52 protein-coding genes, 2 tRNA genes and 2 riboswitches (1 of these 56 running past the window's edge) are annotated in these 57,671 nt (G+C 35.4%); of the genes, 46 read left to right on the top strand and 8 right to left on the bottom strand.

From position 1 onward, the window contains the following. Positions 1–124 precede the first annotated feature (124 nt). The 4 genes from DW114_RS07070 to DW114_RS07085 all read left to right on the top strand — a co-directional run bounded on the left by DW114_RS07070 (position 125) and on the right by DW114_RS07085 (position 3,855). Positions 125–967 carry a putative manganese transporter gene (locus tag DW114_RS07070; RefSeq protein WP_117453077.1) on the top strand — a complete coding sequence of 281 codons (843 nt, stop codon included), beginning with the start codon at positions 125–127 and terminating at the stop codon, positions 965–967. Between the two features lie 76 nt (positions 968–1,043). Further along, positions 1,044–2,552, top strand: coding sequence for a tetratricopeptide repeat protein (locus DW114_RS07075; RefSeq protein WP_117453078.1), 1,509 nt, complete (start codon positions 1,044–1,046; stop codon positions 2,550–2,552). A gap of 26 nt (positions 2,553–2,578) precedes the next feature. Then, complete coding sequence (locus DW114_RS07080; protein ID WP_117453079.1) at positions 2,579–3,124, top strand: SOS response-associated peptidase family protein; 546 nt, start codon at positions 2,579–2,581, stop codon at positions 3,122–3,124. Beyond that, entirely contained in the window at positions 3,121–3,855 is a 735-nt protein-coding gene (locus DW114_RS07085) for an ABC transporter permease (RefSeq protein WP_117453080.1), read from the top strand. Before DW114_RS07080 ends, DW114_RS07085 begins: the two co-directional genes overlap by 4 nt. Positions 3,856–3,862: 7 nt before the next feature. On the opposite strand, the gene DW114_RS07090 is transcribed toward DW114_RS07085, so the two are convergent. Together DW114_RS07090 and DW114_RS07095 are read right to left on the bottom strand one after the other, a co-directional pair. Continuing rightward, the gene (locus DW114_RS07090; protein WP_117453081.1) at positions 3,863–4,483 is read right to left on the bottom strand and encodes an ECF transporter S component; all 621 of its coding nucleotides are present in this window, start codon (positions 4,481–4,483) and stop codon (positions 3,863–3,865) included. A 91-nt stretch (positions 4,484–4,574) separates the two neighbouring features. Further along, a riboswitch (FMN riboswitch) is annotated at positions 4,575–4,691 on the bottom strand. Between the two features lie 37 nt (positions 4,692–4,728). After that, a complete protein-coding gene (locus tag DW114_RS07095; protein ID WP_117453082.1) occupies positions 4,729–5,190 on the bottom strand; it encodes a hypothetical protein in 462 nt (153 codons plus the stop codon). Between the two features lie 106 nt (positions 5,191–5,296). Here DW114_RS07095 and DW114_RS07100 point away from each other — a divergent pair, with 106 nt between their 5' ends. Then, entirely contained in the window at positions 5,297–5,689 is a 393-nt protein-coding gene (locus tag DW114_RS07100; RefSeq protein WP_117453083.1) for a hypothetical protein, read from the top strand. 107 nt (positions 5,690–5,796) lie between these two features. Here the strand turns inward: DW114_RS07100 and typA are convergent, their stop codons facing one another. Beyond that, entirely contained in the window at positions 5,797–7,635 is a 1,839-nt protein-coding gene (typA, locus tag DW114_RS07105) for a translational GTPase TypA (protein ID WP_117453084.1), read from the bottom strand. Positions 7,636–7,762: 127 nt separating this feature from the next. Between typA and DW114_RS07110 the strand changes: the two genes are divergently transcribed. The 6 genes from DW114_RS07110 to DW114_RS07135 all read left to right on the top strand — a co-directional run bounded on the left by DW114_RS07110 (position 7,763) and on the right by DW114_RS07135 (position 13,734). Next, a complete protein-coding gene (locus DW114_RS07110) occupies positions 7,763–9,064 on the top strand; it encodes a polysaccharide deacetylase family protein (protein ID WP_117453085.1) in 1,302 nt (433 codons plus the stop codon). A 104-nt stretch (positions 9,065–9,168) separates the two neighbouring features. After that, entirely contained in the window at positions 9,169–10,329 is a 1,161-nt protein-coding gene (locus tag DW114_RS07115; protein WP_117453086.1) for an ATP-grasp domain-containing protein, read from the top strand. A 25-nt stretch (positions 10,330–10,354) separates the two neighbouring features. Further along, on the top strand, positions 10,355–11,104 hold the full coding sequence (locus DW114_RS07120) for an esterase family protein (protein WP_117453087.1): 750 nt from the start codon (positions 10,355–10,357) through the stop codon (positions 11,102–11,104). A 121-nt stretch (positions 11,105–11,225) separates the two neighbouring features. Further along, positions 11,226–12,470, top strand: a complete 1,245-nt coding sequence (locus DW114_RS07125) for an MFS transporter (protein WP_117453088.1) — start codon at positions 11,226–11,228, stop codon at positions 12,468–12,470. 16 nt (positions 12,471–12,486) lie between these two features. Then, entirely contained in the window at positions 12,487–13,563 is a 1,077-nt protein-coding gene (locus DW114_RS07130; protein WP_158552213.1) for an ArsR/SmtB family transcription factor, read from the top strand. Positions 13,564–13,658: 95 nt separating this feature from the next. Continuing rightward, positions 13,659–13,734 (top strand) — tRNA-Val (locus DW114_RS07135). Between the two features lie 1,144 nt (positions 13,735–14,878). On the opposite strand, the gene DW114_RS07145 is transcribed toward DW114_RS07135, so the two are convergent. Further along, positions 14,879–15,214, bottom strand: coding sequence for a helix-turn-helix transcriptional regulator (locus DW114_RS07145; RefSeq protein WP_117453091.1), 336 nt, complete (start codon positions 15,212–15,214; stop codon positions 14,879–14,881). A gap of 375 nt (positions 15,215–15,589) precedes the next feature. Between DW114_RS07145 and DW114_RS07150 the strand changes: the two genes are divergently transcribed. From DW114_RS07150 to DW114_RS07205, 12 genes are all read left to right on the top strand, one after another. Next, on the top strand, positions 15,590–16,123 hold the full coding sequence (locus tag DW114_RS07150; RefSeq protein ID WP_117453092.1) for a helix-turn-helix domain-containing protein: 534 nt from the start codon (positions 15,590–15,592) through the stop codon (positions 16,121–16,123). 16 nt (positions 16,124–16,139) lie between these two features. Beyond that, a complete protein-coding gene (locus DW114_RS07155; protein WP_117453093.1) occupies positions 16,140–17,717 on the top strand; it encodes an ABC transporter ATP-binding protein in 1,578 nt (525 codons plus the stop codon). A 1-nt stretch (position 17,718) separates the two neighbouring features. Beyond that, entirely contained in the window at positions 17,719–18,570 is an 852-nt protein-coding gene (locus tag DW114_RS07160) for an ABC transporter permease (RefSeq protein ID WP_117453094.1), read from the top strand. Next, the gene (locus DW114_RS07165; RefSeq protein ID WP_117453095.1) at positions 18,570–20,465 is read left to right on the top strand and encodes an extracellular solute-binding protein; all 1,896 of its coding nucleotides are present in this window, start codon (positions 18,570–18,572) and stop codon (positions 20,463–20,465) included. Before DW114_RS07160 ends, DW114_RS07165 begins: the two co-directional genes overlap by 1 nt. 311 nt (positions 20,466–20,776) lie before the next feature. Next, a riboswitch (ZMP/ZTP riboswitch) is annotated at positions 20,777–20,854 on the top strand. A 42-nt stretch (positions 20,855–20,896) separates the two neighbouring features. Continuing rightward, positions 20,897–22,069 (top strand): phosphoribosylaminoimidazolecarboxamide formyltransferase, encoded by a 1,173-nt coding sequence (locus DW114_RS07170; protein WP_117453096.1) that lies wholly within the window; start codon positions 20,897–20,899, stop codon positions 22,067–22,069. 152 nt (positions 22,070–22,221) lie between these two features. Continuing rightward, positions 22,222–23,655, top strand: coding sequence for a beta-Ala-His dipeptidase (gene pepD, locus DW114_RS07175; protein WP_117453097.1), 1,434 nt, complete (start codon positions 22,222–22,224; stop codon positions 23,653–23,655). A gap of 112 nt (positions 23,656–23,767) precedes the next feature. Then, positions 23,768–25,144 carry a UDP-N-acetylmuramoyl-tripeptide--D-alanyl-D-alanine ligase gene (locus DW114_RS07180; RefSeq protein WP_117453098.1) on the top strand — a complete coding sequence of 459 codons (1,377 nt, stop codon included), beginning with the start codon at positions 23,768–23,770 and terminating at the stop codon, positions 25,142–25,144. A gap of 12 nt (positions 25,145–25,156) precedes the next feature. Continuing rightward, positions 25,157–26,221, top strand: a complete 1,065-nt coding sequence (locus DW114_RS07185; RefSeq protein ID WP_117453099.1) for a D-alanine--D-alanine ligase family protein — start codon at positions 25,157–25,159, stop codon at positions 26,219–26,221. 12 nt (positions 26,222–26,233) lie between these two features. Then, complete coding sequence (vanT, locus tag DW114_RS07190) at positions 26,234–27,382, top strand: serine racemase VanT catalytic subunit (RefSeq protein ID WP_117453100.1); 1,149 nt, start codon at positions 26,234–26,236, stop codon at positions 27,380–27,382. 39 nt (positions 27,383–27,421) lie between these two features. Next, a complete protein-coding gene (locus DW114_RS07195) occupies positions 27,422–28,456 on the top strand; it encodes an acyltransferase family protein (protein ID WP_117453101.1) in 1,035 nt (344 codons plus the stop codon). 12 nt (positions 28,457–28,468) lie between these two features. Then, positions 28,469–30,061 carry an NAD(P)/FAD-dependent oxidoreductase gene (locus tag DW114_RS07200; protein WP_117453102.1) on the top strand — a complete coding sequence of 531 codons (1,593 nt, stop codon included), beginning with the start codon at positions 28,469–28,471 and terminating at the stop codon, positions 30,059–30,061. Between the two features lie 116 nt (positions 30,062–30,177). Then, entirely contained in the window at positions 30,178–32,115 is a 1,938-nt protein-coding gene (locus DW114_RS07205) for a GGDEF and EAL domain-containing protein (RefSeq protein WP_117453103.1), read from the top strand. A 10-nt stretch (positions 32,116–32,125) separates the two neighbouring features. Here DW114_RS07205 and DW114_RS07210 read toward each other — a convergent pair whose 3' ends face one another. After that, positions 32,126–34,039 carry a BglG family transcription antiterminator gene (locus tag DW114_RS07210; RefSeq protein WP_117453104.1) on the bottom strand — a complete coding sequence of 638 codons (1,914 nt, stop codon included), beginning with the start codon at positions 34,037–34,039 and terminating at the stop codon, positions 32,126–32,128. 352 nt (positions 34,040–34,391) lie between these two features. Between DW114_RS07210 and DW114_RS07215 the strand changes: the two genes are divergently transcribed. From DW114_RS07215 to DW114_RS07305, 19 genes are all read left to right on the top strand, one after another. Further along, complete coding sequence (locus tag DW114_RS07215) at positions 34,392–34,700, top strand: PTS sugar transporter subunit IIB (RefSeq protein ID WP_117453105.1); 309 nt, start codon at positions 34,392–34,394, stop codon at positions 34,698–34,700. A gap of 25 nt (positions 34,701–34,725) precedes the next feature. Next, positions 34,726–36,021, top strand: a complete 1,296-nt coding sequence (locus DW114_RS07220; protein ID WP_117453106.1) for a PTS sugar transporter subunit IIC — start codon at positions 34,726–34,728, stop codon at positions 36,019–36,021. A 13-nt stretch (positions 36,022–36,034) separates the two neighbouring features. Continuing rightward, entirely contained in the window at positions 36,035–36,376 is a 342-nt protein-coding gene (locus tag DW114_RS07225) for a PTS lactose/cellobiose transporter subunit IIA (RefSeq protein ID WP_117453107.1), read from the top strand. Beyond that, complete coding sequence (locus tag DW114_RS07230; RefSeq protein WP_117453108.1) at positions 36,376–37,794, top strand: glycoside hydrolase family 1 protein; 1,419 nt, start codon at positions 36,376–36,378, stop codon at positions 37,792–37,794. Before DW114_RS07225 ends, DW114_RS07230 begins: the two co-directional genes overlap by 1 nt. A gap of 26 nt (positions 37,795–37,820) precedes the next feature. Continuing rightward, the gene (locus DW114_RS07235; protein WP_117453109.1) at positions 37,821–38,603 is read left to right on the top strand and encodes a histidine phosphatase family protein; all 783 of its coding nucleotides are present in this window, start codon (positions 37,821–37,823) and stop codon (positions 38,601–38,603) included. A gap of 75 nt (positions 38,604–38,678) precedes the next feature. Then, positions 38,679–40,130: a glycoside hydrolase family 1 protein gene (locus DW114_RS07240; protein WP_117453110.1), complete on the top strand. Its 1,452-nt coding sequence runs from the start codon at positions 38,679–38,681 to the stop codon at positions 40,128–40,130. Further along, on the top strand, positions 40,039–40,770 hold the full coding sequence (locus tag DW114_RS07245) for a YczE/YyaS/YitT family protein (protein ID WP_147322621.1): 732 nt from the start codon (positions 40,039–40,041) through the stop codon (positions 40,768–40,770). The genes DW114_RS07240 and DW114_RS07245 overlap by 92 nt, the downstream gene beginning before the upstream one ends. After that, positions 40,767–41,576: an HAD family hydrolase gene (locus tag DW114_RS07250; RefSeq protein WP_117453112.1), complete on the top strand. Its 810-nt coding sequence runs from the start codon at positions 40,767–40,769 to the stop codon at positions 41,574–41,576. The genes DW114_RS07245 and DW114_RS07250 overlap by 4 nt, the downstream gene beginning before the upstream one ends. Before the next feature lie 95 nt (positions 41,577–41,671). Next, positions 41,672–42,979, top strand: coding sequence for an immunoglobulin-like domain-containing protein (locus DW114_RS07255; protein WP_117453113.1), 1,308 nt, complete (start codon positions 41,672–41,674; stop codon positions 42,977–42,979). A gap of 28 nt (positions 42,980–43,007) precedes the next feature. Continuing rightward, the gene (locus DW114_RS07260) at positions 43,008–43,466 is read left to right on the top strand and encodes a VanZ family protein (RefSeq protein WP_117453114.1); all 459 of its coding nucleotides are present in this window, start codon (positions 43,008–43,010) and stop codon (positions 43,464–43,466) included. A gap of 242 nt (positions 43,467–43,708) precedes the next feature. Beyond that, positions 43,709–44,524 carry a transporter substrate-binding domain-containing protein gene (locus DW114_RS07265; protein ID WP_158552212.1) on the top strand — a complete coding sequence of 272 codons (816 nt, stop codon included), beginning with the start codon at positions 43,709–43,711 and terminating at the stop codon, positions 44,522–44,524. A gap of 41 nt (positions 44,525–44,565) precedes the next feature. Then, the gene (locus tag DW114_RS07270) at positions 44,566–45,279 is read left to right on the top strand and encodes an inositol monophosphatase family protein (RefSeq protein WP_117453116.1); all 714 of its coding nucleotides are present in this window, start codon (positions 44,566–44,568) and stop codon (positions 45,277–45,279) included. A 203-nt stretch (positions 45,280–45,482) separates the two neighbouring features. After that, the gene (locus DW114_RS07275) at positions 45,483–45,890 is read left to right on the top strand and encodes a hypothetical protein (RefSeq protein WP_117453117.1); all 408 of its coding nucleotides are present in this window, start codon (positions 45,483–45,485) and stop codon (positions 45,888–45,890) included. Positions 45,891–45,946: 56 nt separating this feature from the next. Continuing rightward, on the top strand, positions 45,947–46,960 hold the full coding sequence (locus DW114_RS07280) for a glycosyltransferase family 4 protein (RefSeq protein ID WP_117453118.1): 1,014 nt from the start codon (positions 45,947–45,949) through the stop codon (positions 46,958–46,960). Positions 46,961–47,191: 231 nt separating this feature from the next. Further along, the gene (locus DW114_RS07285; protein WP_117453119.1) at positions 47,192–48,244 is read left to right on the top strand and encodes a lysylphosphatidylglycerol synthase transmembrane domain-containing protein; all 1,053 of its coding nucleotides are present in this window, start codon (positions 47,192–47,194) and stop codon (positions 48,242–48,244) included. Positions 48,245–48,261: 17 nt separating this feature from the next. Beyond that, positions 48,262–50,253, top strand: a complete 1,992-nt coding sequence (locus tag DW114_RS07290; RefSeq protein WP_117453120.1) for a glycosyltransferase — start codon at positions 48,262–48,264, stop codon at positions 50,251–50,253. Beyond that, on the top strand, positions 50,231–51,178 hold the full coding sequence (locus DW114_RS07295; protein WP_117453121.1) for a 3'-5' exoribonuclease YhaM family protein: 948 nt from the start codon (positions 50,231–50,233) through the stop codon (positions 51,176–51,178). The genes DW114_RS07290 and DW114_RS07295 overlap by 23 nt, the downstream gene beginning before the upstream one ends. Before the next feature lie 138 nt (positions 51,179–51,316). Beyond that, the gene (gene rimO, locus DW114_RS07300) at positions 51,317–52,618 is read left to right on the top strand and encodes a 30S ribosomal protein S12 methylthiotransferase RimO (protein ID WP_117453122.1); all 1,302 of its coding nucleotides are present in this window, start codon (positions 51,317–51,319) and stop codon (positions 52,616–52,618) included. Continuing rightward, the gene (locus tag DW114_RS07305) at positions 52,612–53,097 is read left to right on the top strand and encodes a DNA-deoxyinosine glycosylase (protein WP_117453123.1); all 486 of its coding nucleotides are present in this window, start codon (positions 52,612–52,614) and stop codon (positions 53,095–53,097) included. The genes rimO and DW114_RS07305 overlap by 7 nt, the downstream gene beginning before the upstream one ends. A gap of 18 nt (positions 53,098–53,115) precedes the next feature. Here the strand turns inward: DW114_RS07305 and DW114_RS07310 are convergent, their stop codons facing one another. Both DW114_RS07310 and DW114_RS07315 read right to left on the bottom strand, forming a co-directional pair. Next, positions 53,116–53,580 carry a DUF1307 domain-containing protein gene (locus DW114_RS07310; RefSeq protein WP_117453124.1) on the bottom strand — a complete coding sequence of 155 codons (465 nt, stop codon included), beginning with the start codon at positions 53,578–53,580 and terminating at the stop codon, positions 53,116–53,118. Positions 53,581–53,637: 57 nt separating this feature from the next. Continuing rightward, positions 53,638–54,885, bottom strand: a complete 1,248-nt coding sequence (locus DW114_RS07315) for a hypothetical protein (RefSeq protein ID WP_117453125.1) — start codon at positions 54,883–54,885, stop codon at positions 53,638–53,640. Positions 54,886–55,019: 134 nt separating this feature from the next. Here DW114_RS07315 and DW114_RS07320 point away from each other — a divergent pair, with 134 nt between their 5' ends. Both DW114_RS07320 and DW114_RS07325 read left to right on the top strand, forming a co-directional pair. Beyond that, positions 55,020–55,514 (top strand): GNAT family N-acetyltransferase, encoded by a 495-nt coding sequence (locus tag DW114_RS07320; protein WP_117453126.1) that lies wholly within the window; start codon positions 55,020–55,022, stop codon positions 55,512–55,514. A 70-nt stretch (positions 55,515–55,584) separates the two neighbouring features. Next, on the top strand, positions 55,585–56,658 hold the full coding sequence (locus DW114_RS07325) for a glycoside hydrolase family 25 protein (protein WP_233511355.1): 1,074 nt from the start codon (positions 55,585–55,587) through the stop codon (positions 56,656–56,658). Between the two features lie 46 nt (positions 56,659–56,704). On the opposite strand, the gene DW114_RS07330 is transcribed toward DW114_RS07325, so the two are convergent. Beyond that, positions 56,705–56,947 carry a hypothetical protein gene (locus DW114_RS07330; protein WP_117453128.1) on the bottom strand — a complete coding sequence of 81 codons (243 nt, stop codon included), beginning with the start codon at positions 56,945–56,947 and terminating at the stop codon, positions 56,705–56,707. A gap of 263 nt (positions 56,948–57,210) precedes the next feature. Here DW114_RS07330 and DW114_RS07335 point away from each other — a divergent pair. After that, positions 57,211–57,286 (top strand) — tRNA-Lys (locus DW114_RS07335). Positions 57,287–57,450: 164 nt separating this feature from the next. Next, a protein-coding gene (locus DW114_RS07340) for a DUF6348 family protein (protein ID WP_117453129.1) crosses the window boundary here: on the top strand, positions 57,451–57,671 show its beginning. It continues 922 nt past the right edge of the window; 221 of the gene's 1,143 nt are visible here — the first part of the coding sequence; the start codon lies at positions 57,451–57,453; the stop codon falls past the right edge of the window.

Genomic DNA, 57,671 nt, shown 5'->3' on the forward strand with positions numbered 1-57,671 from the left:
AAGATAGCACGTTGCCAGGTCTGTTTGCCTCACATTTGTGAGGCTTTTTTAATTTATATGCATGTCAATTGCATAAAACAGAATAAAATGGTAATCTTTTTAACATACGCAAAGGAGGCATTTGATGCTGGAGCTTTTAGAAGATGTATTACATGATGCAATACCGATGCTGCCGTTTCTTTATATTACATATTTATTAATGGAATATTTAGAGCATAAAGGAAATGCACATTTTACAAGAATATTAGAGAATACGCGAAAACTTGGCCCTATTTTGGGAGCAATCCTGGGGGTAATCCCACAATGTGGCTTTTCCGTACTTGCTGTTGGATTATATTTAAATGGGACGATTACTGTTGGTACACTGCTTGCAGTATTTATATCAACAAGTGATGAAGCGATCCCCATTCTTGTATCTCAACCAAAAGAATTCAATACACTGATTGGCGTGATTGTGGTAAAGCTGATTGTGGCAATTATTGTAGGATATCTTGTTGATACTATGGTAAGACATCACCAATTAAAACAAAATCATCCAATTAAGAATATACATGCGGATTGTGAAAAAGAGGAAGAAGAACACGGGATATTCTATATTGCATTTATCCATACGATGAAAATATTTGTATTTGTTTTTGTGATTAACTTTATTCTTTCCTATATTATGGATGCAATTGGTCAGGATACTTTACGGATGTTTTTAGCAAATGGTTCCATTATTCAGCCTGCATTTGCGGCAATTGCCGGTTTTATTCCTAATTGTGCCGCCAGTGTGATTTTGGCTCAATTATATTTGGATCAGGTCATTAGCTTTGGCTCGTTGACAGCAGGATTGATCACAAGTGCTGGGCTGGGGTTACTTGTAATGTTGAAAATGTATGATAATAAGAAAGATATCATACGAATTATGCTAATATTATTTATGAGTGCTGTTGTGACCGGCATCTTATTACAGTTGTTTTTCTAAAACCGAACTTCGATTCGGTTTTTGTTTTTTTTACTTTCAATTTATAGTATAATACCAATAAAGGTGGTAAAGATATATGGATTATAAACAAGAATTTGAACAATTGGTACAAGAGAAAAGATATGAGGATGCCAGAATCCTTTTAGAACAAAATCACATCCATGCGTTGGAAGATCCTTTTTATTACGCCAATATGGGATGGATATTAAATCAGTTGGAGCGTTTTGAAGAAGCAATTATCTGTTTAAAAAAAGGACTACAGTTATTTCCAGAAGATGGTTGGATGTATTCACAGATTGCCTATGCAGATGATCGTTTAGGTAAGTTGGATGATGCTTTGGATGCAATTGATCAGGCACTAAAGCTGGGTTTTGATGAACCATGGCTGCATGGTGAAAAAGGCTGGTGCTATAAAGAAATGCAGAAATATGATGAAGCTATTCAATGTTTCGAAGATGCTTTGATGGATGATGAAAATAATGTGTGGCTGTTAGCACAAGCTGCCTATAGTTATCTTTCAAAAGAAGACTATCAGAGTGCAGAAGAATATTTCTTAAAATGTTATCGATTGAAGCCAAATGATGATTCTATATTTGATCTTGTGAATTTTTATAAGCATGTGAATGATTTTGAAAAAGCAATTACATATCTTGAAAAAACATCTTCCCAATATGAAGGCTGGAAGCAGTTTGAATTAGGAAATGCTTATCATGAATTAGGTAATGATGGAGAAGCAGTGGATCATCTAGAGCAATCCCTTGCCAGTGGGCGTGATGATACAGGAGTAAGAACACTATTAGGGGATGTTTATGATGCTTTGAATCAAAAAGAAGAAAGCTGTTTACACTATGATCAAGCACTTGGCTATTATGAAAAAGCATTACAGCGGGATGAAGAAAATGATCGTGAATGGATCTGGCAGGAAATGATCTGGATTGCACATAAAGAAAAAAATTATGAAAAGAAATTATCATATCTGGATCGTGCTAGTGCAGAATTTCCAAATAATATATGGATGCAATATCATTATGCCCGTTGTTATTCAGATATGAATGACTATGCCAATGCAGTAAAAGCTTGTGAAAAATGCTTTGATCTTGGTGAAAAAAGTAAAGAAATGCTTGATTTATATGCATGGAACCTTGGTCGTTGTGATAAAGAGGAAAAAGCTATTGAAACACTTTTAAAAAGAATTGATATGTATGGTGGAGAAGAATGGAATTATGGAGAGCTTGGCTGGGACTATGCTCAATTAAAGGATTATGATCAGGCATTGGCTTATTTTGAAAAAGCTTTGGCTGTAAATCCCGATAGTGAAATGCATATCTCTATGATTGGCTGGTGCTATTTAAGACTTGAACAATATGATCAGGCATTATCCTATTTGAAACATGCACAGGATGCAGGCCGTCAAGATGGCTGGATATTCTCTGTCATGGGAGAAACATATGCGGCTATCCATGAATACGGTCAAGCGATAAACTGCTTCACAGAGGCATTAGAACGCGATTATGATGAACCATGGATTCATGAGGAAATAGAAACATTGCGTGAAAAGATGAATAAACAGAAACAACCAGGTTAAGCTAATAGAAATGGAGGCATGCGATTATGTGTGGAAGATATTATTTTTCAATTGAAGAAGCCCTGGCTTTTGCGAAATTAAAACAAAAGATCACACAAATGAGCATCTCTCATTATGCCCAACATGAAATTTTTCCTTCCCAAAATGCATTAGTTTTGGTGGAGGGACAAAACGATTATACTTTAGATGTTATGAAGTGGGGCATGAAAGGTTATCAAAACAAACTGTTAATCAATGCAAGAAATGAAGGCATAGAAACTAAAAAAACATTTTTACCAATGTTACAGCATCGTTGTTTAATTCCTTGTAATGGCTTTTATGAATGGAAGAATAAAAAAAAGGTATTTATATACGAAAAAGAGGAACCGCTTTTTTATCTGGCAGGAATATATAATGAAAAGAAAGAATTTGTCATTGTGACAGGAGAAGCACAAAAGGAGATGAAGTTTGTTCATCATCGTACACCAATCATTCTGCATGAAAAGGATATTGAGCGTTATTTGAAAGGAGATTGTGAATTTGCAGTCGATAATGATGGTCTAGCATTTTCACTTGATGATCCAGATCTATGAAAAAATATCGTTCTTTTACCACTGTCTTTATCCTTATACTATTATGGCAGATCTTTGCTTCACGAACAGATAATGATTTTTTGATGCCTTATCCTTTGGATGTTTTACAATATATGCTCTCATTATTGTCAACACAGTCCTTTTATGTTGCGGTTGCGACAACATTATTACGTGTTTTTATAGGATTGATCATTGCATTTACCATGGCGATGTTATGCGCAACACTTGCTTATCGTCATAGAGTATTTCATGATTTATTCTATCCAATATTACTATTAACAAGGAGTATTCCTAACATTTCCTATGTTATCATTATCTTATTGTGGTTTGGTGCTGAGAAAAGCTCCGCCATCATTACGTTTTTAATCTTATTTCCCATGATGTATGCCAATCTTTATGAGGGATTAGGTAATATCAATCGGGATTTGCTTAATGTGATGAAGATATATCCCGAAAAAAAATCATATTTGATTCGTAAAATCTATATTCCTTTGCTTCACAGCTCCATTAAGGCCTCTTTACTGACTGGAATATCCTTTGGCTTTAAAGTAGGTGTCATGGCAGAAATCGTCGCTCAGGCACAAAATGGGATTGGAAGGCAAATGAATTATTGTAAAGTAAGCTTTGATATGACAGGCGTATTTGCATGGACTGGCTGGATTATTTTATTAGCCTTGATCATGGAAATCTTCATACATTTAATTTTATATAGAAAAAAGGAAGTTCATTGAGAACTTCCTATTGTTTTTTAATCACAGGGGATACCTTTTTATATGAAATAAAGACAATTAATGATACCAACACACCCTTTAATAAATTGAATGGGACTGTAGATAAAAGTACAAATGCCAGTAAACCGTTGATATTAGGATTAATCGCTGTACCCATCGCAATCAATGCATCTAATGGGATTTTCATGAAAAATGAATACGCTGGTAGAATGATAAAGTAATTAATCAATCCTCCCATAATCGTCATACTGATTGTGCCATAAATCAATCCGATACAAGCATTTTTTCTTGTCTTGTTTTGATGGTAAACAAAGGTTGCAGGTAATACGAAAGCTAAACCAATCAGAAAATTACTTAATTCTCCTGTCCCTGCGGTAATGGTACCATTAAACAATAAATTTAATGCGATTTTAAGCGCTTCAATACAAACGGCAGCCCATGGTCCTAGAGCAAATCCTCCGATTAAAACGATTACTTCGTCAAAGCCCAGTTTATAAAATGCTGGTGCAAATGGAAGTGGAATCTCAAACAGCATGACCAGAAAGGCCAAAGCTCCTAAGATACTGACTTTTGCGATGGTGTTGACACTCATCCTGCTTCTGTTTTTTGTTGAAACACCTGCTGACATAATAATTCCTCCTTTTTTGCCAGCCTTTTTTATCTTTTACAAAATAAAAAAGGTTTTCAACAAAACCTTTAGGGATTACATAAAAAGAAAACACATACTTCTTCCATCCAGACTATACTGTCGCCACCGGAATTTCACACGGTTCCTGCCATATTGGCTTGCGGGGTTTACCGCCGATTGGGAATTTCACCCGACCCTGAAGTTTTTGTCATGTATATACTAGCACAAATCAGAAATTTGTCAATTCATATGTTCTTTTTGTTTTCTTTAAATTTTCGATAGGATACCGATCTACGATTTTTCATATAAGCTTCTTCTCCTGGAAAAAAGACTGGATTTTTATGATCAGATTTAAATTGATGAATAGCATCTTCACCATCTTCCAGCATTTTTTCTATATCAAAAGACACGAAGAGCTTTGGTGGAATCATATAGATCGGTATATCTTTTATATCATCTTTTTTCATCATCAGCCATTCATGATAAGTCTGTGGGCAAAGCATGATAATATCATATGGTTGCTTTTGTTGATACATAAACATGAATTGGGCATGATCTATATAATGCTTTTTCGATAGACCTGATGCCATAAGCTCATTATTTAATCGTTTGACTAAAACACTTGATGAACAGCCATTATTGCATACGATTAAGATATTCATGTCATCACCATCCTTGTGTTCATCATACCATATCATTTTGTTCATGTGAAGTTTCTTTCAAATTGTGTGAAAAAATATGAAATCAAAAGCTTACTAGAAAATATATGTGAAAAGTGGTATAATATCCCACAAGTGAAGGGAGTTTTTATTCATGAAATGGTTACAGAATTTTATGCGTGGGCGCTATGGTGTTGATCAGTTGAATTTCTTTTTGCTGATTTTGGCAATTGTGATTATGGTACTGGCAACGTTATTTCGCATACCATTTGTTTCCTGGATATCCGTTTTGTTACTGGTATTAAGTTATTTTCGCATGTTTAGCCGCAACGTTTATAAACGTTCTGCAGAAAACACAAAATATCTTCGTATGGTATATCCAATAACTTCTCGCTGGAAAAGCCTGAAGAAGCGTTGGAAAGATCGTAAGACACACAAATATCTGAAATGTCCAAATTGTAAACAAGAAATGCGTGTTCCAAAGGGCAAAGGTGAGATTACAGTAACTTGTCCAAAATGTCGTACAAAATTTGATGCAAAATCTTAAAGCCTGAAATTTCAGGCTTTTTTAATGTATAAAAGTGAAGGCATAGGTACTATGAAAGCTTTACATATAATAGAAAAGACTGCCAAATTTGGACAGTCTTATGCAAGTTATTCTATTTCTTCAGCTGAAACTCTTTCTCTATAGAATTGTCTACGATCTTGAGGTGTTAAGCCTTTTTTACGTAAACGAATGCAATCTGGCACGATTTCAACAAGTTCATCATCGTTGATCCATTCCAAAGCTTCTTCTAATGACATGACTCTTGGTGGAGTTAAACGCATTGCCTCATCATTTCCTGATGAACGAATGGCAGTCAGCTTCTTGTTTTTTAATGGGTTAACATCCATATCAACAGTACGAGCAGATTCACCAATAATCATACCTTCATATACTTCTGTCTGTGGAGAGATAAACAATGTTCCTCTTTCCTGTAAATTCCATAATGCATAAGTCATGGCACTACCTGTTTCAGTTGAAATCATGGCACCGTTTGCACGCTGCTGGATTTCTCCTTTGTAAGGCGTATAACCTTTGATACGACGTACCAGAGTTCCTTCACCACGTGTATCATTGATGAATTCACTACGATAACCAAGAAGTCCTCTTGTAGGTGCTTCATAAGTGATACGTACATATCCGTTTTCTTCTACCATATCAATCATGGTACCTTTTCTTAAGTTCAATTTATTGATGATAGTACCTGAATATTCTTCAGGAGCGATTGCTACAACTTCTTCCACTGGTTCTACTGTCTTGCCATTTTCATCTTTATGTAAGATAACTTCTGGTTTTGATACAGCAACTTCATAACCTTCACGGCGCATCTGTTCTAGCAATACAGAAATATGAAGTTCTCCACGTCCGCTTACTTTGAAGCAATCTCCACTTTCAGTAGGTTCTACTTTTAAACCAACGTTTACTTCCAGTTCTTTTTCCAAACGTTCTTTCAGGTTACGGCTGGTAACGAATTTACCACTCTTGCCTGCGAATGGAGATTTATTAACGATGAAGTTCATACTTAATGTAGGTTCTTCAATTTTAATACTTGGAAGAGGCATTTCATGATCTTTTTCACATAATGTTTCACCAATAGAGATATCTGCGATACCTGCAACTACAACGATATCACCAGCATGTGCTTCCTGTACAGAAACACGGCTCAATCCACGATATACGAAAATCTGGCTGGTACTTTTTGTACGAGAGTTGCCAAAAGAATCACAAACGACAATCTGTTCCTGTGCTTTTAAAACACCCTGATAAATTCTACCGATACCCAAACGTCCGATATATTCATCATATGCCAAAGCAGATACCTGCATCTGTAATGGTTCATCATCCATATCAGGATAAACATCGCAGTGTTTCAAGATTGTCTTAAACAATGGTTCAATGGAATCACTTGGTGTATCCAAATCGTATTGTGCAATACCCTGTTTAGCAATACCATACAGGATAGGGAAATCTAATTGTTCATCTGTAGCATTTAAGTCTAAGAACAGTTCATAAACTTCATCTACAACTTCCTGAGGACGGGCATCTTTTTTATCGATCTTATTGATCAACAGAATAGGACGAAGTCCCATTTCTAATGCTTTGCTTAAAACAAAACGTGTCTGAGGCATTGGACCTTCTGAAGAGTCAACCAGCAGGATAACAGTATCAACGGTCTTAATGATACGTTCTACTTCACTGGAGAAATCCGCATGGCCCGGCGTATCCACGATATTGATTTTTACACCGTCATGAATGACTGAACAGTTCTTGGAATAAATCGTGATACCACGTTCTCTTTCCAAATCATTACTGTCCATAACACAATCGATTACTTCTTCATTGCTGCGAAATACATCACTTTGACGAAGGAAGGCATCTACCAATGTAGATTTTCCAGCGTCTACGTGGGCAATGACCGCTATATTTATAATTTTTTCTTTTTCGCTCATATTTTATTCCACCTTTTAGACCAACTATAATAATATAACGAAATTCCAATAATAACAACTTTTTTCGCATATTTATGCATTATTTTCACTTCTTTTTCAATATACTAGAAAGAAAAAGGTGATGAAGATGAAACTTAAAAAGATTGTATGCCCTTTCTTGTGTCTGATGCTTTTATGCGGTTGTTCGCATGTTTCATTTAAAAAGAAAAACAATCCTAATCAGGAGGTTGGAGAAAGCATTCAGGAAATGGGCTTTAAGGACCATAGTGTGTATAGTATATTATATCCAAAAACAGGAATTGATGATTTAGACGATAAAATTAAAGCAATTGTGGAAGATGGACATAAAGCATTTGATGAAAAGACACAGGCGTATAAAGAAAAGCGTAAAGCGGAATATAATGTCAGTTATGAATCTTATGTAAAAGATGAGCGCTATCTTTCTATTCGACTGGATATATATGAGAGTATTTATGAAAATCATGAAGAAATCAAAACGCTTGTTTATGATAGTAAAGAAAAACGTTTTATAGGCTTAGAAGATATTTTTCAGGGAGATTATCTACACGCTTTATCTAATCAGGCACAAACATATTTTAAAGAGCGGTTTCCACAGGAATGTAACCAGAAAAACTTTGAACTGCATAGTTCTGCCGCAGTTGAAAACTTCGCATCCTTCGTATTAAAGAAAGATCGTGTTGTGTTTTATTTTTCACCGGGATATTTATTTGATAATGCAGCCAGTATGGAAATCATGTATACAGATTTTAAAGATTATATCGATTTAAGTCCTGAAACGACTTCTGCTTATGTACCATATGATCAGGTATTAAATGAAAATGTAAAACCAATTGATCCAGATAAACCGATGGTGGCACTTACATTTGATGATGGTCCAAGTCCAAAATATACGGAAAGAATCCTTGATGCATTAAAGGAATATAATGCCAGTGCAACCTTCTTTGTGCTTGGCTCTAATGCAGAAAATGCTCCCAAGCTTTTACAACGAATGGTGCTGGAAGGCAATGAAATTGGTAATCATACCTATTCACATAAACAATTAACGACCTTGTCAAAAGCCGGTATTGAAGAAGAAATCAAAGAAACAAAGGAGTGTATTTATACCATTACGCATATTTATCCTCATGTATTACGACCTCCTTATGGCAGTAAAAATGATACAGTTGTGAAATGCGCAGAGGATGCCAAGGTTGTGACATGGAGTCTGGATACCAGAGATTGGAAGGATAGAGATGCAAAAATTGTTGTGGAGCGTATCTTAAAAGATGTAAAAGATGGGGATATCATTTTGATGCATGATCTATATGCCTCCAGTGCACAGGCTGCGGCTATCGTCATACCCAAATTACAGGAAATGGGCTATCAACTGGTGACTGTATCACAATTATATGAAGCGAAAGGAATGTAGCAGTTCCTTTTTTTATCGTTTATGTAAGCGTTTAAAAATTCAAAAAATATACACATATTGAAAAAAGTATGCTATAATAAAAAAAACAGAAAGCTGGGATAGTTATGAACTTTATCTTTATATCCCCAAACTTTCCTGAAAATTACTGGAAGTTTTGTGAAAGCCTTAGAATCAATGGTGTCAATGTGCTGGGTATAGGGGATCAGCCATATGAAGCATTGTCATATGAATGTAAACACTCTTTGCAGGAATACTATTATGTCAATGATATGAATGATTATGAGCAGCTGTTTAAAGCTGTTGCGTTTTTTTCATACAAATATGGTAAAATCGACTGGCTGGAATCCAATAATGAATACTGGATGCGATATGACGCAAAACTGCGTACGGATTTTCATATTACCACGGGTTATCAGGAAGATGAAGTGGAAATGGTTAGAAACAAGGCGTTGATGAAAAAAGGGTATTTAAAGGCACATATCAAAAGTGCCAGACAAATTGAAGTACAGTCTTATCCACAGGTCAAAGACTTTGTACAGAAATGCGGATATCCTTGTATCGCAAAGCCAAAAGATGGTGTTGGAGCTTTTCAGACTTATCGTCTGAATTGTGATGAAGATGTAGAAAAATTCATGAAACAACCTCATGAGAATTATGTTATGGAGGAATTCATAGAGGGAACAATTGTTACATATGATGGCATTGTAGACAGCTTGGGAACCATCATATTAGAAACATCACATGTTTTCCCTGTAGGAATCATGGATATTGTCAATCAGAAAAACCATCTTGCATATTACAGCGAGCGTGAGATTCCATCTGATCTTAAAAAAGCAGGCAAGGCTGTTTTAAAAGCCTTTAAAGCAAAAGGCAGATGGTTCCACTTAGAATTTTTCCGACTCGCACACGACAAAGAGGGAATGGGAAAGAAAGATGATTTAATAGGATTAGAAGTCAATATGCGTGTACCTGGTGGGTATACCGCAGATATGATTGACTATGCCAACGAAATTGATGCCTATCAAATATGGGCAGATATGGTTTGTGGCTATGGTGCACGTTCCTTAAAGAAAGCACCATATTATGGGTATATGCATCACAAAAATATCATCGGCACTATTGTCATAGCACAAAAGATATTCTGCAAACCTATGGTTCACATATACGGATGCATGAATATTTGCCAGAAATATGGCAGGATGCCATGGGAGATGAAACATTTATCGCTTGTTTTGAAACGATGGACGAAGTACATGCATTTATAGACTATGTCCAGAAGGAGGAAACAGTATGAAGATCGAATATTATAAGGAATTTTCTCATGAATTAAACCGCGATATGGAATTTAAAGTGTATGGAGAAACAGGCAAGCCATGTCTTGTATTTCCGGCACAGGATGGACGCTTTTACGATTTTGAAAACTTTGGAATGATCGAAGCAGCCCAGGAATATATTGATGCAGGACGTGTACAGTTCTTCTGTTGTGATTCCATTGATGCGGAAACATGGAGTAAAGAAGATGGCAATCCAAGACAGCGCATTGAACAACACGAGCGTTATTATCACTATATTGTAGATGAATTAGTCCCAAGAATTCACGAAATCAATGATCCAGGACAAACAGAAATCAAAGGCATTATGACCTGTGGATGTTCTTTAGGAGCATTTCATGCATTGAATTTCTTCTTAAGAAGACCAGATTTATTTGATAAAGTAATCGCCATGTCTGGTATTTATCATGCAGATTATTTCTTCCATGACTATCATGATGAATTAACATATTTGAATTCACCAAGTGATTATCTGCCAAATATGCCAATGGATCACCCATATATGGAATTATATAAAAAATCAGAAGTCATTTTATGCTGCGGTCGAGGTGCATGGGAGCAGGAAATGGAATACAGCTTGCATCAGATGCAGCAGATTTTTGAAGAGAAACATCTGGATGTATGGATTGACTATTGGGGATACGACGTATCACATGACTGGTACTGGTGGAAGAAACAAATTGATTACTTCTTACAATTCGTTGTTTAAAGGTCTGATTTATTCAGATCTTTTTTTTGCTTATATGTTTTATGAATATCTAATATTGACAGTTGACAAATATCTATTATCATAATATTATATATATGTCGAACAAAGGAGATAGATATATATGAAACAAGGATACCGTACCATTATGCATCATCGCTGCTTTATGCAGAATTTAATTGCTAATCTTATCAATCGTTTAGGAGATTCCATTGATATGATCGCCTTTAGCTGGCTTGTTTATGCACTTACAGATTCAGCTGCATGGTCTGCTATCGTATTAGGGGTAAATATTTTGCCTAACATTCTTATTCAGCCAATCGCTGGAGCTATTGTTGAACAACAGCCTAAAAAACGTGTTATGGTCTTATGTGATCTGGGTAGAGGCGTGCTTACGGGTTTGATCATTCTCTTATATATCAACCAATTATTGTATCCATGGATTCTTCTGGTCATCACATTTATGAATAATACATTAGAATCTTTTAGAAATCCTGCAGAAACGGGATTTATCCCACGCATTCTGCCTAAGGAGGACTATGATTTTGGTTTATCATTAAATCAGTCCAGTGCTAGAATATTTGAGTTGATTGGGACAGGCATTGCTGGTGTGATATTAAGTGTTGGAGGGATTGCAGGAGCAGTTGCCATCGATATGCTAACATTCTTTATATCTGCATTTCTTATTGCTACCATTCCTCTACAGGAAGAAAAAGCCGAAAAAAAAGCAACGATCCGATTACAGTGTGCTTCTTATTTACATGATTTAAAAGATGGCTATCGCTATCTGAGGGGCACAAAAATTCTATTCACACTTGCCATACTGGCTTGTATCATGAATATGACATTGGTTCCATTAAATTCATTTGAAGCACCATATATCAGTGGAATCCTTCATGCACCTGCTTATATGCTTTCTTTGTTATCCATCATGATGACGATTGGTATTGGTGTCGGCTCTTTCCTGTACCCTTATGCACACCGCCGCTTTTCTAATCATGTTCTATTAGCATTCGGTGGAATGATGACGGGCGTCTATTATGCAGCTTTGACCCTTATTCCAGGTGCACCATCGATAGAAATTATTGGAATCTGTATTGGCATATCCAGTTTCTTATTTGGATTATTTGCAGGAATTATCATATCTTTAGTAAATATTGCATTTATGAGCAGGGTAGATACAGCTTATGTATCAAGAGCCAGTTCTATCTTGTCCGCAATTGCTACAGCAGGAATGCCAATTTTATCCTTCATTTTAAGTGGAGTATGCAGCTTTGCCAGTGTTTTAGATATTCTTCTTGTATGTGGAATATTTACAATTGTGTTATTTGCTGGTATGATGTTCATGAAGTCACTCAACGATTTATAAAAATGGAGGAATGACGATGATTCGTTATGAAAAAAGACTAAGACCGATATTGGAATGTATCGGTCTTCTAGAGCATTATGTAAACCAGGATTTAGAACTGAAACATGTAGATTCTTTATCTACTGAGCAAAATGATGATTTAAAAGAATGGTATTCTTTAATTGAAGAAGCTGGAAAGATGATGGAAGCACAGTTTCCACAAGAAGCATATTTATTTCGTAATTTAAACAAACAAGGAAACAGTTCTTTGGTACGTGCTATTGTGCAGACCAGCTCAGAAGAAGAAACAAGCAGTGATACGAAAAAAACATTTCACGCAATTCGATCATTCTATAAAAAAGATCCCTGCGCATTCTTAAGGAAGATTGTCACTTCAGGAAAAGAAATTTATAAAGAAGATATCAATGAAGAAGATTTACCAGCCCTTTTAGATGAAGTCCTTTATGAAGATGATATCAAATGGAAAATATGGAAGATTCATTCTCAATTAGAAACCTATTTAGATAAAATAGAAATGATGATTTCAAGCATTATGCAGTTATATGAGAAACACATCAAAGTATATGAGAGATTATTAAATGTTTATCTGGAAGATATCACCTATACAAATAAAACCAAGGACTGTTTTACTTATATCTGTGATAGTTTAAATGTTCATTTTCATGAGGTACAAGAGGTAGTTGTGATTCCTGTTTTATCCGATGTGAATGAAATTACATTCATGTTTAATGAAAAAATACATAAAGAGGATAAAGACATACTATTCGTTTTTTGGGGAATTGTCCTCATCAGAAAGATGTTACATGAAGAAGATAACATAACAAAGGAACAGATGTGTTCTACTTTGAAGCTGTTAAGTGATCCCAGCAAATTTGATATTCTAACATTTATATCTCATAAAAAGGCGTATGGAGCACAAATAGCAAATGAACTCAATTTATCGACACCAACCATTTCTTATCATATGCAGGCATTAATGAATGCCCAGTTAGTAACCTTTGAAAAAGATAACCAGCGTTTATATTATCATTTAAACCGCGAATATCTAAAAGGCTTTTTGCAACAGGTAGAAAAAACATTGTTAAATGAATAACTATGGTATAACCTTATCATAGTTATTTTTTACTTTTTTATATATTTTATCTTGCATTTTCAGAATAATATGGTATTATATTTAGGCAAACAAACGGAGGTTTAGCTCAGTTGGGAGAGCGTCTGCCTTACAAGCAGAGGGTCAGCGGTTCAAGTCCGTTAACCTCCACCAGTATAGTAAACGAGCTGTTCGGTTAACGGACAGTTTTTTTGTATATAAGAAAATTAACCGCTGAAATAAATTAACTTACCAACGTTATAAAAAAACACATTCTTACATGAATAGTGTAAGAATGTGTTGTATCCTATACATGAGGTGAGTTAAGATGAAAGATCAAGAATATCAGGACTTCTATCAGTACATGAAAGAAACACGCAGTTTTTTTTCATCAACAGTTATTTTCTCAGGACATTATGTATTTTTGTAAGATTTGGAAGAGTCACAGACAAGCTTTTGCCCAATATTGTAAGAAACAAGATTGTGTACGCACGTATATTTTATTAAATCAACGATGTGTTGATTATGAAACATCACTGTTAGATCACAAGTATTTGCATCAGCAGATCAGTGAACAAGATTATCATCATATGCAAAGACAAATTGAAAAAGTATTTATTTAAATATGTTAGAATAATTTTTCTTCATCAATTTAAATAAATTATAAATTATTAAGGTTTTTATAAATTTGTATAAACGGTACATTAGATAACAATTAGGTCACAAATAACGATGTCAAAATATGAATGAAATAGGAAAAACCCGGAGTTAAGGGGGAGCTCCGGGTTTTCCTAAATAATTATGTTTATTTAAGGGGATAGAAAATTGTATGAATTATCATTAGGGAGAATGATGAGTACATACAAGCAAGGTTTACTTTCCCTTGCTCCCCTATATGTTATCAATAGAATGTAAAATGATAATGTGATAAATAAGGGAAAATATGTGATTATAATATGGTGGAGATTTATGATGTGTATAAGACATTTTGTAAGGATTATACGGAAACAAACTTCAAAGTGATATAAAAAGTAAAAATCTTTATTTCTATTTATTTGATGATTTGCAACAAACTTGCAACATTCTAAAACAAAACAATTTATAAAAAGATGAAGAAAAGTCTTTGAATAAAGGCTTTAGCACAGAAAAAAGGCGTTTAGGGGAACGCCTTTTTTCTCAATAATAATTATTAAGGGGATAGAATGTATAGAAAATAATTAGGGGGATTATTTTCTACCAGACAAAGAAACCTTTGTCTAGTAATAGGATAACCTAAAGATGCGGAAAAAAGATAGGGCAAATTTGTGAAATTGTGTGATTATTGTTTGACAATACTAGCCAATAGGATCATACTATCACAAAAATCTTTTCTTTTATGTTCAGGCAATTGTCGAAAAGCATTTAGAATACGCATTTCTTTATCGTCCTGAACTACAAATTGCATATTGTTTGTCTGATGAAGATGTAAAACTTCACAGATATCAATCTCTAATATCGTACAAAGTCTTGTCAATGTATCAAGATCTGGATATGAGATATCGTTACAATAGCTGGATATCGTACGCTGATTTACGTTCAATAAACTCCCTAGTTGTTTCTGTGTCATGTTTTTATTTTCTAATCCCGCTTTAATGATTCCTCCGATTTTAAGCATGGAATGCACCTCTTTCTGTAATATATAGTATAAAGGACAATATTTGTTTCAACGAAAAATACCATTACAAATGGTATTATAAAAATAAAGATAAAATCATAGTATCATAAAGTATGATGGCATAGGAGAGCATAATTGTAAAAAGAATTGCATCTTTTTTGCGTCATACGAAATAAAAAAATACCCAGGTATCATAACACAAAATATCCAAGAGGACAGATATTGGTTATTTCGTGTTCGATTATATAGTGAAAAGTTTAAAATATTAAACTTTTTGTTTAGAAATTATTGCATATGGCGAAAAAATATGTATAATAATCTTGTTTCAAATATAATACGAAAAGTTTAGTGGGACTAAACTAAAGGAGGAATGTCATGGATATCGGACAGAGAATCAAACAGTTAAGGATTCAAAATGAGCTGACATTGGAAGAGCTTGCATCACGCAGTGAATTAACCAAAGGCTTTCTATCGCAGGTGGAACGTAACCTGACATCACCTTCTGTGTCTACATTAGAAGATATATTAGAAGCATTAGGTACAGACCTTGCGACCTTTTTCAAAGACAGTAAGGAAACCAAAGTTGTCTTTCATAAAGACGATTACTTTATTGATGAACATGAGGAATATTGTATCCACTGGATTGTTCCAAATGCTCAGAAAAATGAAATGGAGCCTATCCTTTTAGAATTACATACCAATGAAACATCTATGGTGATTGAACCACATGATGGAGAAGAATTCGGTTATGTACTGGAAGGAAGAATCACACTTGTTTATGGAGATAAGGAATATCCTGTGAAAAAAGGGGAAACCTTTTACATTAATGGAAAAGCGAAAAATTATTTAAAGAATACCGCTAAAAATGACGCAAAAGTCTTGTGGATCACAACACCACCACGCTTTTGATGAGGAGGAAGTCGTAATGGAGAAAAAGAAACTTATTGAATTTCGCAATATTGTGAAAGATTTTGATGGACAGCTGGTTTTAAAAGGAATTAACCTGGACATTTACGAAAACGAATTTGTCACATTGCTGGGGCCTAGCGGTTGTGGAAAAACTACGCTGTTACGTATCTTGGGTGGTTTTTTACAACAAAGTGAAGGGAAAGTCGTATTTGATGGAGAAGTGATTGATGATCTTCCTCCATATAAACGTGAATTGAATACGGTATTCCAAAAATATGCATTATTCCCACATATGAACGTGTATGATAATATCGCTTTTGGCTTGAAAATCAAAAAGATGAGTAAGGACGTTATTGAACAGAAAGTCTTAAAAATGCTGAAGCTGATTGGTCTGGAAGGATATGAAAAGAAAAATGTAACATTACTATCCGGTGGACAACAGCAGCGTATTGCGATTGCACGAGCACTTGTAAATGAGCCTAAAGTCTTATTATTAGATGAACCATTGGGTGCTTTGGATTTAAAGCTGCGTAAAGAAATGCAATATGAATTAAAGAAGATCCAACAGGAAGTAGGAATCACATTTATCTATGTAACCCATGATCAGGAAGAAGCTTTAACAATGTCTGATAAAATCGTGGTAATGAAGGATGGCGAGATTCAACAGGTAGGTACTCCTACAGATATTTATAACGAACCAGAGAATCGTTATGTAGCAAACTTCATTGGTGAAAGTAATATCATACCCGGAGTCATGCTGGATGATTATAAAGTTATGTTTGACGATATTACCTTTGATTGTGTAGATTTTGGTTTTAAGAAAAATGAAAAAGTCGACGTTGTCATTCGTCCGGAAGATTTAGATATTGTTAAAGAAGAGGATGGCAAAATGACAGGTGTGGTAAAATCTGTTTTGTTTAAAGGTGTTCACTATGAAATTATGGTAGAAACAGTACCTGGAACCAATGTAACGGTAATGATGAATGTCACAAAGGAACATGATGTTGTGTCCAGTGATGCTAAAGAAAAAATTTCTGCCAATGACTTCTATGTGGATATTGAGGATGTGAAAGAATTAAATGATGCAGAGATCATTGCACGTGCGGATGCACAGGCTTGGGATCCTGAAAATGATGAATATATTTCTATAAATAAAATAGAATATGATATTCCTGAAACAATAGGAACATATCCTGTAACCTTTTCTACAAGTTCTGGAACAAGTGTATCAATCAAAGTATTCGTTGTTCAACAGAAATATGTAGAAAATCCAAAAGCAAATGAAGCAATATCTGCGTTCAACTTCTTTAAAACAGTAGATGAATTAAAAGAAAGTGCCGCAATTGATACAGATTTAAAAACATGGGCAAATGCGCAAAGCTGGAAGCTGAGTGATGAAAGTGATGTGGAAATCAGCAACGTAGATTATGATTTTGATCCAAGTAATATCACAGAAGGTACTTATGAAGTAACGTTCTCTACACAGGGACGTGAATTCAAAGTACACACAACAGATATCGCAGAAGAAGGAGCAGAAGTGGGTCTAAGCTTCTTCCCAGAAGATATCCATGTTATGAGTAAGATGGGATACTAGGATGAAAACGTTTAAACGTTTAACAATTCCATATATTGTATGGATGATCGCAATGATCGTCATCCCTATGTTTCTGATTGTTGTATATGCATTTACGACACAGGGCAATGATGTAGCGACTTTACAATTTACATTTGATAATTTCAAGAAGTTCTTTACAGACCCTGACTTTTTGAAAACCTTATGGTTATCCTTAAGGATTGCATTTATCACAACGATTTTATGTATCCTGATAGGATATCCGGTAGCTTATGCGATTTCAAAGGCATCTGATCGAAAACGCAATCTGTTGATTTTATTGATTACCCTGCCAATGTGGATCAATATGCTGGTACGTACCTATGCATGGATTGGAATCCTTGCGGATAATGGTCTTGTAAACCATATTCTACAATTCTTTGGATTGGAACCAGCGAAACTGTTATATACAGATTTTGCGGTAATTCTTGGTATGGTGTACAATTTTGTACCATTTATGATTCTTCAAATCGAAAGCTCATTAGCAAAGATGGATCATTCTTTGTTGGAAGCTGCCAATGATTTAGGCGCAAATCGTGTAGAACGATTCCGTCGTATTACATTACCTTTATCATTACCTGGTGTTATATCTGGTATTACTTTGGTTTTCTTGCCAAGTGTATCCAGCTTCGTTATCCCAAAATTGATGGGAGGCGGGGGATATATGATGATTGGTAATGTAATTGAAAATCAATTTATCACCGTTGGTGAATGGAACTTTGGTAGTGCAATCTCTTTAATTATGGCGATCATCATTATGATCAGTATGTATGTGACACGTCGTCTGGATAAAGGAGATGACACCGTGCGTGCCAAAAAAGGAGGGAATATATAATGAAAGACCGTAAATTTTCCCGCCGTCTGATATTAGCGCTGGTATTGGTTTTCTTCTATTTTCCAATCTTATATATGTTGGTATTCTCTTTTAATGGAAGCCGATCTCTAACAAGTTTTGATGGTTTCTCTTTACAATGGTACACAAAAATGTTCCATGATCGTAATATGATGGAAGCTATCTACTATACTCTAGTAACTGCAATTATCGCAACCTTTGTATCTACAATCGTTGGTACGATTACCGCAATTGGTTTATCAAAGTCAAAGCGTATTGTGAAGGAAGTCGTACAACAGATCAATGATCTGCCAATCATGAATCCTGAAATTGTGACTGCAGTAGGTTTGATGTTGTTTTATGTATCCATGAAAATGGAGAAAGGCTTTTTAACAATGTTACTAGCACATATTGCGTTCTGTACGCCATATGTCATATTAAGTGTTATGCCAAAATTAAGAAGTCTTGATCCTAACCTGGCAGAAGCAGCCATGGATTTAGGCGCAAAGCCAAGTCAGGCCATGTGGAAGGTTATCGTTCCTCAGATTATGCCAGGAATTGTATCAGGCGCATTGATTGCGTTTACCATGAGTTTTGATGATTTTACGATTTCCTATTTCGTTACAGGAAATGGTGTAAAAAACATATCGACACTGGTATGGACAATGTCTAAACGTATCAATCCAAGTATCAACTCATTATCTACCATCATCGTTTTGATGATTACTATCACTTTATTGATTGTGAATGTCTTGCCGGTTGTGCGTGAAAAAGCGAAGAAGAAAAATAAACCAATCAGTAATCGTGTTTTTGGAGTAATTGGTGTATGTATCGCTTTGGTATTCTCTGGTATCCTGTATGGATTAAAGGGTGGAATGAGTACAAATTCTCCACAAGATGCAATCGCAAAATATGGCAGTGATACTTTAAAGGTATATAACTGGGGAGAATATATTGATCCTGAAGTAAATGATGCCTTTGAAAAACAATTTGGTGTCAAAGTCATTTATGATACATTTGATTCCAATGAATTGATGTATACAAAACTACAGGGTGGAGAATCCTATGATGTTTTAGTGCCAAGTGATTACATGATCCAGCGTTTGATTGGAGAAGATTATCTACAGCCATTAGATAAGCGTATGATTCCAAATATCGCAGTTTTGGCAGATGGTGTCAAAGGATTATCTTATGATCCAGACAACACATACAGTGTTCCATATTTCTGGGGTACAGTAGGTATTGTATACAATAAAAACAATATTGATAAAAAAGATTTAGAAAAAGAAGGATGGAACATCTTCCTTGACCAGAAATATAAAGGACATATCTATATGTATGATTCTGAACGTGATTCATTTATGATGGCATTGAAAGCTTTAGGCTATTCAATGAATACGGATGATGAAGCACAACTACAACAGGCATATGAATGGCTGGTAAAAGTTGTGGATACCATGAATCCGGAAATCGTCACAGATGAAGTGATTGACGCAATGATCAATGGAAATAAAGATATGGCTCTTGTATATAGTGGAGATGCAGCTTATATTTTATCTGAAAATGAAGAAATGGCTTATTACATGCCAAGTGAGGGAACCAATCTGTGGAGTGATGCAATGGTAATTCCAAAGAATGCGAAAAATCCAAAGCTGGCAAATGAATATATCAACTTCATTTTGGAATATGAAAACAGTATGAAAAATTCTGTATTTGTAGGATATGCAAGCAGTAATGGAGAAGTGTTGGATACGTTAAGTGGAGAAGGCGGCGATTTTGAAGGAAATGAAGCTTATCTGCCACGTGTAGGATATCCAAAAGATGAAATCTTTGAATTTAATGAAAAAGCAAAGAAAATCATGTCTAATTTATGGACAAAGGTGAAAATCGCAAATTAGAAGGTGAAAATGTGAAGAAACAAACCAAACGGATCATCTATCGTGTGGTCATCATCTGCGTAGTTGTATTTATGGTTTTATTAAGTGTTTTATAAAAGAAACAGGAATGTCATCTGGCATTCCTTTTCTGTGTCAGCTTTTGTAATAATATATAGAAAGGTATCACAAACTAAAAAAGCAGGCATCTCCATAATATAAGAAATGATGTACGCCCATTACTTATTGTCGTTGAAGTGGGGGACTTCTGCCTGCTTTTGGTAAAAAAATCTTTTAAATAAGATTGACGATGAATTTAAAAAATGATAAAGTATAAGCAGTTATACGACTGACGGAAGTGGAATTGACCACATGAAGTATAATGATACAAGCCGACCGTCTGGGCAGAAGATGTTCAGAAGTGTCGGCTTTTTTTGTGGTGAAAGGAGATTTTTATGAAAGAAATGGAATTAAAATACGGCTGTAATCCAAATCAGAAACCTGCGCGCATCTATATGAAAAATGGAGAACTTCCTATAACGGTTTTAAATGGAAAACCAGGATATATCAACTTATTAGATGCTTTCAACAGCTGGCAGTTAGTCAGAGAATTAAAAGAAGCAACAGGGCTTCCAAGTGCGGCAAGTTTTAAACATGTATCACCTGCAGGAGCTGCAGTATATGTACCATTAGATGATGTTATGAAACAGATCTATTTCACAGATGGATTGGAATTATCGCCAATTGCAAGTGCTTATGTACGTGCAAGAGGAAGTGATCGTATGTCTAGTTATGGTGATTTTGCGGCATTAAGTGATATCTGCGATGAAACATGTGCTAGATATATTGCGAAAGAAGTAAGTGATGGTGTCATTGCGCCAGGCTATACTCCTGAAGCATTGGAAATCTTAAAGAAAAAGAAAAAAGGCAACTATGTTGTAATCCAGATGGATGAAGCATATGTTCCTGAAGAAATAGAAACTAAAGATGTATTCGGTATCACTTTTGAACAAGGAAGAAATAATCTGAAGATTACAGAAGAACTGTTTGAAGATATTCCTACCGTAAATAAAGCATTAAGTGAAGAAGCAAAACGTGATTTGATCGTTGCGCTGATCACATTGAAATATACCCAGTCCAATTCTGTATGTTATGTCAAAGATGGTCAGGCAATAGGAATTGGTGCTGGACAGCAATCCCGTGTACACTGTACAAGACTTGCGGGCAATAAAGCAGACAACTGGTATCTTCGCCAGAATGAAAAGGTATTAAACCTGCCATTTAAAGAAGGTATCAGACGTGCGGATCGTGATAATGCGATCGATGTATATATTTCTGATGACTATGAAGATGTTTTGGCAGATGGTGTATGGGAAAATACCTTTACAACCAAACCTGAACCATTTACCAGAGAAGAAAAGAAAGCATGGTTATCAACCATGAAGGACGTTGCCTTAGGCAGCGATGCCTTCTTCCCATTTGGGGATAATATTGAACGTGCACATAAGAGTGGAGTTACCTATATCGCACAGGCAGGTGGAAGTATCCGTGATGACAATGTTATTGAAACATGTGATAAATATGATATTGTCATGGCATTTACACATGCACGTTTATTCCATCATTAATAGATGAAAATCAAATGCAGAATGTATCAGAAATCGCTGATCATATTCTGCATTTTTTTAGATATCTTTATGCTTTCTGATGAAAAAATGAATTTGAAACGATACTTGAAAATAAATGTGGTAAAATAAAGGTTAGCTGGAGGTATTTCAATATGAAAACAATTTTAGATCATACAAAATTACATCAAAAATATTTTGAAGAAATGACACAGATTCCTCATGGTTCTTACCATGAAGAAGCTATTAGCAATTATCTGGTTGCTTTTGCGAAGGCACAGGGATTACGTTATATACAGGATGATATGTTTAATGTCATTATATATAAGGAAGCAAGCAGTGGTTATGAAGATCATGAACCATTGGTGTTGCAGGCACATATGGATATGGTTTGTGAGAAAAATAAAGACAGTGTACATGATTTTGAAAAAGATCCACTATCCTTACGTATTGTTGATGGCTGGTTGATGGCGAATCATACAACCCTTGGCGCAGATGATGGCTGTGGGGTTGCCTATATGTTGGCCATATTAAGTGATGATACTTTAAAACATCCACGTCTAGAATGTATATTTACCGTACAGGAGGAAGTTGGATTATGTGGGGCACTGCATTTGAAAAAAGATCAGTTTGATGCCACAAGAATGATCAATTTAGATGATGAAAGCGGTTATGCGACATGTACAACAAGTGCAGGTGGCATGAATGTATTATTAGATAAGGAAATTATCCGTATCCAGGAGAAAATGGATGGGTATCGTTTATCAATCAAGGGTCTTGCAGGTGGACATTCAGGTGCGGAAATTGATAAAGAACGTGGCAATGCCAATAAGCTGCTGGTACGTATACTGTATGGAATTATGCAACACTTTGGATTACAACTTGCACAGTTAAAAGGTGGATTGATGGATAATGCCATTCCAAGAGAGGCAAGTGCATTATGGATCAGTGATGGTAATTCAGAAAAGATAGAAGCATATGTAAAAGCGATGGCAGCTGATATCAAAAAAGAACTTGAATTCTCTGATGCAGGTGTGCAGGTGATCTTAGAGAAGACACAGATTGATTCTTATGTATCCGTTGAAGAAAGTGAAGCAATTCTGAAGCTGATGATGTTATTGCCAGATGGTTTACGTCATCACAGCATGAGCATAGAAGGTTTAAGTACCGCCAGCAGTAATGTTGGTGTTGTGTATATGGATGATAAGATGCTTCATATCAATTGCTCGTTAAGAGGTGCTTTGGAATCTTATATTGATGAGTTTGCGGCACAGATTGATACATTGGCAGAATTGTTTGGCTTTACCACAAGACATGTCGCAAGATATCCAGCATGGAGTTATGATGCGAATAGTCAAATGCGGGAAACCATGAAAGAAATATGTAAAGAGCTGACTGGAAAAGATTTAGGCATCATGGCAACGCATGGTGGTTTGGAATGTGGCGTATTTAAGTCATTAAAGCCAGAGATGGACATTGTGACATTAGGTCCTGTGATGAAGGATATTCATACACCAAAGGAAGCTTTACAATTATCCAGCTTTGATGATACCTATGCATTCTTAACAGCATTTATCCAAAGATTATAGAATTTCTTACAATTTTCAAAAGATTCTTAGGAATTTTGAAATCAACACCCCGAAATACGGGGTGTTATGCTATAATATACGAGTTAGAAAATGAAAGGGCGTATGATGAAGCATGATGATACGATCTATTGATGCAATTATCCGTATGTTAGATGCGGATTATATAGAAAACGCAGACATTGAAGAAAAAGTATATGGTGTCTGTATCGACTCAAGAAAAGTTGTGGAAGGTAACTTATATATACCAATCCACGGCGTAAATAACAATGGGCATGATTATGTACGTCAGGCCATTGACAATGGGGCCAAAGCAGTGCTTTGGGAAAGAAATGAACCCAATCCTCCACAGGATGTAGTCGTCATTTTAGTGGAAGATACCACAGCTGCCTTACAGAAACTGGCAGAAAGCTATCGTCACCAACTGGATATGAAAGTGATTGGTATTACAGGTAGTAATGGCAAGACAAGCACAAAGGATATTTTGGCGGGTATTTTATCTCAACATTATGTAACACAGAAAACAATGGGCAATTTCAATAATGAAATTGGTGTTCCTTTGACATTATTGTCACTAAGTGAAAACGTTGAAGCTGCTGTTGTGGAAATGGGTATGGAAAATCTTGGTGAACTTTCCTTTTTAACCAATATGGTAAAACCGGATATTGCAATCATCACCAACGTTGGATGTGCACATTTGGAAAATCTGGGATCGATGGAAAATATCGCAAAAGCCAAAGTGGAGATTGTGGAAGGCCTAAATGATCATGGATTATTTATATATAATGGTGATCATAAGCTGTTAGATGATGCAGTTAAGGCAAAAATGATTCCAGGAACGATTCGTATTAAGACATTTGGTAAAGAACAGCCATGTGATGGATTTGTGGATCACATCCGTCAGGATGAAACAGGTGTAAGCTTCTCATTAAATACAGAGCATGTTTATCACTTAGACATGATTGGCAAACATAACGCATGTAATGCAGCTGCCGCAATACTGGCTGCAAAAGCATTGGACTTGTCCGATGAGGAAATCCAGCGTGGATTACATAGTATAGAAAAGACCGGTTTACGAAATGAACTTGTTAGAATCAAACAGGCACTCATTTTAAATGATTCTTATAAATCTAATCCAAACAGTGCTTTAGCAGCAATGGATACGATGGAAGAATTTGATTATGATTATAAGATTGCCGTATTGGGCGATATGCTGGAGCTGGGTGATACCAGTGATATGATCCATTATACATTAGGGAAAGATCTGGTGGCATATCAGGTGAATGAAGTATTGACAATTGGTGAAATGGCAAGATATATTGCACAGGGAGCCAGAGATCATACACAGGCACACGTACAGCAGTTTGAAACAAAAGAGGAGCTTTTGGCTTATCTATTACCATATCTGGATAAAAACTGTATGATTCTTGTGAAAGGATCACGTGGAATGAAACTGGATGAAGTTGTAGAGGAATTAACAAAACATAAATAAGAGGTAGAAAATATGAGTAAGATGAAATTAGCAATTATTTTTGGTGGTAAATCAAGTGAATATCCTGTATCTTTACATTCTGCAGGAAGCTTGATTCATCAAATCAATAAAGAACGTTATGATTTAATGTTTGTAGGTATCAGTAAAGATGGCACATGGTATGCCTATGATGGAGATATTGAGTCTATTGAACATGATACATGGTTAAACAAGGAGCATTGTAAACGTTGTGTATTGTCTTGTTCTTCTGATGATAAAGGGTTCTTTGTGTTAAACAATGGAAGTTATGAACTTGTGAAAGTGGATTGTATTTTCCCTGTATTACATGGAAAAAATGGAGAAGATGGCACCATACAGGGCTTATTTGAATTAAGTGGTATTCCTTATGTAGGATGTGGACATATGAGCTCTGCGGTATGTATGGATAAAGAAATGACACATATCATTTTAGAACATGCCAACGTTCCTTGTGCACCATATATGTGTATTTATGAAGAAGAAAACTTAGATTATCACAAAGTATTTGAAGACGCAAAAGAAACCTTGGGATTACCGATTTTTATTAAACCAGCCAATGCCGGAAGCAGCTTTGGCATTCATAAGATGGACAGCTTTGAAGGTTTTGAAGAAGCGATGAAAGATGCTTTCTATCATGATGGCAAAGGCAAAGTCATCTTGGAAACCACCATTGATGGTTTTGAAATTGGTTGTGCCGTCATGGGAAATAAAGAAATCTTTGCAGGAAGTGTAGATGAAATTCAGACAAGTGCTCCTTTCTTTGATTATGAAGGCAAATATCAGATGGTAGATAGTGAAATCTTCTGTCCAGCACGCATTGATCAGGATTTATTTGAACAAGCAAGAGAAATTGCCAAGAAAGCATATCGTGCATTGAATTGTAAAGGTATGACACGTGTAGACATGTTTGTGACAAGCGCACATACAATAGTATTGAATGAGGTAAACACCATTCCTGGATTTACCGCTACATCACGTTATCCAAGTATGATGAAGGAAGCAGGCATTGCATTCCCTGATCTATTGGATAAACTAGTTGATTTGGCAATGGAAAAATAGTGAGGTGGTAATGTGCTGAACAGCGATACGAGAGCATGGACGGAAATTGATTTATCAAAGATTTCCCACAACGTAGAAGAAGTAAGAAAACTGATTCCATCCACAAGCAAGATCATGGCGATTGTCAAAGCCAATGCCTATGGACATGGCGATGTTGCCTGTGCAAAGGAACTGGTAAAATGTGGAATCGATTTCTTTGGTGTCAGCAGTATAGATGAAGCAGTAAATTTAAGAGAAAATGGAATCAAGGAGGAAATTCTGATTCTGGGATATACACCTCCCATACATTTTCCTTTATTAGTAAAATATAACATTCTTCAGACATTTGTTAGTCTGGAATATGCACAAAAAGCCAATGCTTTTGCAAAAGCCCATGATGTGATCATTCGCGGGCATGTAAAGGTAGATACTGGTATGTCAAGAATTGGCATCATTTGTCAGGATCATGAATATCATATCGATGATGTGGCAAACGTATATCGCTTGCCTAACTTAGATGTATGTGGTATTTTCTCTCATTTCAGTGTCAGTGATTATCTGGATGAGGAAAATAAACGCTTTACGGAAAATCAGATCAAATTATTTGATCGTGTATTAGATGATCTGCGTCATGCAGGCATAGAACCGGGCACAAAACATCTACAAAACAGTTATGGCATCCTGAATTATCCAGACTTAAAATATGATTATGTCAGACCGGGATTGTTATGGATGGGTGTCACAAGTGATGATGCTATCGAAATTCGCACCAATCCAGATTTTATACCCATCTTATCATGGAAAGCCAATGTATCCCTGGTTAAACAAATACAGCCGGGCGTAAGTGTAAGTTATGGACGTCACTTCAAAGCAAGTGAAACTAGAAAGGTTGCGACAGTTGCCATTGGATATGCAGATGGATTTCCACGTTGTGTTTCCAATAAAGGCTATCAGGTATTGATACATGGACAATATGCGCCAATTATTGGAAATGTGTGTATGGATCAGATGATGATTGATATCACAGGTATTGAAGATGTAAAAGAAGGAGATATCGTTACCATTGTTGGAAACGATGGAGATAAACAAATTAAAATTGATGAACTGAGCCGTCTGGCAAATACGATCAATAACGAAACGTTATGCTGGATCGCATCACGTGTTCCTAGAATTTACAAATAGCCAGATACTGGCTATTTTTCACGAAAAAGGAGGGGGAAAATGAAAGATAAGAAAACTTATGACGCCATTGATGTCGCAAAGCTGGTTTCCGCATTATTGGTAGTATGCATCCATACATTTCCATTAATGGATATCAGTAAAAATGCTAATTTTGTGCTTGTATCCATTATCGCAAGACTTGCGGTGCCATTCTTTTTTATCACAAGCGGATTTTTCTTCTTTAGAAAAATCAACTTTAAAAAGAAATGGAATGATGAAGAAAATATACAGATATGGAAACATTATTTCTGGCGTCTGTTAAAACTATATATCATATGGTCTATAATTTATTTGCCATATAATTTTATATTGATTCACAGCGGTGGTTTTGATCTTATGGATATCGTTCGGTATTTACGTGATTTTCTATTTACAGGAAGTTTTTATCACCTGTGGTTTTTACCAGCATTATTATTTGCGGTATCCATGGTATACATACTCGTATTCAAACTGGGCATGAAAAAAACAATGCTGATATCTTTTATATTATATATAATAGGAATGCTGGGAAACATCTATCAACCGCTTCTTCACGCTATACCGGGTATTTCTAAAGTATTAGATATCTATCTTCAAATATTTGGCACGACACGAAATGGATTATTCTTTGGGATGATCTTTATCATACTGGGTTGTTATGTAGCCCGTTATAAAATTGTGATGGAAGCAAATCAGTTATCATTATATACTGGCATTGGAATTGTATTATTGGTCATTGAATGTGTCACATTAAAAATCAATGGTCTGATTCAGGATTTAAGCAGTATGTATTTGATGCTGATCCCATGCGTATTCTTCATCTTTATAAGATTACTACAAGTAGATATGAAGCATAAACCGATGTATAAAACATTCCGTGTGTTGTCTTTGTTGATTTATGTATCACATATGCTGTTTGCCCAAGTATTTATCTGGCTGATGCCAAGCATGAATTCTTTCTTATTCTATGTATTGACGATTGGCTGTTCCTTCCTGTTTTCCTATTTGATCTACCATTTATCAAAACATTATAAGCTTTTAAAACAATTATATTAGGAGGATTCGCCTATGTTACGAATTACACAGCTGAAACTGGATATTGATGAATCTTTAGATTTATTACCATCAAAAATCCTGCATAAACTACATATGAAAGAAGAAGATTTGCTGGATTATCACATAGTTAAGGAAAGTATTGACGCAAGAAAAGGACATATGATATTCAGTTATACAGTTGATTGTAAAGTACATCATGAACAATCGATTCTAAAAAGGAAAATCAAGGATGTCACATTGACACCGGATGAACGTTATCATATGCCAAAACCAGGTATTATCAGGATGAAAAAAAGACCCATCGTTGTCGGATTTGGTCCTGCCGGTATGTTTTCAGCATTATTGCTTGCACAGCTGGGCTATGCGCCTGTAATATTGGAACGTGGAGAAGCCGTAGAACAACGTGTAGAAAAAGTTGAAAAGTTCTGGAAAGAAGGCATTCTGGATACCCAGTGCAATGTACAGTTTGGAGAAGGCGGTGCAGGAACTTTTTCTGATGGCAAGCTGACAACACGTGTCAAGGATGCAAGAATCCATAAGGTATTAGAAGAGTTTGTCCGTTTTGGAGCGCCAAAAGAAATCCTTTATCAGGCACATCCTCATATTGGCACAGATCTATTAAGAGATATCGTAAAAGAAATACGAAAGGAAATCATCGCTCTAGGTGGTGAATTTCATTTCTCCAGCTGTGTAGATGATTTAATGATTGAAAATGGACAGATCACTGGTGTAAAAGTCAATGATCAAATATATGAAAGTGAACACGTGATTTTGGCGATTGGTCATAGTGCTCGTGATACGTATCGAATGCTGAAAGTACGTGGCGTTTATATGAAAGCCAAAGCATTTGCGGTAGGCGCAAGAATTGAACATCCACAAGCACTGATTAATGAAGCACAATATAAAACCTATGCCCATCATCCAAGATTAGGCGCTGCAGAATATCGTCTGGTGCATAAAGCAGATAATGGCCGTGGGGTCTATACATTCTGTATGTGTCCTGGCGGTACCGTCGTACCAAGTACTTCTATGGAAGGCGGGGTCGTGGTTAATGGGATGAGTGAACATGCCCGTGATAAAGAAAATGCCAACAGCGCAATACTGGTTCAGGTACATACTGATGATTTTGATGATGATCCTATGAAAGGCATTGCTTATCAGGAAACATTAGAGAAAAAAGCTTACGAAATCGCTGGTTCAACTTATGAAGCACCTGCCCAACTTGTCAAAGATTTTTTGAAATATCAGCCAAGTACACATATCGGAAGTGTGAAGCCAAGCTATGCATTAGGGGTACATATGTGTGATCTACATGATATATTACCAGAACCCATCACAACAGCGATGAAACAGGGAATCATTGGATTTGACCATAAACTAAAAGGCTTTGCGATGGAGGATGCGATACTTACCGGTGTAGAAACAAGAAGCAGTTCACCTGTACGTCTACAACGGGATGATAAAGAGTATACTTCTGTCAATGTCAAAGGCTTATATCCATGTGGTGAAGGTGCAGGATATGCCGGAGGAATTGTATCCGCAGCAATTGATGGACTTCGCTGTGCAGAGAAAATCATAGAATACTATCATTACGAGATGCTTTAAGCATCTTTTTTTCATTATAAGCCAATATTATGGGCTTATTCTATTTTGTTTTATATCTTGAGATAAATATGTGATATAATTTACATAGAATTATTTAAGGGAAATGTGGTGAAAACATGCAATGGGATATCACGGCTGAATTTGTTTCAGCTATCATTTTATGTATCATTTTAACGTACGCAAGAAAAGGGGCCTTGCTTCCTACCATTAAAAATCTTGCATTTCAGTATTGTCTTCAGGTAACATTCTTATCCGTCATTGCCAATATTATTTCCACGATCATGCTTGAGCATTATCAGGAAGTACCGGTGATTTTAAATATGACATTTTTACTCATCTATTATTTAAGTACACCAATGATGGGTGTAGTATATTTTATTTATACGCTCGCAAACTTTTATGATAAAGGAAATATCAAAAAATATGCATTGATTTTTAGTCTGCCTTCAACTTTTTATATTCTGCTGGTATTAAGCAATCCATTTACCCATCTGTTATTCTCTTTTGATCAGGTAAATGGCTATACCCATGGTCCTTTGATCATGCTGACCTATGTGATCTTTTATATTTATGTATTATTCTCTTTTACTTTTGTAATTCATAAACGCAAAAGTCTGGAGAAGAATGTGATTTATATCTTAGGTGTATTTCCTTTCATATCCGCTTTGATGATTCTTTTTCAATTTCTGTATCCTAAATATATCCTGACAGGAACAGCAGCAACATCTGCTTTATTAATACTATATCTGTATCTACAAAACAAACAGATTTTCACAGATACGTTAACCAGTTTATTAAATAGGCAAGAATTTAATAAAATGATCAATATGGAAATAACAGACAAAAAAGAGTTTGTTGTATTTGTAATATCCCTGCGCGATTTTAAGTTTATCAATGATAAATTTGGACAGGATGTTGGCGATAAAATCTTACTACAGGTATGTGCTTATTTGAAATCCTTATTGCCAAAGCAGTTATTATACCGTTATGGTGGAGATGAATTTGCGATTATCTGTCGTGATGAGCAACGCGTAAGAGAGGCTATGCAGGATATTCATCGACGAATGAAAAATCCATGGGTTGTATCTGGTATGAATTTCATGTTGAAATATGTTGTCGGCGGCATTGGTTATCCTATGGTCGCAAACAGTGAAGAGGAAGTCATCAAAGGTCTGGAATATGCTGTCATGACCGCAAAAAAGAAGGAACAGGAGCCAGTCTGTTTCTGTACAAATGAGATGATGAACTATATCAAACGAAAATATCAGATTGTAGAGATATTAAAAGAATGTGTGGAAAAAAATAGTTTTGAAGTGTATTTTCAACCGATTTTTGATATTCATACCGCTACATATCGCAAAGCTGAAGCATTACTGCGTCTGCCAGACAATCCATTAGGATTTGTTTCTCCTGAAGAATTTATCCCTATCGCTGAAGAAAATGGTTTAATAGCGCCAATTACTTATCAGGTGTTAGAGAAAACTTGTATATTTATTAAGGAACTAATGAAAGAAACAATTGATTTTGTAGGTGTTTCTGTCAACTTTTCAGTTATCCAGTTTATGCAGGAAAATGTTGAACAGAAGGTTTTACATATCATTGATCAATATCATATTCCTTATGATCTAATCAAAATCGAAATCACAGAGAGTATGCTGGCGACCAACTATGATGCCATCATGCAGTTTATGAGCAATATGACAAAACATGGTATTCAGTTTTTATTAGATGACTTTGGGACTGGATACTCTAATATTTCCTATGTCTTAAAGGTTCCTTTTCATACTGTGAAAATAGATAAAAGTCTGGTGTGGCAGGCTATGAAAGATAAAAAAGCTGCCATTCTGGTTCGTAAAATGGCAGAAGCTTTCAAAGAAGTTGGCTTACATGTGCTTGCAGAAGGAATAGAAACACAAGAGCATATCGATTTCATGAAATCTTGTGGCTGTGATTATCTACAAGGCTATTATTATTCACGCCCATTGCCAAAGCAGAAGGCATTAGATACGATTATCCATAATGAAGTCGCAAACAAAATAAAAAAACTGCAGTAGCAGTTTTTTTTTAGCTCATTAATAATTTAATACGTTCAATGAATTCTTTAAAATCTTTTGCCTGCATCAATTCTTTCACATGAACAGGCTCACTTAAGATATCAATGATTTCATCAAATACCTCAGAAAATATCTTTCTGGAATCTTCATTTACACCAATGAGCGCAATGATATGTACGATATGTTGATCCCATTTCATTCCCTCCTCGCTAATTGCGATTGAAATAAAACTGGTTTTCGCATTCTTGGATAAAGAATGTGGGACAGCAACATCATGAAACGCAGTACTGGACATTTTTTCTCTTGCCATCACATCCTCAAACAGTGTATCTTCTGCATAATTAAGCGCCACGACATCATTGCTTAATGTATGAATGGCATCTTCTTTATCCTTAAAGGAGGGATTCTTATAAAACAATCGCTCATCAAAGAAATTCATCAGATAGGCTTTTAAAGCATTTGCACGCTTCATACCCGCAATACGTTCAATCGCATCTCGAAGATTTTTGTTATCCTTATCTGTTAAGAAAGGATGAATGGTCACATATGTGTTTTGAAATGGCATATCGATTGTAGAAATAATCAAATCCGCATGTAACAGTGCAGGATTATAATTATTGATAGAAATCGCGTATTTCATATTGATTTTATCCTCAAACTGGCGAATGATTTTATCCATGACGTTTTTATGGATGGAATAATAATCCGCATAGATAAAGGCACATGTTACCTTGGTTTTACTCTGTACGTTATTTTCAAAATAAGCACCAATATGGAAAGCAATAAAGGTAATTTCATCCTCCGTCAGATGCACATCATAATCACGCTTAAACTCCTGAGCGATAAATACTGCAATATCATAAATCAAGGGATAGGTTGCTTTGATTTTACTGGTAAGCGGATTTTTTGCATAATAATCATTCTTTACACGATTAAACATATTCTTCACATGAATCGTAAACTTCGTGATGAAATCCTCATCAAATGCATCCAGATAGTAACATGTTTCAACATTGTGAATGACTTTATGTGCGATATCAATATATTTTTGTTCGATATATTCATTGATATTATCCGCAGTGATAAAGGAATAATCAATCATTGTTGTATTATTGCTAATAACAAGTGTTAAATTGTATAATTCCGCATCATTCACATTGACATCATAATTTGCTTCGATATATTCTTTAATCTGCTGGGCAACACAATATTGCTGGGTGTTTTTGATTTTATTCATATCCACATCTTCATCTAACATACAATGACTTCTGATACGATCAATCATAATAATCAGATGCAGGGCGGTATTATTCAGGGTATAGTCATTCGCAAAGATATCATTTCGGGCAAAGATTTCACGTATGGTTGTACGAAAATCCCAAAAGTGATAATGGAAGGTGAGAAGGCGTACTTCATCTTTTAACACAAAATTATCATAAGAATCAGAGGAAATCAGATGACTCATCAGATTTCTTTTTTTCTTTTCAGAGCCAATCATTCTGATGTAGTCCTTTTCTCTGGATATAGACAAATGATAATCTTTTATTACGTTTCTTACACTCTTTAAATCATTTTCAATGGTTGCTTCACTGACATACAATTCTTCTGCGATATCATAGATACTGTAACCATCTTTTTCACTAACCAGCTTTTGAATAATATAATTCTGTCTGGTTAATGGTGAATCATCATCGTCTGTAATCTTATGCAGGCGGTATTCCTGAAAAGCTTTCATATCAATCATATATCCACGATTACTGGATAAGATGATAGGTTTTGCTGCTTCTTCATTGATCATGTTGATATACTTTCTAATCTGCCTTGTGGAAACTGATAAATATTCAGAAAGAATACTCGATGATATCCAGCGTTCACCCTCAGAAGCTAGATATTCAAGTAATTTGTCTTGTTTTGTAATTTTCATAGGATAATGCCTCCCTCTTTTATACTTGATAATGCTATTTACCCTATCATATCTGTATCAAGTATATCAAATGTGACATAAAACAGCCAATGGAAAAAGTTCCCACTAGGCGGAACTTTTCATATTTGAGGTTCCTAGTGTTCTGAATTAAACTGTAGGTGTCAACAAGGAACGAAGAAAGGAGGACAGTTATTGGATGATAAAATAAAAAAAGAGATACATCCCCAAGTATTTGCCCATACATGTATAAGATATATCTCACTTACATTTTATCATCAATCCTAAATTATTTCACTAGAAAGTTATCAAAAAATTAAGTAATTAAGTAAATTAAGTAAAGGAGAAAAAAGATATGAAAAATGTTTTATTAGTTTGTGGAACTGGAGCCAGCAGTGGTTTCATGGCAAAGAACATCCGTAATGCAGCAAAGGCACGCGGTGTTGATGTTAGCGTTAAGGCTAGAAGTGATTCTGAAGTTGAGGAATACATTGAAGAAATCGATTTATTAATGGTAGGACCACACTTGAAATATATGTTAGGTGATCTTGAAGAAATCGCTGATCCATTTGATGTACCAGTAAGAATCATTGATGAAGATGCATATGGTTCTCTTGATGGAGAAGCTGTATTAAACGCTATTGTTGAAGAATTAAATTTATAAGATTTCAATTTAAAAGGAGAAAGTTATGAAAAAATTTATGGATTGGATGACGAATGTATTCGCTCCAAAGATGAATAAAATTGCACGTAATCCTTGGGTTGCTGCAGTTCAGGAATCAATTTTAACAGCTATGCCTGTTATCTTGATTGGTTCATTCGCTACAGTATTTAATATTTTAAGAGATTTTATCCCACAAATTCCTGATATCTCAATGATCAGTAATTTCTCATTTGGTTTATTGGCATTATTCCTTGCATATTTAATCCCTGCAACGATTATGGAGAAGAAAAAACACAGAAAAACTGCAAAACAAGCAGGTATGGCTGGTTTAGCATTCTTCTTGATGATTGTTTATCCATCATTTGATGATGCTGGAAATATTAATATCCTATTCTCAAATCTTGGTACAGGTGGTATGATTGCTTCTTTGATTGCTGGTTTATTTGTAGGTGCAGTCATGAATCAATTCGCAAAACACTCTTTCTTTGGTGAAGATAGTTCCTTACCTGATTTCATCACTGTATGGTTTGATACCTTGATTCCAATTACATTGATTCTAATCATTGGTTGGTTGTTTACATTTGTATGGGAAATCAGTATCTTTAACATTATTTATGAAATCTTCAAACCGTTTATTTCTATTGGACAGTCTTTCTGGGGATTTGTATTATTGAACTTTATTGGTTATACATTCCTTTATACATTTGGTATTTCTACATGGGTTATTTATCCAATTACTTCTGCTATCTGTTTACAGGGTATTGGTGATAACATGGCATTAGTAGCTGCAGGAAATGCTCCAATTAATATCAATACTGGAGAAGTAGCGAACTTATTTGCTTTAGGTGGCGGTGGTTGTACACTTGCATTGGCAATTATGATCCTGTTCTTAGCAAAATCTAAGAAATTAAAAGTTATTGGTAAATCTACAATCGTTCCATCTTTATGTAACATCAATGAACCATTAGTGTTTGGTGCACCTATTGCTTTTAACCCATTATTAATGGTACCAATGTGGATCGTTGGATTTATTATTCCTGTAGTTACTTATTTAGCATTAAGCTCTGGTTTAGTACCAATTCCTGCTGAGCCATTTAACTTCTGGTATATTCCAAGTCCTATTGTTGGATATATGGTTACAAAATCATTTGCTGGTGTATTACTTGTTTTAGTTAACTTTGCTATATCTTGGGTAATTTACTATCCATTCTTTAAAGTTTATGATAAACAGGTTTGTGATGAAGAAAAAGCAGAAGAAGAAAAGAAAGCAAGACTAGCTGCAAAAAAAGCAACTAGGAAAGAAGCAGTAGAAGAAGAATAAGGGGGAATACAGAATGAAAAAAGCGACACCTGAAGAATTAAACAACGCCGCAATGCAGATGATATTGTATGCTGGAAATAGCAGAAATATGATCAATGAGGCATTACGTGCCACAGAAAATGGCGATGAACGTGATTGTGTTGATGCAAAAATGAAAGAAGCAAAAGACGAAATCACAAAAGCACACAAAATTCAGACAGATATGATCCAAAGTACTATTGAAGACGATGAACTTCAGACAACTTTATTATTTACCCATGCACAGGATACTTTGATGACTATTTATTCAGAACTGAATATGGCTACACACATGATTAAAATGTGCCGTATGCTGGAAGATAAGGTAAATAAGTAATGTTTGATGTAAAGACAGGCTTCCCCAAAGATTTTCTTTGGGGAGGTGCGATTGCTGCTAATCAGGCAGAAGGTGCATGGGATGTAGATGGCAAAGGTCCATCTATTGCAGATATTGAAATTCTACCTGAAGTATACAGTCGTAAACAAATCGTTGGCTTTAAACATACCAAAGAAGATATTGAACAGGCATTGGCAGATAAAGAAGGATATTATCCACGTCGAAGTGCCATTGATTTCTATCATACATACAAAGAAGATTTAGCATTAATGAAAGAAATGGGATTTAAATGCTTCCGTACTTCTTTTAACTGGACTAGAATTTATCCAAATGGTGATGAAGAAACACCAAATGAAGCTGGTTTAAAATTCTATGATGATTTAATTGATGAAATGTTAAAGAATGGCATAGAACCAGTTATGACAGTTTCTCATTATGAAATGCCAGTAGCATTGGCTTTAAAAAATGGATTCTTAGATCCAGCATGTATTGACCACTTTGTGAAATACTGCGTTACATTATTTGAACGTTATAAAGGCAAAGTAAAATACTGGATTCTTTTAAATCAGATCAACTGCCTTGGTGGATGGGGTGAATTTTCATCACTTGGTTTATTAGAAGGATATAGTAAAAATGATGTTTATCAAGCATTACATAATCAATTTGTGGCATGTGCAAAAGCAACAAAAGCAGCACATGAAATTAGTTCAGATTTACAAATTGGTATGATGCTTGGGGATGATACAAGATATCCTGCGACATGTAAACCAGAAGATGTATTTGCCGCAACACGTTGTAATCAGATGAATTTATATTTCTATTCTGATGTATTATGTCAAGGTGAATATCCTGGATATGCAATTCGTTTCTTCCATGATAACGATATATCTTTTGATATCACAGAAGAAGATTTGAAGCTGCTGAAAGAAAATACAGTGGATTTCTTATCCTTCTCTTATTACTTTACAAAAGTAACATCTGCAAATCCTGATGCTTCAGAAGATAATCCATATTTAGAAAAATCTATCTGGGGCTGGGCAATTGATCCATTAGGCTTTAGAAATTCTTTGAATCACTATTGGGATCGTTATCATCTGCCAATGTTTATCGCAGAAAATGGTTTAGGCGCATTAGATGAAGTTGTGGATGGAAAAGTACATGATGACTATCGTATCGCTTATTTAAAAGGCAATATTGCCGCAATGAAAGAAGCAATCAAAGATGGTGTGGAAGTGTTTGGATATGCTTCATGGGGACCAATTGATATCATCAGCTGTTCACAAGGTGAAATGAGTAAACGTTATGGATATATTTATGTAGATATCGATGATCGAGGAAATGGTACGGGAAAACGTTTAAGAAAAGACTCTTTCTATTGGTATCAAAACGTAATCAAAACAAATGGAGAAGAACTATAATTGAGAGGGAAAAGGAATAAATATTTATGAAAAAACTGGTAAAAGTCATCATGGCAACTGCTATGGCAACATGCTTATTTGCATGTTCAAGCAATGATGCAAAAGAAGCAAAAAATGAAGGAACAACCATCTACTTTGTTCGTCATGGAAAAACAATGTTTAACAATACTGATCAGGTACAAGGCTGGAGTGATACACCATTAATCGAAAAAGGTGAAAAACAGGCAGATGCAACAGGTATCGGTATGAAGGACATTAAATTTACAACTGCTTATACTTCAGATTTAGGAAGAGCCAGAGCAACTGCAAAACGTATTTTGGCACAGAATGCAAATGATGTTCCTGAACTAATCGAATTGGTTGGTCTTCGCGAATGGGGCTATGGTGGATATGAAGGAAAACTAAACCACGAAATGTGGGATCCAATCTTTGAAGCACATGGTTTAAAATTTGATGACGAGTGGAGTCAGTATGGAGAATTGGTAAAACAGATGAGTGATGCGGATATCGCTAATGCAATTGCCGCAAATGATCCAACACATACAGCAGAAACTTATGATCAAATCACAAAACGTTCTCAGGAAGCAATTGATCAGATTGTAAAAGAAACAGAAGAAAAAGGTGGCGGAAATGCCTTGGTTATCTCTAGTGGAAGTGAAATTCCTACGATTCTGGAATTAATTGTTCCTGGTCAGTATAAAGGCGAAGATATCTCTAACTGTTCTGCGACAATCGTTGAATACAAAGATGGTAAATATACATTAAAAACAATCGGGGATACAAGCTATACTGAAAAAGGCAGTAAATAATGAAATAAAAGGGGCAATTCGAATCAAAACGTTTTGCCTTTTTTACACAAAATCAGGAAAAGGAGAATAGATTATATGAAACAACTATTAGATGGATTTCCAAAGGATTTTTTCTGGGGTGGAGCAACTGCGGCCAACCAATGTGAAGGTGCATATCAAGAAGGCGGTAAAGGATTATGCCTTGCGGATATCTTAAAGGTGCAGGATAAAGGCGATTTAAAGAAAAAATCAAATAAAGAAACAACCATGAAGGATATCGAATTTGCTTTACAGGATAAGGAAGGATATTATCCAAAACGTTATGGCATTGATTTCTATCACACCTATAAAGAAGATTTAAAAATGCTTGCTGAAACTGGTATGAACAGCTTCCGTATTTCTATCAACTGGGCAAGAATTTATCCAAATGGGGATGATGAACAGCCAAATGAAGAAGGTTTACAGTTCTATGATGATTTAATTGATGAAATCAGAAAGAATGGTATGGAGCCATTGGTAACCTTATCACACTATGAAATGCCACTACATCTTGCGACAGAATATAATGGCTGGTATCATCGTAAAACAATCGATTTCTTTGTAAAGTATTGTGAAACTGTCATGCGCAGATATAAAGAAAAAGTAAAATACTGGATCGTTGTAAATCAGATCAACCTGATTCATCATGAGTCATTTAATCACTTAGGTATCCCTGCGGATCGTGTAGAAAACTTATGGGAAGCAAAATATCAGGGTATCCACCATGAATGTACTGCCAGTGCCATCGTCACAAAAATCGGACATGAAATCAATCCGGATTTCCAAATTGGTATGATGGTGTATGATGGGTTAAGTGAACCGGCAACATGTAAACCTGAAGATGTTTCTGCAAATCGCAAACGTAACCAGATGGAATATTTCTTTAGTGATTTGTTGATGCGTGGAGAATATCCAGGATATGCTCTTCGTTTCTTTAAAGATCACGATATTCACTTGGATATCCGTGAAGAAGATGAAAAAGTATTAAAGGAAAATACAGCAGATTTCTTCTCACTATCTTATTATTACAGCAGTATCTGTAGTGCTGAAAGCTATGCCAAAGTGGGTGTCAATGAAGATGGTGCCCTGCCAAATCCAAATCTAAAAGCGAATGCATGGGGATGGGCTGTTGATCCTGAAGGATTACGTACAGTTTTAAATTATTACTATGATCGTTATCAAAAACCAATTATTATCGCAGAAAACGGTTATGGAAGTTTTGATGAAATCAGTGAAGATGGTAAGATTCATGATGATTATCGTATTGATTATTTATCTACACATGTTGCGGCAGTAAAAGAAGCTATCAAAGATGGTGTGGATGTCATTGGCTATTATCCATGGGGACCAATCGATATTATTAGCTGTTCATCAAGTGAAATGAGCAAACGTTATGGATTCATTTATGTGGATCAGGATGATTATGGACAGGGAAGTAAAAAACGTATCAGAAAAGATTCCTTCTATTGGTATCAAAAAGTCGTTGCCAGCAATGGGGAAGAATTATAAAATCAAAAGCATCGTTGTAGAAACGGTGCTTTCCACTATCATCTGTGCAATTGGCGTATGTCTTTTTATAGAGGCTGGACTTGGCAGTGATACCATTGATGTCTTAGTAGATGGAATGCATCGCCATTTCTCTATCACACTGGGGCAGGCAGATCAGCTTTTTACTTTTACGTTTTTGATACTTGCATTTCTTTGTAACCGGCAATATATTGGCATGCCTTGTATTGCTTATTCTATTATGATTGGTTTTATGATTGATTTTGTAAATCAATGGATCATGCCACTACATTTAAGTGAAGCCTCTTTTTTCATACGAATCACCTGTGTGTTATTGGGACAGTTTTGTTTTGCTTTATCATATGGGATTTTTCAGACTGTAGAAAAGGGTATGAATACAGTAGATGCTGTCATATATTTCCTGTGTAAAAAAACAAAGATTGCATATAAATGGTTAAGAACAATCTTTGATGTCATCTTTTTTATCATAGGTATATATTTCGGAGGTGTGATTGGTATCGGCACAATATTTTCGGTTTGTTTTACTGGAATCATGACGGATTTCGTTCATCAAATGATTGTGAAAGTAAAACGCAAAAAAGGCATCGCATATATGGAAATCGCAGGGGAGGATGTGGCATGAAGGATATTCGAATCGTATTCAGTGACTTAGATGGAACCATTGTTGGAGATGATAATAAGATATCCTGTGCAACTATTTCCATCATCAAAGATTTAAAAGAAAAAGGCATCCCTTTTATCCCATGTACTGGGCGAAGCTATACAGATATGCGCAGTGCTTTTCCAGACGATCTACATGTGCCGGCAATTTTATTAAATGGTGCATTATTTTGTGATGAAAATGGAGAAACACTAAAGAAGAAAGCATTTTCCAGAGAACAGATGATACGCATCTGTGAAGAAATCAAAAGCTATGGATTGCCAATTACACTATTTGCGAAAAACTGTATTTATCTATATGGAAATGTGGCGATGATTAATGCCTGTGTTCAGTCCTTTTTCCCAGATAATGGGCCTATGTATACAGGAACGACTTATCATATCGATGATATCTCTATGATTCATGAGGATATTATGAAGATTGAAAGTGTTAGTCTATATCAGGATGTACGATTATCCTGCATGGAAACTTTGCGTAAACATGAGGATTTGTTAGTATCAAGTGCTTTATCATTCAACTTAGAAGTAACACCTAAAGAAATACATAAAGCATCTATGATCAAAGAGGTATTAGATGATTATCAGATAGAAGAATCAAAGGCATGCATGTTTGGCGATAGTGATAATGATATACAAATCTTTCAAAACTTCACCAACGTGATTGCTGTAGAAAATGCTAGTAAACATATTAAAGATTTAGCAAAAGAAATCATTCCATCTTGTGAAGAAGATGGTGTCGCAAAATATTTGTATAAGCATATACAATAAAAAGTACAATGGATAAAAGGCATTGTACTTTTTCTTTTTCTTACGTACTTAATTTTAGAGGATATGCATAAAATTAGGTTGTGAGAGGTGAGCATATGAGTAAACGTTGTAAAACAATCATTATCGCAATTCTTGGTGTCATAGCAATCGCAGTAATGGCGCTTTTGATAAAGCTGTTATTTTTCTCTGGTCTGTTTGTGCCATTATTGAAAGTAAAAGGAGATGACCCACTAATTGTAGAGGTAAATGAACCATACAAAGATCCAGGCGTTGTCGCTAGCTTTCATTTTCAAGATTATGCAGATGAAGTGAAGGTAGAAAGTCATGTGGATGTAAAGAAAAAAGGAACATATGAAGTCATATATAAGTGTGAAAAATATGGTAAAGAAATAAAACGAACAGTAAAAGTAGAAGATCATAAAGCACCACAAATCAAATTAAAAGGAGATAGTACACTGCGTGTATTTGAAAATGGGAAATTCAATGATCCAGGATATCAGGCAATCGATAATTGTGATGGGGATATCAGTAAACAGGTAAATGTCAAACAACAGATCAATATGCAAAAAAAGGGTACGTATACCATCCAGTATGAGGTAAAAGACAGTAGTGGCAACATAGGAAAAGCATCACGTAAAGTTGAGGTATTAAGCGATCCTAGTCTTACCAAACTTTATTATGATTATGATGAATATGATAATACCGCAGAAGAATGGTGGTTTAATAAAAGCAAAGATCATGCAAGGACCACAGGTGCCAAACCACAAGAGCTTTTAGATAAATATCAGGCATATTATCAGGGGCCTGATGAAAAAGTTATCTATCTGACCTTTGATGAAGGGGGCAATGATATCACATATATCAAACAAATCGCCGATGTACTAAATAAAAATGATGTACAGGCAACCTTCTTCTTAACGCGAAACTATATCAAAAATGAACCAGAATTTATGAATGATTTGGTAAAACATGGACATGTGATAGGCAATCACAGCTGGCATCATTACGATATGCCAACCTTAGCAAATAGTTTAAGTGTTGATAAATTTGTTGCGGAAATCACAGAAACGGAAAAGACCTATATGGAAGTGACAGGCCAGCAGATGAAAAAAGTATTTCGTTTTCCCAAAGGGGGAGGCAGTGAGCGGGCAATGAAAATGGTCAAAGATTTGGGATATTCGACTTATTTCTGGAGTCATGCATATTATGATTATGCAAGTGATGTTAGTGGAGAAGAAGCTTTAAAGACGATGATGGAACATTATCATAATGGGGCAATATACTTATTGCATCCTAGCAATAAAGGCAATTATGAAGCAATGGATACCTTTATCAAGAATATGAAAAAGCTGGGATATCAATTTGATACCGTCGATCATATTCCACAAACAAAAGAAAAATAGTATAATAGAGCACAGGGATGTGATAATAATGAAAAAAAGATGGATCTATGGCGCCCTGTGCCTGATTTGGATGTTTGTAATATTTGGTATGTCAAATGCGCAAGGAGAGGAAAGTCAGGGTATGAGTGATACGATCGTGATTTTCCTTTCCAAGATTTTACCGTTTGTATCTTATAATGATACATGGACTTTTATTGTAAGAAAACTGGCGCATTTTAGTGAGTATGCGATACTGGGAATGTTGTATTATTTATTTTTCTCTACCTATCGAATAATTGGAAAGAAACAGATTTTGATACTCATCGGATGTGTATTTGCATATGCCTGCAGTGATGAATTTCATCAGTTGTTTATGGAGGGCAGAGCAGGACAGTTTCGAGATGTTTGTATCGATACAGCAGGAGGTGCCACAGGAATACTGTTATGGCATTGGATATATACATATTTGCTAAAATATAAGCAAAAACGTATGCCTCATGAGATATAAAAAAGACTGTTATTTATAGTCAATAGTGCTTATTTAACACGAAAATTTTACGATTTCACATGCGATTAACATATTGTATGGAATGTAAGAAAAAGAAATAAAAAATGCTGTAAAAACTAATGGGAACTTTATTGACAAGGGGTGTGAAATGGGATAAAGTAATAAAGAATCGTGATTATAAAAAGCGCTTACCAATGAAATATTGGCCGCTTTTTTGTATTTACATGACAGGAGGTAAATCTATGAAAAAGTTATTAACTGCAGTATTGGCATGTACCTTATTATTAAGTGGATGCGGGTCTAGTGCACCAGAGCGTGCTGTTTCACAGACAACTGGAAAAACATATTTTAAAGTTGGCATGGATTGTGATGATGCCCCATTTAATTCTCAAACAAAACAACAGACGTCTAGCAGTGTCATTATATCAGATGACAGCTACAGCGTAGGATATGATGTAAATATTGCCAGAAAGCTGGCAGAAACAATGGGTGAAGAAATTCAGGTGAAAAAGATATCAAGAGATACCTTAAAAGATTCTTTGGATAAGTATGATATTGATGTCATTATATCAGCGTTAAGTCCAAGTGAAGCCTTGAAAAAAGAAATGGATTTCACAAAGCCATATTACAGCAGTGAGCGTGTACTGGTTGTAAGAAAAGATGATAAAGCTGCGAAATATAAAGATATCGCACAGTTCAAAGGCTTAAAGGTAGCTGCACTTGCGAACTCCAGTTTTGATGATGCGATCAATGAAATCAAAGAAGTAAAACATGCTGATGCATTAAAGAATACAACAGAACTGGTAAAAGCCTTAACTGATAAAAAAGTAGATGCAATCGTGGTAGGAAAAGAAAGTGCACAAAGCATTGTGAAAAAGAATAAAGATCTTGTTGTTGTGACGCCAGATGAAAAGAAAGGATTCAGCACAAAAGCAGATTATGTCATTGGTGTGAAAAAAGGAACAACGGATGAAGATTTCTTTGAAAATCTGCAGAAGGCATTAGATGGCATATCTAAGGAAGATAAAGAAACATTCATGAAAGCGGCAATCGCCTAAGTAAGCAATCCAGGTGATTGCTTTTTGTGTATGGAGGATATATGAGAGAAACAATTTGGTGTAAGAAACTGTTTGATACAAGTATTCAGGCGGGGAAACTAGCATTATCTATGCAGAAAGATATTATAAATGAGGGAAAAGATATTATAAGAGAAGATAAGGAGGATGATATGCATTATGCAATGCGGCAGGCAAAGACCAAGGCAGATGTCATGGTACAGGATATGCTGTTAAAGGCGATGATGGATGATCGAGATATTTTGACCTTGGATGTGGAAGAAGAAAGTGATTTGGTAGCATGTTTTCCATGCCAGGATGAAAGATATACACTGGTGATTGATCCCATTGATGGAACCCTGCAGTACTTAAATCAATCAGATACATATTCTATCTGCAGTGCGATTCTTCATCAACAGGATATCTTAACTGCAGTTGTATATTTTCCTAAACGAGATACTTTGTATTGTTATGAACCACAATATGGCGCAAGATTTTTTATGAATGCCTCTCAATGTGACTTTCAGGATGGAAAAGTGATAGATGCACAACATGCGCTTGTAAAACGAATATATAAAAATGATCGTGTTAAGGAGGAAATATGGAAGGTGATGGAGGCAGCTGGTTATGAAATTATTGATGATCGAACTTGTTGCTGTCCTGATGCCTTGTTGGCATGTATGCGCAAAGAAGCCATTGCATATCTTTCAGATACCAGAAATATCAGAGATATTTTAGTTGGGGCGATTTTATCATAATGTAAAGATGGCGCTGTTCTTGATCTTCAAGGCAATACAGTCAAATGGCCCGCAAAAGGAAGGCTGCCTTTTGGTATTTTTACACGTTTTCCAGATGAAATGCGCGAAATATTAAGAAATATTGAAAAAAAGTAAAAAAAATAAAAATAATTTAGGATTTTTGCCTCCTTTTTACGTATGTATATATATAGGAGGTTTTTTATATGGAAACTTTTACAGAATTAGAAGAGAAGATTGACAAGAAACAAACGATTCAAAACATGAAAAAAGAAATGGAACAGTTGTACTATTTCACAGGTAGAAATTATTCTGATATAGAAGCGTTCTACGTGCGTGAAACTGAGGCAGTGTATGATGTGGGAAAGGAAGGTGAAAAGAAAAAACAATTGTTACATCGGTCAAATACATTTGCAAATGAAATTATGAAATTCATGAAAAAGCTGCCGGAAAAAGAACAGAAGGTATTGGATGCGTTATATGTGTGTCATCTTGATAGAAAAATGGCCTGCAAAAAATTACATATCACAAATGCAACCCTGCGCAGAAGAAATCAGGATGGATTATATCACCTAGCCATATTGATGCGCCGCTTCGTGTTGAAGGAAACCTAGGATTGTTGTGTCTGCTTAGGGATTATGGTATAATTACCAAGTGTTGGAGGTGCGTTATGAAAGTTTTATTGTATTTTGAAGGTGAAAAAGTAATCAGCAAATCAGGTATAGGCAGGGCAATGAAGCATCAGATGGCTGCATTGACATCTCAAAACATTGAGTATACCTTAAATCCTGATGATGATTTTGATATTCTGCATATTAATACGATTGGTCCCAATAGTTCTACAATCATTCGTAAAGCAAGAAATAAAGGCAAAAAAGTAATTTATCATGCACATAGTACGGAAGAAGATTTCCGTAATTCTTTCATGTTAAGTAATCAGATTGCGCCGTTGTTTAAAAAACGTTTAGTTCATTTATACAGCAAGGCAGATCGTATCATAACGCCGACTCCTTATTCAAAAAAACTGATTGAAAGCTATGGTATAAAACTTCCTGTGCATGCGATCAGTAATGGAATCGATTTGAATAAATTTAACTATAACGAAGATAAAATCAAAGCATTCAGAGAATATTTTCAATTAAAAGAAGATGAAAAAGTAGTTATCTGTGTAGGATTATTCTTTGTGAGAAAGGGTATTTTGGATTTCATAGAAGTCGCAAAACGCTTACCTGAGTATAAATTTATCTGGTTTGGCCATGTGCCACTATATTCCATTCCCAAACAGATTCGTGATATCGTCACAAAGGATCATCCATCAAATGTGATATTCCCAGGTTATGTCAGCGGTCCTGTGATCGAAGGCGCATATTGTGGCGGGGATGCTTTCTTCTTTCCAAGTATGGAGGAAACAGAAGGAATCGTAGTATTAGAAGCTCTGGCTTCCTATCAACAGGTTATATTGCGTGATATTCCAGTATATGATCCATGGATGCAGGATAAAGTCAACTGTTATATGGGACACAACGTGGAGGAATTCACAAAACTTGTGGATGATGTCGTGAATAAACGTTTACCGGATGTTAGTGAAGAAGGCCGTAAAACAGCCGCAAAACGAAGTATAGAAGAAGTAGGAAAAGAATTGCGCCAGGTTTATGAACTGGTGTTGAAGGATGAAAATGAATAAGCTTCATACCTTTCAGCGTGTTGGAATTAAAATCCAGATATCGTGTTGTCAATAAACAAGACAGGATAGCGTATAGGTTATTGTTTTAGCGTATGTGACAAACTTGTAAGCATAAGATACATACCATCCCACTAGGAAGTATGCTATAATAAAAATGTAGAAAGCACTTAGGCAAAACTATATGTTTACAGTATGGTTTAATACTGTAAGTGAAATAAAGGGAGTTTTATCATGAAAAATTCATTGAAAAGCTACGTCTTGAATTTTTTGGTGATTATCGGATTAACTGTGATTGCACTTTGGTTCGCATTAAAAGACAATTATCAAGAAGTATTGACGTTGATATCTGGTTTAAAATGGTACTGGCTGATCATTATTCTTAGCTGGGGTATGTTGTATTCTTGCGTTGTAGGAAAGATTCTGTCTATATTCGCAAGAAAAAATAAAAAAGGCTATACCACTGTACAAGGTATTCAGAATGGACTTGTCGGCAGTTTTTTTAGTGGAATTACCCCAAGTTCTACAGGAGGCCAGTTTGCACAGGCGTATATCTTTAAAAAACAAGGCATAAAATTCAGTGATGGTGCCAGTATTTTATGGGCGGATTTCATTGTATATCAGACAACGATGATGGGGTATGTAACCGTGTTGTTCTTGCTTCGTTATACCCATTATGTACAAATGATTGGTGGACCGTTATTGTTTTTGATATTGGTTGGATATATTATCAATTTATGTGTTATCAGTATTTTATGGACAATGGCATTGTTTCCAAAGATGTATGTAAAGCTTAGCAACTTATGTGTAAAATTATTAGCAAAGCTGCATATTGTGAAAGATAAAGATAAAACACTGGCATCATGGGGTGCGCAGGTAACATCTTTTACAGAAGAAATTCAAAAGTTAAAAAATGAAAAAAAGATGATCATACAATCAGTATTATGGAATATCGTGCGAATGACCATTCAGTTTATGCTGCCATGGTTTATCGCCAATGCTCTGGGTTATTCTTTGGGCATAGATCGTTTGGTTGATTGTCTGGCATTATCCAGCTTCGTATTGATGGCAAATGCTTTCATTCCGATACCTGGAGCAAGCGGGGGAACCGAATTTGTCTTTACACAGTTATATGGACAGATGATCGCAGATGGCGCTATCACCAGTGGTATTATGATTTTATGGCGTTTTTCAACCTATCATTTGGTTATGTTGGTAGGCGCAGTCATATTTGTCTATCTGAAACAGAAATATAGTAAAGAAAGTTATGAACATGATATAAAATAATAAGAGGAGGTCCTGGTATGAGAATTGGATTATTTACCGATACATACACACCGGATATCAATGGGGTTGTTAGTAGTATTGTGACCCTGCAAAGAGAATTGGAAAAAAACGGACACGAAGTATTCGTCATTACAAATCATAAGGCTAGAACCATGAAGCGTGAAGGAAACGTTTTGCGCTTACCGGGTCTGGAATTAAAATGGCTGTATGGTTATAAACTTTCAACACCATTTCATTTTGCGGCAAGAGATGAAGTAAAAAAGATGAATCTGGATGTCATTCATGTACATACCGAATTTGGTGTTGGCTTTTTTGCACGAATCGTTGCGAAAAACCTAAATATACCAGTGGTATCCACTTATCATACAATGTATGAAGATTACACGCATTATGTAAATTTATTCGGTTTTGAAGAAGTAGATAAGATGACAAAACGTATTGTATCTACATTCAGCCGTTCTATTTCAGATAATGTACAGGCAGTTATTTCACCTAGTGAAAAAACCAAAGAAAAATTATTAAAATATGGTGTAAAAACACCAATTTATGTTATTCCAACAGGACTTGATTTTTCTATGTTCGATATGCGTCAGATTCAAATGGATACAATCACAAGTATCCGTAAAGCATATGGTATACAAGAGGATGATAAACTTATCGTTTATCTGGGAAGAATCGCAGAAGAAAAAAGTATTGATATACCAATCGAAGGCTTTCGCTATGTAGAAGATGAACATATCAAACTAATGATTGTTGGCGATGGTCCTCAGTTAGATGATTACCGCGAGCTTGCGAAAAAATATCATTTAGAAGATAAAGTGATTTTCACAGGCAAGAAAAGTCGTGAAGAAGTGCCACAATATTATGCATGTGCAGATTGTTTTGTGTCTGCTTCATTGAGTGAAACACAGGGTATGACATTTATTGAAGCACTGGCTTGTGGTCTTCCTGTCTTTGCTAGACCAGATGATGTATTAAAAGATTTGGTTGTGGAAGGTGTTAGTGGCTATTTGTTTGAAACACCACAGGAATTTGCGAAGAAATTAACAGCATTTTTCGCAATGACAAAGGAAGCACAACAGGAAATGAAGAATAAAGCGAGAGCATTTGTGGACAAATACGATTCACGTGTATTCTATCAAAAGGTATTAAGCGTATATTATCAGGCAATTGATGATTATCAGCATGCTTATGAAGTTGTGAAAATTAAAAATCTGGATGATTATGTACGCATCTATGTAGAAAATGACAGCGAGGATCAGCCTTTAAAAATTCTGGTTTCTCTGGATGACTACTTTTTATATAAAATTCGTATTGGCACAATGCTTGATCGTTATACAGTGGATGAATTCCGTCATAAAGAAATTATGCTGGAAGCTTATCGTGCTGCAATACGCAAGCTGAAAATTCGTGATTATACACGAAAAGAAATGCAGATTTATTTCAATCGTCTGCCAGGGCTTGCTAATGAAGATGTAGAAGCATTATTGTGTGAACTGGAAGAAAAAGGTTATATCAATGATCAGCTGTATCTTCAGGAAAAGATTGAAAAAATGCAGTTTTCACTTATGGGAAAAGGCAATATTAGAAGAACATTAATGAATAAAGGTATCGCAAGAGAAGATATCGATCAGGCATTAGATGCACTGGATGATGAAGAAGAAAGCCAGAAGGCGATACAGATGGCAGAAAAACTGATGGCAACCATCAAAGATAAATCCAAGAAGATGAAGAAACAGACGATTGTGAAAAAGCTGATCAACCTTGGATATGATAGTGATGTCGCATTATCTGCCAGTGAAAACTTAAATTTTGAGGATGAAGATGATCACTCTGCTCTGATTAAGACAATTCAAAAAGCACAGCGAAACTATGCAAGAAAGTATCAGGGAAAAGATTTACGCAATAAAATCATTCTGTATTGTATGCAGAAAGGATTTGTCAGAGAAGATGTCATCAACCAGTTAGAAGAAATGGAGGAAAACGATGAAGATTCAGGAATTGAATGATGGATATAAAGGCAGTATTACGGTTTTAATCACCAATCTAAATCGTGGTGTTACAGCCAAAGGAGCGCCTTATCTGTCTTTTACCTTTCAAGACAAGACTGGTACGATGGAAGCCAAATATTGGAATGTAAAAGAAGAAGAAATTGATCTATACAGCAATGGGATGCTGGTAGAGGCAACAGGTGATGTATTATCTCATAAAAAAATGTTACAGTTTCGTGTAAGCAAACTGGAGATTCTGGATATGAGTGAAATAGATATTTATGATTATGTAAAAACAAGTGCTTTAACAAAAGAAGAATTGAAATCTAGAATTGATGAGAAAATCAATGGTATTGATAATGCAATCATCAAAACGATGGTAATGGAAATCATGAAAGAAAACGAAAAAGATTTCTATGAATATCCTGCCGCTACGAAAAATCATCATGATTTTGTTGGAGGACTGGCGACTCATGTTTTGGGAATGCTGGAATTAGGACACTCTATTTGTGCGCTGTATCCAATGTTAAATGAGGACCTGTTGGCAGGTGGCATTATTTTACATGATATTGGGAAATTAACGGAATTAAATAAAGCGATTATCAGTGAATATACAAAGACAGGAAAACTGCTTGGACATATTTCAATTATGCAGGCAATGGTCTATGAAAAAGCAAAACAGCTGGGATATGAAAATGAAGAAGAAATTCTATTACTGCGTCATATGATTTTATCTCATCATGGGGTATACGAATATGGTTCACCAGTATTGCCAATGATTCCGGAAGCAGAAATCCTGCATTTGATAGATAATATCGATGCACGTATGAGTACATTAGATAAAGCGATGAATAATGTAATGCCTGGTGAATTTACACCAAGAATCTTCGCAATGGAAAATCGTAATTTCTATAAAACAACATTAAAAAATAAAAAAGATTAAGATGAAGAAAGTCATATGGTATATACTGTATGACTTTTTTTAAAGGGATGCTTACAAAATTTACATGTAAAAGATTTTCGTGGATTTTGCTTTTTAAATCAGCAGTTTCATGTTATAGTAATGCATGAGGTGTTGAAAATGAAAATTGGATTTGTATCACTTGGATGTAGTAAAAACTTAGTAGACAGTGAAAAAATCATGGGCATGCTAAAAGAAGGCAGCCATGAAATGGTGAGTGATCCTGCACAGGCAGAAGCAATCATAATAAATACATGTGGATTTATCAATCCAGCAAAAGAAGAAGCGATTTCTACCATCTTCAAAATGGCAGAATATAAGAAATATAACTGTAAGAAGCTAATTGTTGTTGGATGTCTTGCACAGCGTTATAAAGAGGCTTTGATTGAAGATATTCCGGAAATCGATGCAGTCATCAGTATTCGAGAATATCCCCATATCCATGAAATACTTGGACAATTATTGGATGGACATGATCTTGTCAGTTATGCGAAAGCAGAACGTCTGGTAAGCAGTAAGCCATGGACAGCTTATCTTAAGATTGCGGAAGGATGTTCTAATCATTGTACCTATTGTGCGATTCCATTGATTCGTGGGGATAATGTTACATTTCCTATGGAACAATTGATAGAAGAAGCGAAGCAATTAGCTGCACGTGGTGTCAAAGAGCTTGTATTAATTGCACAGGATACTACCAAATATGGTGTAGATTTATATGGCAAACGTTCTTTGTTGCCATTACTACAGAAACTGCATGAAATTGAAGGATTCCATTGGATTCGTATCTTATATATGTATCCGGATGAAATAGATGATGAATTGATCGAAGGTATGGCAAAACTTCCAAAGGTATTACCTTATTTTGATATTCCAATGCAGCATGCGAATCATCGTATGCTGACGGCTATGAATCGAAGAGGCACAAAAGAAGATGTATTGAAACTTATTAAAAAAATACGTGAAACTTTTGAAGAGCCAACACTACGTACCACATTTATTGTTGGATTCCCTGGTGAAACAGATGAAGAATTTGAAGAACTAAAACAGTTTGTGAAAGATGTACATTGGGATCGTATGGGTTCATTTACATATTCTCCTGAAGAAGATACACCGGCATTCGATATGGATGGTGCAATTGATGAAGAAATCAAAGACCAGCGTTTAGATGAGTTGATGCAGCTGCAGCAAGAAGTATCCTTTGCGAACCAACAGAAAATGATTGGGAAAACCTTAGAGGTTTTGGTTGAAGATCAGGATGGATTACGTGGCGTATATCGTGGCAGAAGCGTACATGATGCGCCAGATGAAGTTGATGGTGTGGTATTGTTTACAAGTGAGCGTGCCATCAACTTTGGAGAATTTGTAAAAGTAAAAATTACGGAAGCAATGACACATGATCTAAAAGGAGTGGAAGTGTGTTAAAAGGCTTTGATCCAATTATCGCACCATATCCTTATGTGATGATCTTAGGCTCTATGCCAAGTGTGACATCATTAGAAAAACAAGAATATTATGGCTTTAAGCATAATCGTTTCTGGAAAATTATGAATCAGATGTTTCAAATGCCAATTGATACCTATGAACAAAAAAAGCAGATCATCTTGACACATCATATGATTTTATGGGATGTGATAGGAGAATGTGAGCGGGAAGGCAGCCTGGATAGTGCGATTCGTCATGAAAAAGTAAATGATATTGCATATCTGATACAAGCACATCCAACCATTCGCATGGTGATCTGCAATGGTAAAAAAAGCTATGATTTATACCAAAAGCATTTTCATGCCATACAGATTCCATGTATGTATTTACCAAGTACCAGTAATGCCAATCGAACAATCAAGGAACAAGCTTTGTTTGAGGCATGGAAGCAGGCATTCAAAAAGGCAGATATCCTTTAAAGGGTATCTGCCTTTTTGTTAGTTACAAGTAAATTTTTGTTTTTTTAGGTTGCTGATACTTTGATTATAATCAATCTCTAGTTTATCGCCTTCTAGTTTTTGATTGGTGACTTTACCATAATCGGTTGCGCTAACTTTAGAAAAATCAAAGGTTATAACTTCAGTGTAAAGATTGTTTTTATCAATACCGGCTTCATAGCTGATGCCTTTCATATCTTTATATTTTTCTTTGTTTTCCTTAATTGTAGCCTCTACCTTTTTTTGCATATCCTTATCATCTTTATCAAGTGTTGCACTGACCGTCTGCTTTTGAGATTTTACAACATCACCTGCATAAGTAATATCCTGTGTGGTGGTAAATGTGATATCACCTGATTTCTGTTCCATTGTACACTTTGTTGTTTTCTGGGGTTCTTCCTTTTTATCAGATCCACATCCGCTTAAACATAACAGAATTAAAGCGGAGCATAATAATTTTTTCATATTGTCCCTACTTTCTATTGACGCTATTGTATCATATGCATTTACAGGATGAAAGTTTTATTTGATTTTCAATTTACGTTTTACATAATAATGCTTTGTGATTTTCAATACATTTTCTAATTCCATCTGGAAAGGTTCCCAATACAGATCTTCTCGTGCCAGTGTTGGCGCAATCTTCATAACTAGAAAATCTTCTAACTTTTCAGCAGCTACATCTGAATATTTCATACGATAATATTCATGGAACTGCGTAACATGCTGGGGAAAACGCTTTGGATATCTGACTTCTTTAAGAATCGCTGGATCAGGTTTGGTATCCAATAATGTACAAATCGTATTTGCTATAAGGGCTGCCGGCAGATAATGATAATCATCCTGATCTGCTAGTTCTACAAAGAAAGGATATGCCTGTTCATATTCTTTATCTTCCAAATATAACATACCACATTGGTATAAAGATTGAAGATATTTATTTTTATGCAGCTGGTCTTTGTGTTCTCTTACCAGTTTGAACAGCTTCTGTTGATAGATGTTATTTTGATTTTTCTGTAATTCAACATACAATAAAGCCATTGCATCATAAACATCCAGCAAACGATTGTAATTTTCAGTTTCAATAAAGATACGTTCCAGCTCTAAAGAATCCCTAAAACAGTCTAAATACCAACCACGGTAAAAATGCATATAGGAACGATTCAGTATATTTAAAGGTGTATCACTTTCATTGATCTTTAAAAATTCAAAGATTTCCTGCTCCTTTTTCGCATTTCTTGTACGATGAACGGTATATGTAAATAACATATCTTTAATGATTTCTTTTAAAGGCTTAGTGAAAATATCTAATAATGCCATATATTTATCAAACTGTTCTTCACTCATATCACTACATTTCGCATAATAATTGGGAATTAAATCACATAAATCAAGAATTTCTTTTACAAAAATGTCACTACTGTCTGTTGGTAACAGTTTCTTGATTTTTAAAGCTGTTTTTTGTAGATTATGAATGTGATAAAATGTGACATCATGTAAAAGCTGCTCAAATAATGGCTGAAGATTCGCCCAGAATGCTGGATCATATTCAATGGTTGCTCCAATCTGATGTAATAAATAGATATAAATAGAATCGCTTTTGATTGGATGCAGATTTTCAATACGACTGTAGGAATCCATGGAACAAATCAATGCATTATTATAAGTGATAAAATCTTTTTGTTTCATTTTCAACTGTTTACGATAATATTTCAATAGTACCGCTATACAGTTCTTTACATTTTTATTTAAACGAAAATCTCTAGGGTACATTTTCTCTCCTCCAAATACTCTTTTATATTATATCACGTTATTAATTATAGGTGACAAAATATGTAAAAAAAGAAGTTTTTTTACATGAAAATTGTGCTATAATCATTACCAATAAAAGAAAGGGGAATATTTTTATGGAAATATGCGTTTGTGAAAATGAGCAGCAGCTGATACAGCTGGCAGAAACAGCAAAGGAAATCTGGAATGAATATTTTATTTCCATCATTACACAGGAGCAAATTGACTACATGGTAGAAAAATTTCAAAGCTATCCTGCCTTGGAAAAAGCAATCAATGAAGAGCATTATACATATTTTTTAGCCTATGAAGGAAAAGAGCTGATTGGCTTTTGTGGAGTAAAGCCTGAGAAAGAACGTTTGTTTTTAAGTAAGCTGTATCTGAAAAAAGCGTATCGTGGAAAAGGATATGCCAGCACATTACTGAAACAGGCCATTGCCTTTGCGAAAGAATCAAAGCTGGATAAAATCTATCTGACATGTAATAAGTTTAATACCCATTCCTTAGATGTATATAAGAAAAAAGGCTTCTATGAAATCGATGCTGTACAAACTGATATCGGTCATGGCTTTATCATGGATGATTATATTCTACAACTAGATATCGCTTAAAAGCACATTTGTGCTTTTTCTTTACGCGTTTTTTAAGAAGCTACATACCTTAAGGTAGGAGGTAATGTGTATGACAAAACTGCTAGGGATTGATGTGTCAGAACATAATGGTGTCATCAATTGGGATACAATCAAAAAAGGTGGTATCAAATTTGCGATTATCCGTTCAAGTTATGGACACTTTGTAGAAGATCGACAGTTTCGCCGCAATGTAAAAGAATGTGAACGTGTGCATATGCCATATGGCTTGTATCATTATTCTTATGTGGCAACGGATCAAGAAATGAGAGAAGAAGCATCAGGCTTTATCCGATTATGTAAAAGCTGTAAACCATCCTATCCATGCTTTATCGATATGGAGGATGCTGATGGATGGAAGGCCAGTCATCATGTAAGTGATGCAATGAATGTGAAGGTTTGTTACTATACCTGTTCTGAATTAGAAGCAAATGGTTTTTATGCTGGTATTTATGCCAATCTGGATTGGTGGAATAATCATCTAAACTCAAGTACATTAGATCGTTTTGATAAATGGGTAGCACAATGGGCAAGTGTAAATACGTATACCAAGCCTTATCAAATGTGGCAGTTTACAAGCGATGGTCGTGTTGATGGCTATACTGGTCGCTTAGATATGGATTATAGTTTTGTGGATTATGAAAAACTGATCACTTCTATGGGATTTAACGGTTATCATAAAGATGGAAATAAACCAGAGAATCATCCTCCGATAACTACCCATCCTGCTAGACCAAGATACAGCGTTGGAGATAAAATCGCATTTAAAGGATTATGGACCCAAAGTAATGGTGGGAATTGGTATCCTGTAAAAAATCTTGCGATCAAAGAAGGAATCATTACTAAGATTTTATATGGGACACAGCATCCTTATCTGATCAATCATAATGTTGGATGGGCAAATGATGATGTTGTGATTCATCAAGAAAGCAATCGTTTTAAAATCGGTGACAAGGTTTCTTTTGATGGGCTATGGACCCAAAGCAACGGCGGGGTATATTATCCAAGCAGCTCATTGTTAGTAAAACAGGGAAGAATCACCAGTATCGCCAAAGGTGCAAAACATCCTTATCTGATTAATGAAAATGTTGGATGGGCACAAGAAAGTGCATTGCATCATATATAAAAAAACTGCGCATGGAATGGTCGTTTCCACAGCGCAATTTTTTTACTTAAGACATTACAGCATACATGTCTTCCATGATGGTATCAAATTCTTCTTTTGACATCAGGGAACAATAGTAAGACTGAATCATGAGGCGCAAGGTATGCTGGAACTGCTCCAGTGTATCTGCGCTTTCTTTATGTACCTGAATTTGATGAATGAAGTCATCTACCCATAAATCAAAATCGGACATTACCATAATTGCATTTTTGTTAAAATTATCGTCGAAATAAATCATGTTCTGTTGCATAATGTGTTTCCTCCTTTGTTTTTATCTGATGTTATTATACAGTTATGATGTTGCAGAATAGCACGAGTTTTGTCGAATAATGAAGAAGATAGAAAAACTTTTGTATACGATTGTATATTTGTTTTGATTTTGGGAACAATTGTTTTTAAATGGTAGAATCGATCAGTAAACAACAAATAGCTATATAAAAATTATAGCTTTTTTCATGAATGGTATTGCATTTTCACCATTTTCTGTTATAATAATCTAGCAGTTGGAAAGATGACTTGTTAGCTCAGCTGGCAGAGCAACTGACTCTTAATCAGTGGGTCCAGGGTTCGATTCCCTGACAGGTCACCATTTATAAAATAAACCTTTTGACAGGGAATGTTGAAAGGTTTTTTTTTACTCTGGAACCACTTTCTATATCATATGAAATATGTGTTTTTATGGTATCTCCACAATCATTGTAGAAAGGTGTCACATTTTGTTGTATACTTATGATAAAAAGAGAGGTAGATATCGTGTTTTTCAGAAAAAAGAAGAAAGAACCAGAGAATCTTGTAGAAGAAACATCTTTGGTATATCAATATTTATCAGAACTATATGAAGATGGACAAATACAAAATGATGCGTTTGTGATCCCTGAACATCAGATTTATATTTATGCGGATGTTTTAGGAGGAGATGAAACAATGGCACAGGTTGTTTTTCAAATCCATCATGAAAGCCTGGAGGATCCTAT

Source organism: Absiella sp. AM09-50, from assembly GCF_003433845.1.
Taxonomy (GTDB): domain Bacteria; phylum Bacillota_I; class Bacilli_A; order Erysipelotrichales; family Erysipelotrichaceae; genus Hoskinsella; species Hoskinsella hominis.

What these genes read in the sequence shown, in the direction of transcription:
- DW114_RS07115 (WP_117453086.1), top strand. Translation starts at nt 9,169, where the DNA reads ATGAACTTTATCTTTATATCCCCAAACTTTCCTGAAAATTACTGGAAG.
- DW114_RS07325 (WP_233511355.1), top strand. Translation starts at nt 55,585, where the DNA reads ATGACAAAACTGCTAGGGATTGATGTGTCAGAACATAATGGTGTCATC.
- DW114_RS07090 (WP_117453081.1), bottom strand. Translation starts at nt 4,483, where the DNA reads ATGTCAGCAGGTGTTTCAACAAAAAACAGAAGCAGGATGAGTGTCAAC.
- pepD (WP_117453097.1), top strand. Translation starts at nt 22,222, where the DNA reads ATGAAAACAATTTTAGATCATACAAAATTACATCAAAAATATTTTGAA.
- DW114_RS07280 (WP_117453118.1), top strand. Translation starts at nt 45,947, where the DNA reads ATGAAAGTTTTATTGTATTTTGAAGGTGAAAAAGTAATCAGCAAATCA.
- DW114_RS07220 (WP_117453106.1), top strand. Translation starts at nt 34,726, where the DNA reads ATGAAAAAATTTATGGATTGGATGACGAATGTATTCGCTCCAAAGATG.
- DW114_RS07110 (WP_117453085.1), top strand. Translation starts at nt 7,763, where the DNA reads ATGAAACTTAAAAAGATTGTATGCCCTTTCTTGTGTCTGATGCTTTTA.
- DW114_RS07085 (WP_117453080.1), top strand. Translation starts at nt 3,121, where the DNA reads ATGAAAAAATATCGTTCTTTTACCACTGTCTTTATCCTTATACTATTA.
- DW114_RS07170 (WP_117453096.1), top strand. Translation starts at nt 20,897, where the DNA reads ATGAAAGAAATGGAATTAAAATACGGCTGTAATCCAAATCAGAAACCT.
- DW114_RS07330 (WP_117453128.1), bottom strand. Translation starts at nt 56,947, where the DNA reads ATGCAACAGAACATGATTTATTTCGACGATAATTTTAACAAAAATGCA.
- DW114_RS07125 (WP_117453088.1), top strand. Translation starts at nt 11,226, where the DNA reads ATGAAACAAGGATACCGTACCATTATGCATCATCGCTGCTTTATGCAG.
- DW114_RS07230 (WP_117453108.1), top strand. Translation starts at nt 36,376, where the DNA reads ATGTTTGATGTAAAGACAGGCTTCCCCAAAGATTTTCTTTGGGGAGGT.
- DW114_RS07310 (WP_117453124.1), bottom strand. Translation starts at nt 53,580, where the DNA reads ATGAAAAAATTATTATGCTCCGCTTTAATTCTGTTATGTTTAAGCGGA.
- DW114_RS07210 (WP_117453104.1), bottom strand. Translation starts at nt 34,039, where the DNA reads ATGAAAATTACAAAACAAGACAAATTACTTGAATATCTAGCTTCTGAG.
- DW114_RS07315 (WP_117453125.1), bottom strand. Translation starts at nt 54,885, where the DNA reads ATGTACCCTAGAGATTTTCGTTTAAATAAAAATGTAAAGAACTGTATA.
- DW114_RS07070 (WP_117453077.1), top strand. Translation starts at nt 125, where the DNA reads ATGCTGGAGCTTTTAGAAGATGTATTACATGATGCAATACCGATGCTG.
- DW114_RS07120 (WP_117453087.1), top strand. Translation starts at nt 10,355, where the DNA reads ATGAAGATCGAATATTATAAGGAATTTTCTCATGAATTAAACCGCGAT.
- DW114_RS07290 (WP_117453120.1), top strand. Translation starts at nt 48,262, where the DNA reads ATGAGAATTGGATTATTTACCGATACATACACACCGGATATCAATGGG.
- DW114_RS07240 (WP_117453110.1), top strand. Translation starts at nt 38,679, where the DNA reads ATGAAACAACTATTAGATGGATTTCCAAAGGATTTTTTCTGGGGTGGA.
- DW114_RS07205 (WP_117453103.1), top strand. Translation starts at nt 30,178, where the DNA reads ATGCAATGGGATATCACGGCTGAATTTGTTTCAGCTATCATTTTATGT.
- DW114_RS07275 (WP_117453117.1), top strand. Translation starts at nt 45,483, where the DNA reads ATGGAAACTTTTACAGAATTAGAAGAGAAGATTGACAAGAAACAAACG.
- DW114_RS07150 (WP_117453092.1), top strand. Translation starts at nt 15,590, where the DNA reads ATGGATATCGGACAGAGAATCAAACAGTTAAGGATTCAAAATGAGCTG.
- DW114_RS07285 (WP_117453119.1), top strand. Translation starts at nt 47,192, where the DNA reads ATGAAAAATTCATTGAAAAGCTACGTCTTGAATTTTTTGGTGATTATC.
- DW114_RS07095 (WP_117453082.1), bottom strand. Translation starts at nt 5,190, where the DNA reads ATGAACAAAATGATATGGTATGATGAACACAAGGATGGTGATGACATG.
- DW114_RS07130 (WP_158552213.1), top strand. Translation starts at nt 12,487, where the DNA reads ATGATTCGTTATGAAAAAAGACTAAGACCGATATTGGAATGTATCGGT.
- typA (WP_117453084.1), bottom strand. Translation starts at nt 7,635, where the DNA reads ATGAGCGAAAAAGAAAAAATTATAAATATAGCGGTCATTGCCCACGTA.
- DW114_RS07250 (WP_117453112.1), top strand. Translation starts at nt 40,767, where the DNA reads ATGAAGGATATTCGAATCGTATTCAGTGACTTAGATGGAACCATTGTT.
- DW114_RS07080 (WP_117453079.1), top strand. Translation starts at nt 2,579, where the DNA reads ATGTGTGGAAGATATTATTTTTCAATTGAAGAAGCCCTGGCTTTTGCG.
- DW114_RS07255 (WP_117453113.1), top strand. Translation starts at nt 41,672, where the DNA reads ATGAGTAAACGTTGTAAAACAATCATTATCGCAATTCTTGGTGTCATA.
- DW114_RS07160 (WP_117453094.1), top strand. Translation starts at nt 17,719, where the DNA reads ATGAAAACGTTTAAACGTTTAACAATTCCATATATTGTATGGATGATC.
- DW114_RS07245 (WP_147322621.1), top strand. Translation starts at nt 40,039, where the DNA reads ATGATTATGGACAGGGAAGTAAAAAACGTATCAGAAAAGATTCCTTCT.
- DW114_RS07225 (WP_117453107.1), top strand. Translation starts at nt 36,035, where the DNA reads ATGAAAAAAGCGACACCTGAAGAATTAAACAACGCCGCAATGCAGATG.
- DW114_RS07100 (WP_117453083.1), top strand. Translation starts at nt 5,297, where the DNA reads ATGAAATGGTTACAGAATTTTATGCGTGGGCGCTATGGTGTTGATCAG.
- DW114_RS07180 (WP_117453098.1), top strand. Translation starts at nt 23,768, where the DNA reads ATGATGATACGATCTATTGATGCAATTATCCGTATGTTAGATGCGGAT.
- DW114_RS07195 (WP_117453101.1), top strand. Translation starts at nt 27,422, where the DNA reads ATGAAAGATAAGAAAACTTATGACGCCATTGATGTCGCAAAGCTGGTT.
- DW114_RS07265 (WP_158552212.1), top strand. Translation starts at nt 43,709, where the DNA reads ATGAAAAAGTTATTAACTGCAGTATTGGCATGTACCTTATTATTAAGT.
- DW114_RS07260 (WP_117453114.1), top strand. Translation starts at nt 43,008, where the DNA reads ATGAAAAAAAGATGGATCTATGGCGCCCTGTGCCTGATTTGGATGTTT.
- DW114_RS07165 (WP_117453095.1), top strand. Translation starts at nt 18,570, where the DNA reads ATGAAAGACCGTAAATTTTCCCGCCGTCTGATATTAGCGCTGGTATTG.
- DW114_RS07215 (WP_117453105.1), top strand. Translation starts at nt 34,392, where the DNA reads ATGAAAAATGTTTTATTAGTTTGTGGAACTGGAGCCAGCAGTGGTTTC.
- DW114_RS07235 (WP_117453109.1), top strand. Translation starts at nt 37,821, where the DNA reads ATGAAAAAACTGGTAAAAGTCATCATGGCAACTGCTATGGCAACATGC.
- DW114_RS07075 (WP_117453078.1), top strand. Translation starts at nt 1,044, where the DNA reads ATGGATTATAAACAAGAATTTGAACAATTGGTACAAGAGAAAAGATAT.
- rimO (WP_117453122.1), top strand. Translation starts at nt 51,317, where the DNA reads ATGAAAATTGGATTTGTATCACTTGGATGTAGTAAAAACTTAGTAGAC.
- DW114_RS07145 (WP_117453091.1), bottom strand. Translation starts at nt 15,214, where the DNA reads ATGCTTAAAATCGGAGGAATCATTAAAGCGGGATTAGAAAATAAAAAC.
- DW114_RS07185 (WP_117453099.1), top strand. Translation starts at nt 25,157, where the DNA reads ATGAGTAAGATGAAATTAGCAATTATTTTTGGTGGTAAATCAAGTGAA.
- DW114_RS07155 (WP_117453093.1), top strand. Translation starts at nt 16,140, where the DNA reads ATGGAGAAAAAGAAACTTATTGAATTTCGCAATATTGTGAAAGATTTT.
- DW114_RS07270 (WP_117453116.1), top strand. Translation starts at nt 44,566, where the DNA reads ATGAGAGAAACAATTTGGTGTAAGAAACTGTTTGATACAAGTATTCAG.
- DW114_RS07295 (WP_117453121.1), top strand. Translation starts at nt 50,231, where the DNA reads ATGAAGATTCAGGAATTGAATGATGGATATAAAGGCAGTATTACGGTT.
- DW114_RS07320 (WP_117453126.1), top strand. Translation starts at nt 55,020, where the DNA reads ATGGAAATATGCGTTTGTGAAAATGAGCAGCAGCTGATACAGCTGGCA.
- DW114_RS07200 (WP_117453102.1), top strand. Translation starts at nt 28,469, where the DNA reads ATGTTACGAATTACACAGCTGAAACTGGATATTGATGAATCTTTAGAT.